The organism is Nocardia sp. NPDC055321 (assembly GCF_053645575.1).
This window is the reverse complement of record NZ_JBSHMS010000014.1, coordinates 1-57,671: the sequence shown is the minus strand read 5'-3', so window position 1 is coordinate 57,671 and position 57,671 is coordinate 1. Positions and strand designations below refer to the sequence as shown.

The window sequence follows — 57,671 nt, the reverse complement described above, 5'->3', positions numbered from 1 at the left end:
ACCCCGGCCGCCAACGGCACCGAGGCGAACGGCACCGAGGCGAACGGCGCGGCCAATCCCCCGGCCGCCAAGCCCGGTGGGCTCGGCTTCAAGTCCGGCATGAAGGCCCCGGGCAAGAAGAGCTGACCCGCATCGCCTGACAGTCGAGGGCGCGCTACCGACCCGGTAGCGCGCCCTTTGCGTTTCGCGCGCCTCGGGCGCGGCTGCCGCCGCCCACTCCGCTGTCGTTCCACCCCTGCTCAGCCCGGGTCCCCGGCGGGCGCACCACGCGGCGGGACCCACCGCGTCCGGACCGCGGCGCACGGCTTCTTCACCGCGAGCGCACGTGGACGACACCGCGCTGAACGCTGATCTTCAGACAACAGTCGTTAATCGTTGGCAAACGCCGTCGCGGGTTTTCGCCCATACTGCAAGGTATGACGGAGACGCGGGCGGTGCGGGTGGAGATCGGCGTGGAGTCGATGGCCGGGGTGCGGATCGCGGAGGCGGCGGGGGCGGATCGCGTCGAACTGTGCAGCGGATTGTCGGTGGGCGGACTGACTCCGAGCGCGGCATTGATCGAGGCAGCGGTGCTGGAAGTGGTCGACACCGAGGTGCACGTCCTGATCCGGCCGCGCCCGGGCGACTTTCGCTATTCCGCCGAGGAGGTGGCGCTCATGCGGGCCGACGTCGAGCTGGCGCGGCGGGTGGGCGCGCACGGGGTCGTGGTCGGGGTGCTCGACGAACGCGGCAATCTGGACGCGTCGGCCAACGCCGAGCTACTTGCCGCCGCCGACGGCATCGAGGTCACGTTCCACCGCGCGTTCGACGTGTGCGCCGACCCGTTCGCCGGCTTCGATCTGCTGCTGGATTCGGGCTTCACCCGGCTGCTCACCTCGGGCAGGCAGGACTCGGTCCTGGACGGCGTCCCGCTGATCACGCAATTGGTGAACCTCGCGGACGGCCGCATCGACGTGATGGCCTGCGGCGGTGTGCGCGCCGACAACGCCCGGCGGGTGATCGAGCTGACGCAGGTCCGGGATCTGCATGCCGCCGTGCGCATTCCGGTCCCGGCGCTGCCCGTCCCGGATTCCGAGGTCTCCTTCGCCGAATTCGGGGTCCCGAGCGGCTTCGACCATTTCGCCACCGACGCCGACGGCGTGTCGGCTCTCTGCGTGGCGGCCCGCTCGACGGTCTGAATTCAGCGTTTTCCCAGCTACTTACGAGTCAGGTTTGCTACGAGCGAACCGAAGTTTGCTGTGCGCAACGAATTTTCGATCTTCTGAGCTAGGACGCTTGACCAACGCGTTGCCGGACCATATCTTTTAGAGCACGATTCTGCTTCAAAGTGATCCAGATCACGTCACAGCTATGTCACGAGACAGCGTGCGGGCCCCCCGCTGTCTCACTCTCGCAAGGAGTTTCACGTGGTTAGTAGAAGACTGTCCATTGTCGGGGCCGCCCTGGGCATTTCGCCCATTCTGGCATTGCTGCCCGCCGGTGACGCCCAGGCGCACGGCTACATCACGACCTTCAGCAGACAGGCGCAGTGTGCCGCGGGCACCGTGTCCTGCGGCGCGATCAAGTACGAACCGCAGAGCGTGGAGGGCCCCAAGGGCCTGCGCAACTGCAGCGCGAATCTCGGCCAATTCGCCGATCTGGACGACGATTCCAAGCCCTGGAAGGTCCAGCCGGTCGGCAAGACCGCGACCTTCAGCTGGACGTTCACCGCCAATCACCGGACGCTGAACTGGGAGTACTACATCGGCAACACCCGGCTCGGCGTGTTCGACGGCAACATGCAGCAGCCCGCGCAGGGCACCACGCACACCATCGATTTCGGCAATTTCACCGGCCGTCAGAAGCTGCTGGCCATCTGGAACATCGGCGACACCGCCGCGGCCTTCTACTCGTGCGTGGACGTGCAGATCGGTGGCGGCGGCGGAAACCCGCCCACCACAACGCGTCCCACCACCGCGCCGCCCACGACCGTGCCGCCGACCACCAAGCCCCCGGTCACCACCAAACCGCCGGTCACCACGCCCCCCGCGACCACGCAGCCGCCGGTGACCACCACCCATCAGCACCCGACCACCACGGCGCCCACCACCACGGACAAGCCCGCCGGCGACGAATGGCTGGTGGGCGGCAAGTACGCCGTCGGCGACGTGGTCACCTATCAGGGCGCCAGGTACCGGTGCCGGCAGGCGCACACGGTGTACGACCCGAACTGGATGCCGACCGCGACTCCCGCTCTGTGGCAGCGACTCTGAGCGCACGACCGGCCTGAAGAGCGCCGGAACGGCCTGAACAGAACGCTGCGAGAGTGGTGATCCAACCCCGGAACACCACTCTCGCAGCTGTTTTCGCACCCGGTCGCTCGAAGGCCGGCGGGTCACGGGGCACGATGCGGAGCATCCTCCGGACCCGGAACCTGGCACCTGCGATGAACCGGAATTGTGGCAATTGCGGAGCAACTCGCACCGCACGGTCACCGTACTCGATCACACCCCTAACAGCGGGAATCCACACGCCCAGCGTGTCAGCGACTTCGGCCCCGATTCCGCAGTGGTTACCGAGCGGAAACCCCGATCAGGGCCGAGAGTGCCTGCCGCCGCGCGGGCGCGGCGGGTCGTCCGAATCCGGCGGCGTATTCGGCTGAGCCGCATCGGTTCCCGAGCCCCAGCCGGTACCGCGATCCGGCCGCTCACCCGCACCCGGCCCGGGCGTGGAGTTCCACGGGTCGAAACCACTCGCCGGACCGGTGGGCGGCGGCTGCTGAATGGGGTTGGGCGGCAGCGGCCTCGGGATCCCGCCGGTGATCGGATGGCGCGGATCGGTGATGTCCTGGGCATTGCCCGCACCCCCCGAATTCGCGCGCAGGGACCAGGGCGCGGGCGGCTGGTCCGGACTCGGCGGACTGCCCGGATAGGACGGATTCGCCTGCGGCGCACCCGAAGGCGGGGTCGTCCCGGCCGCCGGGCGCTCCTTGCGCAGCGCGCCCGTTTCCGGTCCGCCCGCTCCCGCGGCGCGCGGGCGGCGTGCCCCGCCCGTCCCGCTGTCCGCGACCGGGCGCTTGGCTCCGGCGCCCGCCCGGGCGCCGGTGCGCGTTCCGCCACCCGTCCGGCGCGGTCCGCCGCCGGTCTTGCTCAGCGCGGGCTTGTGGCCGAACGGCCGGGCCAGCATGACCGCGATGGCGGTGGTCAGCGGTACGGACAGGGCGAGTGCGATGCCGCCGACAGCGGATCGCGCGATCTCGATGCCGACCGCGTCACCGGTGAGGACGTCGCCGATCGAGCGGCCCGCCACGCTGAACAGCAGCAGCAGCGGCAGCGCGCCACCGGCGTAGGCGAGCACCAGCGTGTAGACGGTACTGGCGATGTGGTCCCGGCCCACCCGCATGGCGGATCCGAAAATGCTTCGGCGCGTGGCCTTCTCGTCCAGCGCCGCCAGTTCGAAGGCGGCGGACGCCTGGGTGATGGTCACGTCGTTGAGCACGCCGAGGGAGCCGATGATGAAGCCCGCCAACAGCAATCCGGTGATGCTGACGTGCTGCAGGTAGGTGGCGACGTTGGTGTTCTGTTCCTCGGACAACCCGGTCAGGTGCGTCATCTCCAGGGCCACCCAGGACAGCACCGCGGCCACCACCATCGAGGCTAGGGTGCCCAGCAGCGCGGAGCTGGTCCGCAGATTCACCCCGTGCGCCAGGTACAGCACCGCGTAGAGGATCAGCGCGCCCGAGACCAGGGCGACCGGAATAGCCGGCTTGCCGTCCAAAAGCGCTGGGAGAAGGAACTTCACGACGACGCCGAAGGCGAAGACGAGGCCGATGAGCGCCCGCAGGCCGCGCCACCGCGCCACCGCGATGATCACGACCGCGAAGACGATCACGATGATGGACAGCGGTAGCCCGCGCGCGTAGTCGTCGAAGGAGTACATGGGCACGCCGGAGGCGTCGCTCTGGCGCACGATGCGCAGCGAATCCCCGACGTGCAGTTGCGGTTGCCCCGGGCCCTTGGCGATTTCGAAGAGGGTCTTGTTGCCCTCGTGCGGTCCGGAGTCGATGGTGACGATGCTGCGTTCGCAGGTGTAGGAGTTGTTGCGCGGCTGCTGCGGCTCGTCGGGAAAGACCCGGCCGATCGACGGGCTGCCGCAGGGACCGATGTCCTGCATGACGACGGTGCCGGCCTCGGTGGTGACCGCGCCGCCGCCCGCGCTCTGCATGGGCAGCGGGATGTCGACCTGTTGCGCGCTGGGCCACAGCCACACCAGACCGGCCACGACCAGCACGCCGATGACGGCGAGCAGGCCGACGACCACGCGGGCGGCGGTCGCGCCGATCGCTAGCGGTCCCGAATGGTCGTGGGAATGGTGATGATGGTGATCGCTCACTCGGGGAGCCTAAACGACAATCGTTCTCGAAGTACGAAGGGCTGTCCCGAGGCGGGACGGAGAAAGTGGGAGGGGGCGGCGGAGAGCAGGGGGATGTCTCCGCCGCCCGGGGATCGGCGGCCCAGGGGGGGTAGGCCTGCCAATCCAGGACCGGACGGCCCAGGGGGGGTAGGCGGTCCGGTCGGGCACCTGAGTGCCGAGTCCCACTGTACACAAAAGGCGGTTCTTTGCGCTAGCTAAGTCTCTAAAAACCGAACTTTTTCGTACCAGCGGTTTGTTTTTGACCGTGTCACTTGTGCGCCACTGGTCATATGCCCAGTTCAGGGCTACTGGCGGTATCCCGCGAGGAAGTTACCGAACCGCTCGATGGCCACCGACAGGTCGCGCGCCCACGGCAGGGTGACGATCCGCAAGTGGTCGTGATGCGGCCAATTGAAGCCCGTGCCCTGCACCATCAGGATCTTCTCCTGCAGCAGCAGGTCCAGCACCAGCTTCGAATCGTCGTGGATCTCATGCACTTCCGGGTCCAGCCGGGGGAAGGCGTAGAGCGCCCCGCGCGGCTTCACACAAGAGACACCCGGGATCGTGTTGAGCTGCTCCCACGCCACATCGCGCTGCTCGAGTAGTCGCCCGCCGGGCAGGATGAGGTCCTCGATGCTCTGATGCCCGCCGAGGGCCACCTGGATCGCGTGTTGCGCGGGCACATTCGGGCACAGGCGCGAGGAGGCCAGCAGCGAGATGCCCTCGAGGAAGCCCTCCGCGTGGTCCTTCGGACCGGTGATCACCAGCCAGCCCGAGCGATATCCCGCGACCCGGTAAGCCTTGGACAGACCGTTGAACGTCAGGCACAGCAGATCCGGCGCCAGCGACGCGAGCGACACGTGCTTGGCGTCGTCGTACAGGATTTTGTCGTAGATCTCGTCCGCGAGCAGCAGCAGCTGATGCTTGCGCGCCAGATCCACGATCTGCTGCAGCACCTCCGACGAATACACCGCACCCGTCGGATTGTTCGGGTTGATCACGACAATGGCCTTGGTCTTGTCGGTGATCTTCGATTCCATGTCGGCGATGTCGGGCTGCCAGCCGTTGGACTCGTCGCACAGGTAGTGCACCGGCGTGCCGCCCGCCAGGCTGGTCATGGCCGTCCACAGCGGGTAGTCCGGCGCGGGCAGCAGCACCTCGTCACCGTTGTTCAGCAGCGCCTGCATGGTGATGGTGATCAGCTCGGAGACGCCGTTGCCCAGGTAGACGTCGTCGACATCGAATTCCGGGAAGCCCGGCACCAGCTCGTAGCGGGTCACGATCGCCCGGCGCGCGGGCAGTATGCCCTTGGACTCGGAATAGCCCTGCGCGTACGGCAGCGCCGCGATCATGTCGCGCATGATCACATCCGGGGCGTCGAACCCGAACGGCGCGGGATTGCCGATGTTCAGCTTGAGGATGCGATGCCCCTCGGCCTCCAGCCGTGCCGCGTGCGCGTGTACCGGACCCCGAATTTCGTAGACGACGTTCTGGAGCTTGGTGGACTGCTCCAAGACGCGCGGGGACCGGTGCGGTAGGTGACTGGAAGGGCTCACCCGACCATCGTGCCAGTTCCGCCGCCCGGCCACTTCGGGACCCGGCCGCGCGCCGCCACACCCGCCGCTCTACCGCCCGGCATCCGGCGGCAGGATGCCCTTGGCCGCGGTGGTCCCGCAGAACTCCTCGATCCGCTCGTCCAGCCGGCGCGCCTCGGTGGCCTCCCGGAACTCCGGGCGGATCAGGCGCTGACGCAGACCGGTGAGACGCTCCTCCAGCTGGGCGATGCGCTTGTCCTCGTCCATGCGCAGGACCGGTTGCAGGGCCTCGGCCGCGCCGTCCAGGCTGCCGTTGATCAGGTGCGCGGCCGCGCTGTCCACCCGGGCCAGGGATTCGGCGCCGTAGGAGCGCTGTTCGGTGGGCCCGTTGGCGTACAGGTCGATGGCCCGTTCGGTCGCCGCCAGCGCGGGCTGGGCCTGACCGAGGTGGATATAGGTCGCGCCCGCGTAGTAGTGGCTCTTGGGCTGATTGAAGCCGAAGACGCCGCCGACCTCGTCGTGCAGGGTGTCGCTGGAACTGCCCTCGCGGGCCGCGTCGGCCGCGCGGATACAGCGCTCGGTGTCGGCGACGCTGCCCAGTTTGGACCAGATGCGAGCCTCGATGTTGTGCAACCGCACCCGCGCGGTCACCGACTCCGCGTACTGCTGACCGCTCTGGGCGAGCAGCACCGCGCGCCGCGGGCGCTCGGACCAGTACTCGATGAGCGCCTGCATGCCGCGGGTCCAGGCCCGTAATCCGTTGTGCTCGCACAGTTCCGCGTACGCCCAAGCGGCCCTTGCCTGTTCGCCCGCGGCATCGACGTAGCCGAGATCGGTGCTGGCGTTGGCCAGCAAGCCCGACAGCGTCCCCGCCAGCAGATACAGGTGCCCGGTGTCGGCCGGGCGTTGATGGCCCTCGAGCAGCCGGTAGACGCGGCGGCGCACCCGCAGCATCTCCACCATCATCGGCACGGGTGGCACATGAACGTAATCGTTCGCGATCCGCGTGACGTCGGCGTCGAGCTGCTCCAACATGGTCGGACCCACATTGGTGCTCTCCGCCCTCCCGGCATGGTCGCTCGCTTCATGAGCAGCCGCCATGATCAGATCCCTCTCCGAAATCGCCGCTAACGCATCGCCCCTCATCGCACCCGAATCCACGAGCGCCAGCAGTTCCGCGTCGCTGGAATAGCTGGCCGCGGCCGCGGTCGGTTGCCCGGCGGGGGAACCTCCTTGGCGCGCATCGAAATCCGGCACGGACGGCCGATCGATCAGTGGCTGGTCGATCAATGCCGCGAACCGTGCCCGAACGATCTCGTCGGACCTGGCGAGGGAAGTATCGAGAGCGGCTTGATTGACGGGACGGGGATGTACCCGATTCCCCCCGGCCTCCCACTTCGAAACCAGGCGTTCGTGCACACCCAAATGTGCTGCGAACTCCCGAATACTCATTCGTTTGGCATCGCGGAGGGCACGGGCCTCTTTACCTGACCACTGCCGGACCACGATGTCATCCTTCCGAACGAACTCCGATGTCCAGGGTACGAGCGAGAACCGGCCACGGCCACAGCCGAAACCCAGCTGGTACCAGGCTTTATGCGCATCGGCAATAAAGGCAGCGGAAGGGCAGTGTAAGGCGGGTGTGCGGGCATACCCACCCGTCCGTAAGAACCGCGACCCTGGAGGCGGAGGTAAGGGAGCCGGTGGTGAACGCGGACAAGCTGAGAACGGTGCAGGACTGGGTGTCGTACTACCGGCACGAAGCCGGTCTCCCGGTCGCCGAGCGCGGCGGATTCGTCATGCTGCCGGTCACCGGTCACGTCGCAGTCGTGCACCTGCCCGTGGCCCGCGCCGAAAAGGTCCGCACCGCACTGCATCAGCGCCGGCGCACCGGCCCCATGCTGGCGCGCCAGATCCGCTGGAGCTTTCTGGCGGAGCCGGATTCACGTCCGGGCGTGCAGATCCTGGAGGCGCTCAACCGGCTCGACGTCGGCATCCCCGCCGTCGGCAGCGCCGTCATGCTGCCCACCGGACTCGGCCGGTGGACGCGTGAGGGCTGCCACTGGGTGGTACCTCCGACCCGTGACCTTCAACTCCCACCCCTGTCGGTGATAGTCACGACAGCTCTGGCGGTGGGAACCGGAAGCGAGGACTGAAACGCAGCCGGCCCTCGCACCGGCGCAGGCGCGCGCCGGCATCCACCGGGTCCGCCCCTTTCTGGCAGTCGACGGGGCGGACTCGGCGGGTGAGTACGGTTGCCGCGCGGGTGAATACAGGCGGGCGACTACAACCGCCGTGCGGGCGTGGCCGGACTACGGCGCGGGCTGCTGCGGGAACAGCGGCGGCAGCGTCGGAACCACGACCGGCGGCAGCCCCGGAATGATCGTGAAGGTGTTGGGGCCGGGCGGCGGCGGAGCCGCGTCGGTGGTGGTCGTGGCCTGCCGCGGCGGCGGGGCGGCCAGCGATTCGTTGGTGGCCTCGCTCGTGGTGGGCGGTGCGGTGGTGGCCTCGACGGCGGGCGTGCGCGTCGTGGTCGGCGGGATCGAACTCGACGCGGCGTCGCTGCTCTGCGAATCGTGTTCCAGCACTTGCGGACCCCAGCCGATCGAGACGCCGATGGCGGCGACCACGACCAGCGCGCCCACCGCGACCCCGGCCACGCTGATCTCCCGGCGGCGGCTGAACTTCTCCCCCGGGCCGGTCGTCGGGTCGGTGCGGCGCGAACGCCAGGACGGCGCGGCGGGCACCGGCGCGGGCGTCGGATCCGCGAAGGCGTTGGGGAACGGCACGTTCGCCGGACGCTGGCGCACCGGGCGCGCCAGCAGGGCCGCGCCGCGCGTGGCGACACTGCCCGGCCCGGGCGCCACGATGACCGGGACACCCAGCCAGCGCCGCAGAACCCGTGCCACCAGCGGAATTTGAGCGCAGCCGCCGACCAGCGCCACGGCCTGCACCGGCTGCTCCGAACGCAGGATGACATCGCGGGTCATCCGCGCCGAGGATTCGACGGCCAGCATGATCAGCGCTTCGAAGTTCTCCTGCGACAGCAGGACCAGGCCCTCGGTCGAGGGCAGAGCGACGGCGCTGCTGCTCGAGAGCTGCTCTTTCGCCTGGCGGCACAGCGAATCCAGCTCGGCCAGCCCGGCCGCGTCCGGCGGATGCGCGATCCGGCCCGAGGCGATCTGCTGCTCGCGGATCAGCGAATCCAGGTAGTCGCCGCTGATGTCGCTGGTGCGCTCGGTGACGACGAGCTGGCGCGAACCGGTGTCGACGACCGTCACCGACAGCCCGGAGGCGCCGAGGTCGTACAGCGCCACCGTGCCGTATCCCTGCAGCTCACCGGAGTACTCCAGAAACTCCAGGGCGGCAACGACATCGGGGATGAGCTCGTAGTTGGTGAACTGCCGCCGCGCCATCTCGGCCCGGATGGCGCGCGCGTGCTGCTCGTCGCGGTAGGCGATGGCGGTGGCGACGATGTGCGGATCCGCGGCCAGAATCGCCCCGACCGCGTCGGCGGCCAATTCCTCGACCCGGCGGGCGCCGACCGGCACGGCCTGCACGTCGAAATTCTCGGCGGTGGCGTGCTCGGTGGAGTTAGCCAGCGGACGTGCGACGCGAATAGCGCCGGACCCCACCGAAACTCCCAGTACCGAACTCATCTGCTGCCCATTTCGTATGCCCCGCTCACCGATCCGCGAGCGGCCCGGGGCCACCTGCGAATCGCCCGCGGAAAACCGGGCGCGGAGCGGTGGAACCACAACATCACGGTGTGGTCACTGTACCTGTCGGGGCCACCTTACGACGTGCCGAGCGTTACGTACACCCGCAAGCGGGCAGATCGGGCCCGAGTTACCGTGCCCGGGGCCGTGATACGCGTGCGCGCACCGCGGTGAAAGGCAGGGAGAAGGCAGGTCAGTTGCCGTTGACGGACTGAAAATTCAAGTACGCGCGGGACGGGGTCGGACCGCGCTGGCCCTGGTACTTCGAGCCCGCCGCGGCCGAACCGTACGGGTTCTCGGCCGGGCTGCTCAGCCGGAACAGGCACAGCTGGCCGATCTTCATCCCCGGCCACAGGGTGATGGGCAGGTTGGCCACGTTCGACAGCTCCAGGGTGATGTGACCGCTGAAGCCCGGATCGATGAAGCCCGCCGTGGAATGGGTCAGCAGACCGAGCCTGCCCAGACTCGACTTGCCCTCCAGGCGCCCGGCCAGATCGTCGGGCAGGCTGCACACCTCAAGGGTGGAGCCCAGCACGAACTCACCCGGGTGCAGCACGAACGGCTCGCCGGGGGTCGGCTCGACCAGCGTGGTCAGCTCGTCCTGCCGCTGTGCGGGATCGATGTGGGTGTACCGCGTGTTGTTGAACACCCGGAACAGACTGTCCAGCCGCACATCGATACTCGACGGCTGCACCAGCGCCTGGTCGAACGGGTCGAGCCCGAGACGCCCGGCGGCGATCTCCGTACGGATGTCGCGATCAGAAAGCAGCACACGGCTATCTTGCCTCCCGCGCGGTTCGCCGCTGATCGCGGGGGCGATGCGGAGGATTCGGGCTATTCCTTTCGAAGGGTGGGGGGCAGTTCGTCGATCGGGGGCGCGTCGACCACGACCGGCGCGTGAGTGCGGCTGCCCCAGCCGGCGTGGGCTTCGGTGCGCATGCGCTCGACCATGTGGGGGTAGTGGAGTTCGAAGGCGGGGCGTTCGGAGCGGATGCGGGGGAGCTCGAAGAAGTTGTGGCGCGGGGGCGGGCAGGTCGTCGCCCACTCCAGGGAGTTGCCGTAGCCCCAGGGGTCGTCGACGGTCACCACCTCGCCGTAGCGGTAGCTCTTGAAGACGTTCCACACGAACGTGATCATCGACAGGCCGAGCACGAACGAGCCGACCGTGGAAATGGTGTTCAGGGTGGTGAATCCGTCGGACGGCAGGTAGTCCACGTAGCGGCGGGGCATGCCCTCGTTGCCCAGCCAGTGCTGCACCAGGAACGTCAGGTGGAAGCCGAAGAACGTGGTCCAGAAGTGCAGCTTGCCCAGGCGCTCGTCCATCAGCCTGCCGGTCATCTTGGGGAACCAGAAGTAGATGCCGGCGAACGTCGCGAACACGATCGTGCCGAACAGCACGTAGTGGAAGTGCGCGACCACGAAATAGGTGTCGGACACGTGGAAGTCCAGCGGCGGCGAGGCGAGCACCACGCCCGACAGGCCGCCGAACAGGAAGGTCACCAGGAAGCCGATGGACCACAGCATGGGCGTCTCGAACGTGAGTTGCCCGCGCCACATGGTGCCGATCCAGTTGAAGAACTTCACCCCGGTCGGCACCGCGATCAGGAACGTCATGAGCGAGAAGAACGGGAGCAGCACCGCGCCGGTGGCGTACATGTGATGCGCCCACACCGCGACCGACAGGGCGGCGATCGAGAGCGTCGCGTACACCAGGGTCGAGTAGCCGAACAGCGGTTTGCGGCTGAAGACCGGGAAGATCTCGGTCACGATGCCGAAGAACGGCAGCGCGACGATGTACACCTCGGGATGGCCGAAGAACCAGAACAGGTGTTGCCACAGCAGCACCCCGCCGTTCGCGGCGTCGTAGATGTGCCCGCCCAGATGCCGGTCGACCGCGAGTGCCAGGAGCGCGGCGGTCAGGATCGGGAAGGCAAGCAGCACAAGCACACTCGTCACCAGGATGTTCCAGGTGAAGATCGGCATGCGGAACATGGTCATGCCGGGACAGCGCAGGCAGACCACGGTGGTGATCATGTTGACGCCGCCGAGGATGGTGCCGACGCCGGAGACGGCCAGGCCCATGATCCACAGATCGGCCCCCACGCCCGGCGAGTGGGTGAAGTCGCTGAGCGGGGTGTATCCGGTCCAGCCGAAGTCAGCGGCCCCGCCGGGGGTGATGAAGCCGGCCGTGGCCATGGTCGCGCCGAACAGGTACAGCCAGTAGCTGAACGCGTTCAGGCGCGGGAACGCCACGTCCGGCGCGCCGATCTGCAGCGGCAGCACCGCGTTGGCGAACCCGAAGACGATCGGGGTGGCGTAGAACAGCAGCATGATCGTGCCGTGCATGGTGAACAGCTGATTGAACTGTTCGGCCGAGAGGAACTGCATCCCCGGCCGCGCCAGCTCGCTGCGCATGAGCAGCGCCAGGACGCCGCCGATCAGGAAGAAGGTCATCGCGGTGAACAGGTACATGATCCCGAGAACCTTGGGATCGGTGGTGGTCACCGCCTTCCACAGGAAGGACCCCTTGGCCCCTCGCCGGGGCGGATAGGGCCGCGCGGCCTTCAGCTTCGGGACATCCTGCGACGGCACGGCGGTCATGTGTCCTCCTCGACCCCCGAACAGGAGACCTGGACACGCTCCGGCTAACCCCCAGCGCACCCAAAGTCCCTGTGGTGGACGGGCTTTCAACCCTGCGAGCCAGTGTACGACCGCCCCCGAACCGAACCCCCCGGTTCGGCGAAACAGCTCCCCCGTCCCCCGCGCGCCGCCCCCGACACGACCCCCGCGACCGGCCCCGCCGCGTAAAGAGTTGCAACCCGCGACCCCGCGTCTGATAGAGTCGCGAACGCGTCCAGACGCAGTTTGCCGATGTAGTTCAATGGTAGAACTTCTGCTTCCCAAGCAGATGGCGCGGGTTCGATTCCCGTCATCGGCTCCACAGGACAAACGCCCCGGCCCGGATTTCCCGGCCGGGGCGTTTTCCATGAATCCGCACTTCGCTGTACGCGGCACCGAATGAGTCGTAGCCTCGGGCCATGGGTCTGGACTGCGGAGAACGCGTGCGGAACGCACGTAAACGGAGCGGGCTGACGCAGAGCGAATTGGCCGAGCGATGCCCGGATGTCTCACTGTCACAGCTGCGCGCGATCGAACGCGGCGAATACAACCCACGGCAGTACGCCCTGCGGCAATTGGCCGTGGCCCTGCGGGTCCGGACATCGACCCTGGCCGACGGTGGCGACGCCGAGTACGCCGACGTCGAAACCGAGGCGGCCTGGACCTCGGTGCGGCGCGCGCTGATCGGGCAGTTCCCGGAAGCGGACGGCCCCGCCTCGGTGATCGGAGTGCGCACCGACCTCGAAAGCCTGCGGGGGATGCTCGGCACGCACCGGTACAGCGAAGTCGCCACCCGGCTGCCGGGGCTGCTGCGCGATACGGACGACATCGAAGGCCAGGGCCGCACGATTCGATCGCGTGTGCTGAATCTGACCGGGTGGATGCTGACGCAATGCCGCCAATTCGACTTGGCCGAGGCAACACTCGATCGCGCCATCGACGCGTCCGAGGACCGCATGGACGCGGGCGCGGCGGCGAACACCCTGGTGTGGGTGCTGTTGCGGCAGGGGAAGATCGCTCAGGCCCGGGACACCGCGATCCGCTGGGCGGACGAGATCGAACCGAGGTTCTCGCGGGCGACCACCGCCGAGCTGTCGGTTTGGGGCCGCATGTGGCTGTACGTCGCGAACTGTTCCCTGCGCGACAACGCGACCGGCGACGCCGAGGACGCGATGAACCTCGCACGCGCGGCGTCCGCCCGGATCGGCCAGGAGGTGTACACCGACGCCTCGACCGTGCGCACGTTCGGCCCGATCACCGTGGCGCACATAGCCGCCGAAGGCTATGCGCTCGAAGGCAGGGCGGCGCTTGCGCTGTCGATCGCCGAGCAGACCCCGGCGGCGACGCTGCAGCCCGTCGCGGCCAGCCGGCTTCGGCATCGCCTCGACGTAGCCAGCGCGCACAGCCAGCTCGGACAGTACGGCGAAGCCATGGCGGTGCTACAGCGGACGTGGAGCGACGCGCCGGAATGGCTTGTACAGCAACGGTATGCACGTGACGTGATGTCCTCGATCATCACCAAACGGCGCACGTTGACGCCGGAGATGCGCGATCTCGCGGACAAGATTCGCCTGGAGTACTAGTTCACATTCGTCCCAGGAATGACGCTTTCGGCTGACAGAAGCCGGAAGCGTCATTTTCTCGGCGGTCCCCCGATGCGAGCCTTTCCCCAGCGCCCGGTGTCGAACCGAGAAACCGCCTCGGGGCACTCGTCGACACCCGGCGCCCTCATCCCAAGGATCGGGAGGCACCGAACATGGAACTGATTCTCTCGGCCGCAGCGATCGCCCTCGCGACGATCCTCGCCGCACTGCATTCGACCGGGTCCAGCGCCGCCGCGCACTCCGCCGGGACGGGCCGCCACCGCGCGGCCGTCACGGTGGACGACATCCGCGCGCGGCTCGCCGCCGAGGCCGAGCGCCTCGTCCCCGCCGGGAGGTGGTGAAAATGCGATCGGCGATCGGTTACCTGCGCAGTGACCTGGCCGGCGCCCGGCAGCGCCGCCACGAGACCGAAATCCGTTACGCCGCAGCGATGGCGGGATACGACCTGCGCAAGATCGCGGCGTTCAGCGACAGGACCGACGACCGCATCCATCGCATCCGGGTGATGCTGGCCCGCCTCGGCGTCGACGCGGTCATCACCCCGAGCCTGGACCACCTCGAGTCCGCCATCGTGCCGACTGCCCTGACCGAGGTCGCCGACGTACTCACGATCGACCCCGCGCACACCTATCCGCGGACCCCGCCGACGACCACGACGGAAGGCTGAGGGTCATGGCCGAGACGAACACCGATCAGCCCGTCTCCACGTTCGCGTGCTCGCCGGACCTCGCGGCCCTGATGACCAAAGCCGAGGACATCGCCGTCGCGGGCAGCGCCCCGAACATCGCCGTCGAGCACATACTCCTCGCGATGCTCGCCGACCCGGGCCTCATCGTCCGGGCCGGGCTGGCGATCGCCGACGATCCGCGCGTGGTCTTCGTGCGCCTGAGCCAGGCCGCCGCGCGCGGAACCGGCGAGCTGCTGCCGAAACCTGGTATCCACCCTCATATTTCACACAAAAGCGTCTATTCCGGCCTGGTTGCCGGGGGTTCCGACGACATACTCGGCAGCCGATGACATAGCGTGCCAACCTTCGATTCGTCGCTTGCGGCGCGCCGAGCGGCGGCGATACTTTCTCCCCACTGCGTTCGGATTCTTCGCCGGTGTACCGATTTTCGACTATCGGAGCGACCCCGGGCGCACTGATCGGTGCGGGTCTCGGCGCCCTCTCGTCCGCGCTCACCACATGGTCGGCCGATCGATACCGGTCCCCTTGCCGTCGGCCGGGCGAGTTGCCCGCCGGCCGGTCGGCGACGCATCCATTCGAGAGAGAAGCCATGCACCGACACCGTCCGACCGCGCGTACAGCGGGTTGTTCCACGGCACTGCTGGGTGTGCTTTGCGCCCTCACCGCCTGCGCGACCACGACCGCACCCGCCGGGACCAGCACCACCGCGCCCCCTGCGGCGCCGCCCGCGATCACCGCCACGTCCGCACCCGCCGCGCTGCCCGCGCCCGCCACACTGGCGCCCGGCACCGCCGCACCGACCACCTCCGCACCCGCCGCCGCACCGGCCGCGCTCATGCCGAGCGTCGTCTGCATGAACCTGCAGGCCGCACAGGACACCATCCAGGAGGCGGGGGTCTTCTTCTCGCGGTCGAAGGACGCCACCGGCGCGGACCGCATGCAGGTCATCGACAGCAACTGGGTGGTCGTGGCCCAGTCCCCCGCCCCGGGAACGCCGTTCACCGAGGGGGAGGCCGTGCTGTCGGTCGTCAAGATCGGCGAGCCCAGTCAGTGCTGAGCGCGGAATTAGAGTGACGACCGCGGGATTCAGGTACCGGCCGCGAGGCTCGCCGCTGACCGCATCACGCAGCGCCGGCCGCATCCGGCAGTACTGACCGCGTCCTGCAGTACTGACCGCGAGACGCCGCGCCCGGGTGCCCCGGCCCCGGCCCACCCGGGTACCGAGGCACTCGTTCACACGCTCAGGAGCATTCCTTGACCACGCGGGTCGCGGCGGCGGCCGCCTTGCGCAGGTCGTCGACGCTCAGGCCCAGTTCGGTCGGGTTGGCGGCGTTGCCGCTCTGCGCGATCTTGGTCAGGGCGTTCTGCGAAAGATCTTCTTCCACATAGATTTTGGCCACGCAGTCAGCGGTCTTCGCGTCCAGGCCGCCCTTGTCCTGCAGGGACTGGGAGATGACCGGGACCGCCAGCGCGCCCGACGGCACGGAGCCCGGGGTCGTGGCATCGGACTCGGTCGTCGACTTGGGAGCCGACACGGTGGTCTTGGGCGTGGTGGCGCCGGGGGACGTGGTGACCGGCGCGGACGAGCTCACCGGCGCGAGAGTGGTAGGGGCGGTGGACGACTCGTCGGTGCCGCAGGCGGCCAGCAGCGGCAGCGCGAGCAGCGCCACCGCGAGTACGGATTTCCTCATCACAAGTTCCTAGATCTGTGCGGACGGCGACGGGGGTGTCTCCGCTGACGGACCACACCGTCACCCGAGACTGCCCCCGTCCCCTTGCGATCCGACAGGGAACCGCTTAAAACACAGGCGGGGCAGTACTTCTGCCCTCCCCCACCGCCGAGCCTGCCCCCGGGTCAGCGCCCTACTTCAGGCACTCGCCCACGATCTTATTGGTCGCCGAGCGCGCCTTCTCGGCGTCGGCGGTGCTCATGCCCATCGATTCCGGATCGGTCGCCGAGGCCGCCTTGGCGTCGTTCTTGATCATCAAGCGCAGCCCGTCCTGCGAAATACCCTCGTCCACATAGATCTTCGCCGCGCAGTCGGCCAGCTTGGTGTCCTTGAGGCCGCCGTCCTGCAGCGCCTTCGACACCTCCGCCGCGGTGACTGCCGGAGCCTTCTCGTCGTCGCTGCCGCAGGCGGCCAGCAGCGGAAGGGCGACGAGCGCGGCGGCGATCAGGGAAATGCGCACGGGTTCCTCGATTCTCATGAACGGTGGGGCTGAGTGCCGCAGGAACGATCTCACACAACCGGTGCGTTGTGCAGCGCTGACCGAAACCGGTGCTCGGCGCCGGTTCCGAGCGGCACGCGATACCGGCCGAAATCCACAATTGGCCGCTTGCCAACGACTGTTAGGGTCGACCCACCGCCACACCCCAGGGGAGTCGAGATGACCGAGCTGAACCATTACCGCACCGGCAGCGGCGAGCCCCTGGTGCTCGTGCACGGCGTCGGAAGCCGCTGGCAGGTCTGGGAACCCGTCATCGACGCCCTCGCCGCGGAGTACGAGGTCATCGCGGTGGACCTGCCCGGCTTCGGCGCCAGCGCACCGCTCGCGCACACCACCGTCTCCACCCTCGCCGACGCGCTGGTGGACTTCCTCGCCGCGCAGGGCATCGACAAGCCACACCTGGCGGGCAACTCCATGGGCGGCGGCATAGCCCTCGATCTGGCCGCGCGCGGCGTGGCGCGCTCGGTCACCGCCTACTCCCCCATCGGCTTCTGGGATACCGCCGGGCGGGTGTGGTGCCAGCAGGCGCTGGGCCGAGCCAAGAACCTGAGCACCGTGCTGCGCCCGATCGCCCCGGCCATCCTCGGGAACACCGCCGGCCGCACCGCACTGACCAGTCTGGTGTTCGGCAAAGCCTGGGCCCTGGAACCGCGCGTGGCGATCGAGACCGTCGAAGGACTGCTCGGCGCGGACGGATTCGACGCCGCCCTGGCCTCGTTCACCGGCTTCCGACTGCCCGATCCCAGCGCGGTCGATCACCTCCCGGTGACCATCGCCTGGGGCAATCGCGACATACTTCTCACGTACGCCACCCAGGCCCGCCGCGCCCGGGCCCTGCTGCCCGGCGCCCGGCACGTCACGCTGCCCGGCAGCGGGCACACACCGTTCTACGACGACCCGGACCGCTGCGCCCAGCTCCTGCTGGACCGATGGAACCGAACGAAGGACCAGCCGTGAGCAACAACGTTTCGACCGAGCACGTTTCCGCCGTTTCCGGCGACAGCGTTTCCACGAACAATGTCGCCCTGCGTTTCGCGGGCGATCGCGCCTACGTGAGCCTGGACCGCCCCGACAAACACAACGGCCTGACCCTGGAGATGCTGGGCGAGCTGGTGCGGGTCGCCGGAGTCATCGAGCGCCGCAAGGACATCCGCGCCGTCATTCTGACCGGCAACGGGCCGAGTTTCTCCTCCGGACTCGATATCGCCAAGGCAATGGGCGATCCGCTGGCAATCGTGCGCGGTTTCGTGCCGCTGCCGTGGCGCGGCACCAATACCTTCCAGGAGGCGTGCTGGGCCTGGCGCCGGCTGCCGCAGCCGGTCATCGCCGCCGTGCACGGGCGCTGCTACGGCGGCGGCCTGCAGATCGCGCTGGCCGCGGACTTCCGATTCGTCACGCCGGACGCCGAATTCGCGGTCATGGAGGCCAAGCACGGTCTCATCCCCGACATGACCGGAGCGGCCACGCTGTCCCGGCTGATCGGCTACGACCAGGCCCTGCTGCTCACCATGACCGCCGATCCGGTGGACGCCGCGTACGCCGCGCGGATCGGCCTGGTGACCGAGGTGCACGACGACCCGATCGCCGCCGCCGAGCGACTCGCCGACCGCATCGCCACCCGGCCCGCGCACACCGTCGCGAGCGCCAAGCGACTGTTCGAGCGCAGCTGGGAGGCAACGATTCGACGAACTCTCGCAATCGAACGCGCGACACAGCTGCCTTTGATCGTCCGTCAGGCCCTCGGCCGTGGTACGAAATAACGATCCGAGTCAACCCCCGGCAAATACCCGGTCTCGATCTGACGGAGACCCGTACCGCTGTTAGCATTTTCACACTTTGCCAGCGAGTCGAGCACTTTGTGCGACCCGTCACATACCGTGTGGTCGCGCATTATTCGGCGAGAACCGGAGGGCCCACGCAATTGACCAAGACCGCCCCCCTGCTGTTGTCCGCTTTAGCAGGCGCCACGGCCTTGCTCCTCACCGTGACATCTCCGGCAGCGGCGAACCCGAACGCCATCAACCCCATTCCGGTGCTCAACGGCACCCACGGGCTGCCGCAGCTACCCGGCCGGTCCAAGGCCGTCTTCCAGGTCACCGGGATGGCCAGCCCGAACAACACCCAGGCCTACAACGTGCTCGGCACCGACCTGGGCATCATGTGGGACAACGGCCGCGGCGAAATGCTCACCACCTTCGGTGACACCGCCGGACTCGGCTTCCCGAACCTGCTGGTCGGCAGCACCTGGGCGTGGCGTTCCAACATCCTGGTGCGTTCGCACACCCAGGACCCGTCCAACGGCATCTACTTCGACAGCGTCGTGCGCGACGTCTTCGGGCAGGCGCGGGATCTGATCCCCAGCCCCAAGATCCCGTTCCTCGAGATCAGCCGCATCCCCACCGCGGCCATCTCGGTCGGCGGCACCCAGTACATGAGCCTGATGTCGGTGAAGACCTGGGACGACGTCGGCGAGTGGACCACCAACTTCTCCGGCCTCGCGGTCTCCGGCGACAACGGCGAGAACTGGGTGGAACTGCCCGACACCCGCCGGCCCGACGAGGGCGGCAACGGCAACTTCCAGATGAACTCGTTCGTCAAGGCGGGCGGCTTCGTCTACGAGTACGGCACCGCCTCGGGCCGCAACAACCCGGCCTACATCGCTCGCGTGCCCGAAGCCGCCGTCGGCGACCTCGGCGCCTACGAGTACTGGGTGGGCGACGAGTGGAAGCGCGGCGACGTGGACGGCGCCACCCCGATCATCGGCGGCGGTGTGTCGGAGATGTCGGTCATGTGGAACGACTACCTCGGGCAATACATCATGCTCACCACGGACCCGTGGAACTCGGTGGTCATGTACCGCTCCCCCAGCCCGGAGGGCCCGTGGAGCGGACCCGAGGTGCTCATCGACACCCGTGAGCTCCCGACCGCGTACGCGCCCTCGATCTTCCCGTACCAGACCGGGCGCGACCTGTACTTCCTCACGACCGTGCACAGCCAGTACAACGTGATCCTGATGCGCACCCAGCTCTGAGGCCGCCGCGCCGAGACATTCGGCCGCGAACACCGCCGGTGTTCGCGGCCGTTTCGCGTTCGCGGCCGTCAGGGTGTCGGCCACCACCGTTCGGCGGCGCTGTCGCGCCCATAGACTCGGACCCATGGATGCCGCCGCGTGGGACGAGTTCTACAGCCGCACCGAATTGGTGTGGGGCGCACCGCCCGACGACACCGTCGTGGAACAGGTCTTCGGACTCGAACGCCGGTTTCCGGACGGCCCGCACGCGGTCGGTGAGCCGCGGCCGGAGCTGCCCCGCGCGCTCGACCTCGGCTGCGGCGAGGGTCGCAACGCGCTCTGGCTCGCCACCCACGGCTGGGCGGTCGACGCGATCGACTACTCCCAGGCCGGGGTCGACAAGGGCCGCACGGTCGCCTCCCGCCTCTCGCGCTCGGTGCGCAGCCGGATTCGGTGGCACTGGGCCGACGTGAACGACCTCGACCGCGCCGGGATCACCGGCCCGTACGAATTGATCCTGATCGCGCACCTGCACCTGCCCGCCGACCGGCGCCGGGCCCTGCTGCTGCGCGCGGCCGATCTGCTGGTGCCCGAGGGCATGCTGGTGGTCCTGGGGAACGACCCCGCCAATCTCACCGAAGGGTATGGCGGCGAACAGGATCCGGCGCTGCTGTTCACCCCGGACGATATCGTCGCCGACCTCGGCCCGGCGAGCGACGACCTGGACATCCGGGTGGCCGAGCGGGTGCGGCGCGCCACCGAGCACCGGGACGCCATCGACTCGCTCGTGGTCGCGACCCGGCCCGGCCCGCCGCCGATCCTGGACGACGCCGAACTCGAGGGACTCGGGGTCGACGGGCCGGACGGACCGGCCACCCCGCCGCGCTGAACTCGGGCGCGCCGATCGGGCACGGTCACCGAGCAGGCACCGTCACCGAGTCGGCGCGGCCTCTCGCCCGCGAGCGACCGCTAGCGGATCCAGCGCTCCAGCCACGGCTCGACGGTCGCGACGATCTCCTCGAAGCCGGCGCGATAGGAATGCGCCTGCCCGGCGATGACGTGGACCTCCGCCGCGTCGGCCGCGTCCGGTATCCCGAACGGGTCGCGCGCGCCATTGATGACCAGCACCGGAATATCCCCCGGCGCGAGCAGTTCGCCCCGCCGGGACTTCTCCGGCTTCCCGGGCGGATGCAGCGGGAACGACAGCGCCAGCACGCCCCGCGCCCCGGCCTCGCGCGCGGTGCGGCAGGCCACCCGCGCGCCGTTGCTGCGCCCGCCCTGGATCAGCGGGACGCCGCGGAACTTTTTGCGCAGCGCCGCGACGATCTCCAGCCAGGCGGCGTCCTGAACGTCGGCCTTACCCGGCGCGCGCCGGCCCGCCACCCGGTACGGTTGCGTCACCGAGGCCACGACCCCGCCCCGCGACACTGCTGAATCACGAACGGCGAGAATATCTTTCGCATCGACGCCACCCCCGGATCCATGGGTGAGCACCAGCAGGAACGCCGGTGCGGCCCGGCCCTTCCGCTCGATCTCCACCTCGGCCGGTCCGGCCGTCGTCTCGATGCGCATGTGCGCACCGTATCCAGCCGCCGCGCACCCGCCGCCACGGCACACCGCGTGTGCGCGGGAAAGCTCGGGGAAAGCTCATAGCCGCCGGTCCCGCCCGGTGAGGAACGTCGCTAGCTGCGACAACGGGATCGGTACGCGCCCAACATGTTCGCTATTGACCAGCAAACTGGGTGCTTCTGGTCACATTCGGCCCCGATCACCTTGGCCGCCGCCCTACCGGTCGGTAACATGGCACACAAGTTACCCGTCAGTAGCGCTTCTTTACGGTGTCTACCCGATGGGCCTAATGGGCGGGAACGGCAACCACCGAACCGCACCCATCTCAATGGAGAGTGAGTACGACCATGGGTCACTACAAAGCCAACACCCGCGACCTCGAGTTCAACCTCTTCGAGGTACTCGGCCTGGGCACTCTGCTCGACAGCGGCGCCTACGGTGACCTGGACGCCGACACCGTGAAGGAAATGCTCGCGGAGGTCAAGCGTCTGGCCGAAGGCCCGCTGGCCGACTCGTTCGTCGACGGTGACCGCAACCCGCCGACCTTCGATCCCGAGACCCACACCGTCACGCTCCCCGAGTCCTTCAAGAAGTCCTACAAGGCGCTCGAGGACGGCGAATGGTCCAAGGTGCCCGTGCGCGAGGAGCTCGGTGGCCTCGGCGCCCCCTCCGTCGTCGGCTGGGCCCTGGGCGAGATGATCCTCGGCGCCAACCCGCCGGCCCAGATGTACGCCGCCGGTGCGGGATTCGCGCAGGTCTTCTACAACAACGGCACCGATGAGCAGAAGGTCTGGGCTCAGAAGATCGCCGAGCGCAACTGGGGCGCCACCATGGTGCTGACCGAGCCCGACGCGGGCTCCGACGTCGGCGCCGGCCGCACCAAGGCGATCAAGCAGGAAGACGGCTCCTGGCACATCGAGGGCGTCAAGCGCTTCATCACCTCGGGCGACTCCGACGACCTGTTCGAGAACATCATGCACCTGGTGCTGGCCCGCCCCGAGGGCGCCGGACCGGGCACCAAGGGCCTGTCCCTGTTCTACGTTCCGAAGTGGCACTTCGACTTCGAGACCGAGACCAAGGGCGAGCGCAACGGCGTCTTCGTGACCAACGTCGAGCACAAGATGGGCATCAAGGTCTCGGCCACCTGTGAGGTCACCTTCGGCGGCCACGGCGTGCCCGCCAAGGGCTGGCTGGTCGGCGAGGTCCACAACGGCATCGCGCAGATGTTCGACGTCATCGAGAACGCTCGCATGATGGTCGGCACCAAGGCCATCGCCACCCTGTCGACCGGTTACCTGAACGCGCTCGAGTACGCGAAGATTCGCGTCCAGGGCGCCGACCTGACCCAGATGACCGACAAGGCCGCGCCCCGCGTGACCATCACCCACCACCCGGACGTGCGTCGTTCGCTGGCCACCCAGAAGGCGTACGCCGAGGGCCTGCGCGCGATCTACCTCTACACCGCCGCGCACCAGAACGCCGATGTGGCCCAGCTGGTCTCGGGCGCCGACGCCGACACCGCGTTCCGCGTCAACGACCTGCTGCTGCCGATCGTCAAGGGCGTCGGCTCCGAGCGCGCGTACCAGTACCTGACCGAATCGCTGCAGACCTTCGGTGGCTCCGGCTTCCTGCAGGACTACCCGATCGAGCAGTACATCCGCGACGCCAAGATCGACTCGCTGTACGAGGGCACCACCGCCATCCAGGCGCAGGACTTCTTCTTCCGCAAGATCGCCCGCGACCGCGGCGTGGCCCTGGCCCACGTGGCCGGCCAGGTGCAGGCGTTCATCGAGCGCGAGGGTGGCAACGGCCGCCTGAAGCAGGAGCGCAAGCTGCTCGCCACCGCCCTCGAGGATGTGCAGGCCATGGCCGCCACCCTGACCGGGCACCTGATGGGCGCGCAGGAAGACCCCAAGGAGCTCTACAAGGTCGGCCTGGGCTCGGTCCGCTTCCTGATGTCGGTCGGCGACCTGCTCATCGGCTGGCAGCTGCTGCAGCAGGCCGAGGTCGCCATCAAGGCCCTCGACAACGGCTCCACCGAGGCGTTCTACACCGGCAAGGTCGCGACCGCGCAGTTCTTCGCGCGCAACATCCTGCCCGAGCTGACCTCGACCCGCACCGTGCTGTCGAACCTCGACAACGACATCATGGAGCTGGACGAAGCCGCCTTCTAGGAGTCGGAGTTCCCGCCTCGGCGGGGATCCGCCGGTAAGACTCGGTGCGCCCCGGGACCACACGGTCCCGGGGCGCATGCTGTTCCGAGGGGCACAGCGGTGGCTCCGCAAGGGTGCCGGGCCGAGCACGGCTATCCACAGCATGTGGTGCGGACGGATGATCGACCACTAGGTGTTGTGGCTCAACCAGAGGTCTATCCCAAGATCTATCCACCGCCTGTGGATAACTTTTGTCATATGCGCATCGGCGCACCCGGGAGCCCGCGTCCGCGACGGTTCGCGAAGGGTTTCCGGAGGCGTCGGACCCCTACACCAATCCCCTCCTGACCTGCCGAATCACGCACCGCGTGTCGTTGTCCGGCGCGGCGGGCGGGAGCGCCGCGGGCGGGGTCGCGCGGTTTTCCACAGCCGGTCCCGGGAGGGCTGGGGACAGCTCCGCGGGCGGTCATTCACACGGGTTCTCCACAGTTGTCCCCAGGTTCATCCACGACACCGGGATAGTTTGGGGTGCGTGTTGCGTATGGGGAGACGGCGGGGACCGGGGTACCGCTGGCGGTTGGCGGGAGCGTTGATCCTCGGTGTGGGCTGGGTGATCCTCTACCTGGGGTTCGCGTCGCCGCCGGATATCGACGCGGCACCGGGCGGGTACGAACCGTCGCACGCCTACGCCGGGGAACCGGCCGAGGCGGTCGACCCGACCGGCTCGCTGGTCTACGTGGTGTTCGTCGGCCTGCCGTATCTGGGACTGAGCCTGTACCTGCTCGGCAGCATCATCTACCTGGCGGTGTCGCGATCCGCCGACGCGCCCTGGGTCCTCGTCCAGGCCGCGGGAGCCGCCATCATGTTCGGGCTGTGGGTGCTGGTGCAGGGCGAACTGCTGGACTACCTGCCCGGCCTGCGGATACGGCTCTACCTGGAACTGGCGATGGCGACCGCGGCCATGGTGCTGGCCGCGGTCGCCATCGGCGAGAAAACCTATCCGGAGGACCGAACCCCTACTCGCACTTGACGACCGGGATCGGGTCGTACTTCACCGTGCGGGTGTGGCGCGAGATCTCCTTGCGGCTCACCGCGTCCCGGATGATCCGGGTGTCGGAGGTGGTGAAACCGGGCGCGCCCTCGGAGGCGATGCAGTCCTTGCCCTTGGGCAGGGTCACCGTGTTGGGTTCGGTGGGTTTGGTGCGCTCGCCGGTGACGGACTCGACCTCGACCGTCTTGGTGCTCCACATGCGGACCGTGACTTCGGAAGCGGTGGTGGAGGTTTCGATGAAGACGCCGTACGGGGTCTGGTTGCGGAACTTCAGATCGATGGCGCCGTCGAAGACCGTCGCCTCGCGCGCGGCCGGATAGCGCGAGATGTAGTAGCTGTGCTCGGTGTGGCCCGCGTCCTCGAGGCCGGCGAAGTACGCGGCGTTGTAGAGAGTGGTGGCGAACTGGCTGATGCCGCCACCGACCGCGGTGCTCGGGCGGCCCTTGTCGATGATGCCGGACTCGACGTAGCCCTCGGCGACGCCGCGCGGGCCGGTGAAGTCGTTGAGCGAGAACGTTTCTCCCGGCTTGACCACCGCGCCGTTCACCTTGGTGGCGGTGACCTTGATGTTCACGCCCGAGGGGCCGCTGAACCCGCTGGTGGTGAAGGTGGCGACGACCTCCTTCACGCCGAGCTTGTTCGCGTCCTCGGTGGTCAGTTTCGGCTTGACCTGCTCGTAGACCACGGTCCGGCTGCGGTCACCGGAGGCGACCAGCAGGGCGGCGAGATTGTCGAACGTCCTGTCCCAGTTGATGGTGTCGCCGACCACGGCGGGCACCACCGTGGCGCGGCCGCCCGCGAGGGTGAAGGTGGCGTCCTTGGGCTCCACCTCGGTGTCCTTCAGCTGCGGGCCGAGCGCGGCGATCAGGGCCTCGTTGTTGTACGAGAGCGTTAGCCCGCCCTGCCCGTCGGGCGCGAAGGCGAGCGCGCCGCCGATCTGCTCGGGTTCGAGCACCGCGTTGCCGCCCTTGCCGGTGAAGGTGATCGGCGCCCGCACCGCGGGTTCGGCTACCTCGCGCAGGGTGCGCGCGACCGCGTCGGAGTGCACGGTGGCTTCGGTCTCCACCGCGGGCAGTTCCAGCGGCGAGCCGTCGGACCAGTGCTCGGCGAGGGTCTCGCGGGCGGCCGTGACGTCCAGTACCCGGCCCGGAATGGGCTGCACGCCTACCGGTTTCGCACCCTCGAAGACGACACCGCCCTCCACGGGCTGACGGTCGTTGGCGCGCAGGGCGTCCAGCTGCGCGGTCATGGCGGTGTTGTCGACGATGGCCGCCGGTTCGACGACGCGGGTGCCGAACAGGGACCACACGCGGGTGAAGGGGTTCATGGGCTGCCCGCCGATGCGATCCCAGGTGCCGTCCCAGTCCACCGACAGTCCGGCGTTCTTGGGCACCACCTCGGTCTGCACGTCCCCGATGCGCACGGTCAGCGGCCGGCCGGCGCGCTGGTTGAGCACCTGCTCGAGCCTGGCCTGGGCCTGTTCGCGGTCCATCCCGCCGATATCCACCCCGGCGACCTCGACCCCGCGCGGGACGTTCCCGGACGATAGTCCGAAGTCGAGGGCGAAAGCCAGGCCGCCGGCGGCCATCAGCACACCTGCCGCGATCCCGGCGCGACGAGCCGCCGGAGAGTTCAGGAACTGCCGTCCGGGCGCCGGATCACCGGCGGTGCGTCGCGACTTCGCATGACGCCCGGGACTTTCGATGGTCACGAACCATCCTCCCAAATGGTGGAATACCGACTCGCAGGCGCGAGTACACCGCCCACCATAGTGGGCCGGGCCGACACGCGCCGCTCGCCGAGACTCACAGCAAACACTGTGCAACATGTCGCCGGGATATGAAAGAGCCCCGTGCGGTTGCCGGGTCGGGGGTCTGGCAACAGCACGGAGCCACCCCGTCTATCGGGGCACGTCCGGGGTCGTTACATCCCATCCGCGCGAGTGGCGAAAAAACTTCCGGCGAGTTCGACTGGGACAATCGAGACAGTTCGCGATGCGAGCCGGGCCCCGCCCGCTCGCACACAGGCAGAGCCTGGGAACGACGAGGCTCGGGACCACTCGAGGAGACCGGAATGCAGCTCGGAATGATCGGGCTCGGCCGGATGGGCGGCAACATCGTGCGCCGCATCGTCCGGGACGGGCACACCGCCGTCGGGTACGAACGTCACACCCCGCAGATCGACACGCTCACCGCCGAATTGGGCGCGAGTTTCTCCGGCACCACCGACCTCGCGAAATTCGTGGCCGCGCTCGAGGTGCCGCGGGTGGTGTGGGTGATGATCCCGGCCGGCGCGACCGGTGCGGTGATCACCGAACTCGCCGAGCTGCTCGAACCCGGGGACATCGTCATCGACGGCGGCAACAGCCGCTACCACGAGGACATCCGGCGCGCGGAAGATTTGCGACCCAAAGGCATTCACTACGTCGACATCGGCACCTCGGGCGGCGTGTTCGGTCTCGAACGCGGCTTCTGCCTGATGATCGGCGGCGAACCGGACCCGGTGGCATACCTGGACCCGCTTCTGAAATCCATCGCACCCGGCGTCGAGGCCGCGCCGCGCACCCCCGGCCGGACCGGGACGCCGTCCCAGGCCGAACAGGGCTATCTGCACTGCGGTCCAGCCGGGGCCGGGCACTTCGTGAAAATGGTGCACAACGGCATCGAATACGGGGCCATGGCCGCCTACGCCGAGGGCATGAACATCCTGCACCGGGCCGACATCGGCACCGCGACCGAGACCGAGCACTCGGCCGAGGTCACGCCCCTCGAGCACCCCGAGCTCTACCGGTACGACATCGACGTCCCGGAGGTCACCGAGGTGTGGCGGCGCGGATCGGTGGTCGCGTCGTGGCTGCTGGACCTCACCGCGGCGGCACTGCACGCCGACCCGAACCTGGACTCCTTCGGCGGCCGGGTCTCGGACTCCGGGGAGGGCCGCTGGACCCTGGACGCCGCCATCGACGAGGGCGTCCCGGCGCCGGTGCTGGCCGCGGCGCTGTTCCAGCGGTTCTCCTCGCGCGGGGAGTCGCTGTACGCCGACAAGGTGCTCTCGGCCATGCGGCAGGCGTTCGGCGGGCATCACGAGCTGCCGAAACAGTAGGCGCACGGCGGAAGTCGCGGCCCGCTCCTCGAATCACGCCGGGCGGCACGACTTTTCGACCCGCTCCACAGACGACAGTGGCTCCCCGGCCGATCGGCCGGGGAGCCACGTCGTTCGAACCCTTACCCTCGGGTCACAGACCCAGCGCCTGGGCCGCCATCTTCGCCACCGCGAGCGGTCCGAAGGTGAGCAGATAGACCAGGCCATCCACGATTGCCACCACGGCGATAATTCCTTTCAGTCGAAATTGCGGTCGATCCAGTCGATGGTCTGCATGCCGAAGAGGTCCACGCCCCAGCCGTACATGTCGGTGATGAAGCGCTCCATGCTGCAGTCGGTCGGCGCGTAGGTCACGTCCGCGCCCTGCGACCGATAGGTGTCGGCCAGGTCCCGGGCATCCTTGGCGGGCACCAGGGACATCGGCGAATCGTCCTTCGCGCAGGACGAGATCATGATCTTGGAACGCGGAGTTCCGTTGCGCCCCAGGATGTTGTTCCGGAACGCCTCCTGGAAGTCCGGTTCGTCCGCGGGGTTCAGGCCCGAGGTGAACAGCGCCTCCATCGGCACGAACGGAAGCCCGAAGTAGGCGGGCACCTGGCACTGGGTGCGGTAGAAGTTCGCCAGCGCCTGCCCGGCCGGGTTGAGCTTGTCGTTCACCCGCATCTCCGGGTACCAGGGTTCGAGCCCGAGCAGGGTGGCCAGCGCGAAGCCGGAGCCGACGGAACCGCTGGTGACGCGCATGAAGTTGGCCGGATCCACGACCATGCCCTCCATGACCGTGGACTTGATGTTCAGCTCGGGCGCGTAGGCCGGGGCCATCTCGGCCGAGAACGCCGCTCCCACACCGCCACCCGCGATGCCGAACAGCGCGATCTGCGCCGCAGGGTCCAGCCCCGACTCGGGCAGCGCCAGCGCCGCACGGGCGCCGTCCAATTGGGCGTGCCCGGCGTACGTGCCGACGAAGACGCCGTGCGGATCGCGATCCGCGTCGTTGCCGACGTCGGAGATCATGACCGCGTAGCCCTTGTCGAACATGAGCGCCAGCGGGCCCAGCGCCGACCACGACGAGCCGTCCAGCGGCGCGCCACCGGTCCACTGGGTGCTCGGATGGCACGACCAGCCGACGCTGTCGTTGGCCTCCTGGTAGGAGATGAGCCGGCGCTCGGCGTCGGGCCTGCCGTCCTTGGGAATCATCAGGATTCCGGTGCTGATGACCGGGGTGACGCCGTCCGGCGCGGTGGTCACGTACATGAGCTTGTACGCCGCGACGGTCCGCGGCTTCACACCCAGGAACACGACGTCGACCGGCTTCGCCTTCAGGATGTCGCCGGGCCGCTCGCGGCCCGTGAGCGGGGGCTCCTGATAGAAGGGATCATTCGCGAGCAGCGCCTCGAACTTCTCTTCGGGCGTCGCGTTCTCGGCGGTGTTCAGGGTGCCGATGACGAAACCGTTGAACACCCGGTCCAGGCCGGGCACCTCGTTGCCGGGCGCCTCGGCGGCCGGCTCGGCGAGCACGGTGGTCGCGCCGGTGGCGACCCCGGCCAGGGTCAGGGCCGCGACCAGCAGGACGGCGGGCAGTTTCCAGCGCGACATCTAGCTCACCGCCGCTTCCGGGGACGGGACGGTGACCCGCAGTTCACCGGCGGCGGAGGACAGCAGCTGCGGCATGTTCAGCAGCGGTCGTTTCGATTCCATTTGCACCTCGTACGGCGTCCGCATGGCCGATTCCAGTGCGGGCCAGTTGTTCTCGACCTGATAGCGGTATTTGGGCAGCAGTTCGCTGCCGATGTAGTCCCAGCGGGACTCGAAGACCGACCAATCCCAGTCCGGCAGCGGCAGTGTCAGCAGCGCGGGCCGGCCGTCGGCGGTGGTGAACGGGACGCGCACCGGGTGGAACTCGCGCGGCGGCACCACGCCCGCCACGGACGGCGACCCGGCCGCGCCGGTGGCGTAGGTCATGGCCGCGCCGATATCGCCCTTGTACGAACGGACTTCGTCCCACTGGCGGGCGACCACCCAGCCCTGTTCGCGGCGCAGCAGCGCGCGATTGCCCGCGGCGATCCGGTCGGCGTCACCGGAGGCGACGTCGGTCCAGGCGGCCATGATGTCGGCGCCGAACAGACCCGCGGCCTCGAACTCGCGCAGGGCGGGCAGGCCACCGGTGACGTACGCGTCGTGCATGGGCATCAGGTCGGAGAAGATGTTCTTCTGCATCACCAGGATCATCCCGATGACGTGGCGCACGTCCTCGGGCGTGATGGCGGGCGCGGCGTTCGCCAGCGCGCGCAGTCCGCTCGGCAGCCGCTCGACCGCGGCGTCGCCGGCGGCCTGCCGCACCGCGCCGAGCACGGTGTGCGCGGCGTCCGCGAGGCCGGGCAGGCCGTAGAGGTCCCCGCCCATCAGCTCGAAATCGATGAGCCCGCCGCCGAAGTCGGCCCCGACCTGACCGCCCATGCCCGCCCACTGGAGTTCGCGATGCGCGAGCTGGAGATCCTCGTAGTAGCGGTAGGACCTGATCAGGTTCTCGCGGTTGGCGGCGACGCCGGCGCGCGGATCCCAGGAGCTCAGCTCGATCCCGGCCTTGCCGGTCGCGTCGACCAGCCAGTACTGGTAGAGCAGCGCGGCGTAGCGGGAAGGTGGAATACCTTGGGCGCGAGCCTCTTCGAGCAGGCGGCCGAGTTCGTCCCGGTCGTAGGGCAGGGCGGTGTTGACCCCGCCGGGCGCCTGGGCGGCGTCCCGATTGACCAGCGGCAGATCGAGATAGCGATCCACGGTGGCTGCCGTCGCCGGAGTGGCGGTCGCGAGCCCGAGCCCGACCGTAGCCGCCACACCCAGCGCGGCAGTGCGCAACATTGCGCCGATACGCATAGTGATCCAGTCCTTCTGTTCTTCGCCCTGCCCGACCCGAAACTCGCAATTAGCTGTTCAGCCGCGATATTCCGGACCGGGACCACGACCCCTTCGTTTACCGTCCGCCACTCGCGATTCGCGAAGCCCCCTGCGGCAGATCGGAGAATGCGTTTGCGCAGCTGAACCTGATAATTAGCTATGCAAAGGGGCACGCTACCCACGACCGCCACGATTAGTGAAATTGCCACTGTGTTAATCGCCACATATTTGCTATTACATGTGGGATTTCCCACGAACTCCGTTTGAACATGTAACGCCGGGGCATTCCCCGGACCCGGCCTCGCGTTCCGGGCACCGCACCCGAACCCCGTCGAACACCCCGCCGGGCACGTTCCGCACCCCTCGACCGCGCCGTTCCCGGCGCGACACGTGTGCCGCGATAGCCACCGGCGGCGGCGGGTCGCTACGGTCGGACGTTATGCGCACCCTTCCGGTCCTCGTGCTCGCAATGACCACCGTGGTGCTGACCGCCTGCTCCGGTGGCAGCAGCACGACCACCTCCACGACCGAATCCGCCGGAACCACAACCGGATCCGCCGCGACCTCCGCCGCGCCCGGCACCTCGCCGCGGGACTGCGCGGCCGGCTACCTGTCGCAGTTCTCGCTGCGGCAGAAGCTGGCGCAGCTGCTCACGGTCGGCGTCACCGGCGCCGCCGACGCCGAGAACGTGGTGCGCACCGAGCAGATCGGCGGCATCTTCGTCGGCGGGTGGACCGAGACCTCGCTGCTGGCCGATCATCAGATCGATCAGGTCCAGGCCGCCTCCCGAACCCCCCTCATGGTGACCATCGACGAGGAGGGCGGCCGAGTCTCGCGGGTGCGCAACCTGATCGGCGAAGCGCCGTCGGCGCGGGAAACCGTCGACGAGATGAGCCCGGAGGAGTTCTACACCTTCAGCCTCGACCGCGCGAAGAAGCTGAAGTCCTACGGCGTCACCGTCAACTTCGCGCCCGACGTCGACGTGAGCAGCCAGCCCGCGGACAGCGTCATCGGCGATCGCTCCTTCTCCGATCAGCCCGATGTCGTCGTCGCGTACGCCGACGCCTACATTCGCGCCCTGAAGGACGCGGGCGTCGGCAGCGTCATGAAGCACTTCCCCGGCCATGGCGCGGGCTCCGGCGATTCGCACACCGGCGCGGTGCGCACACCCCCGCTCGCCGAGCTGCAGGACCGGGATCTGGTGCCGTTCCGGACGCTGATCGGTAGCGGGGCGGCCGTCATGATCGGCCATCTGGACGTGCCCGGGCTCACCGAGCCGAACATCCCGGCCAGCATCAGCCCGCAGGTCATGCAGTTGCTGCGCCAGGGCACCGGCTACGGCGCCGCCCCGTTCGACGGCGTGATCTTCACCGACGACCTCGGCGGCATGGCGGCCATCACCAGCCGCATGAGCATCGAGGAAGCGGTGGAAGCCGCGCTGGTCGCGGGGGCCGACAACGCCCTGTGGATCACCACTGACGCCGTCACCTCGGTGCTGGACCGGCTGGAGCAGGCCGTGAGCGCCGGCCGCCTACCGGGAGCTCAGGTGGATGCCTCGGTACTGCGCATGGCAAAGTTCAAGGGCACCGCTCCCACCTGCTGACCGTGCCGGCGAATCACCGGCAATTCGCACTGGCGGAACTTACCTTGGAGTAAGATAGGGGTTCGACGTGTAAAGGCAGACGTGTACAGCACGGTCTAGGAGAGTGGATGGCTGGCGGAACGAAACGGCTACCGCGCGCTGTGCGCGAGCAACAGATGCTCGACGCAGCCGTGGAGGTCTTCTCACGCAAGGGCTATCACGACACGTCCATGGACTCGATCGCCGCCGAGGCGAAGATCTCCAAGCCCATGCTGTACCTGTACTACGGCTCCAAGGACGAACTCTTCCGGGCCTGCATCCACCGCGAGAGCATGCGCTTCATCGAAGCGGTCGCGGTGGCGGGCAATCCGAAACTCAGCCCGCACGAACAATTGCGCGCCGGACTCGAGGCATTCCTTTCCTACGTGGATCAGAATCGCCTGTCCTGGCAGGTGCTCTACCGCCAGGCGCTGGGCCAGCAGCCTTTCGCCTCGGAAATCTCCAACAGCCGCGACCGGGTCATCGAACTCACCGCGAAACTGCTGGAATCCAGCGCGAAATACGCCGAGCCCGGCACCAATTTCGAAGTGGTGTCGGTGGCCGTGATCGGGGCCGGTGAGGCCATCGCCGACCGCGTCGCCGCCGGCACCGTCGACATGGCCGAGGCCGTCGATCTGCTCGACGATCTGGCCTGGCGCGGCCTCGCGGGCAAGAAGAAGGACATTTAGCCCCGATCGGGTTGCCGAGGGCACCGCCACCTGCCACAGTTTCGATCGGAATCGTGTCGCGGGACGGCCGGGGTAGCACCGGCCGGGGATGGGGATACACCATGTTCGGGCTGCTCAAACCCTGTCTGCACGGCGCCGGAAAATACGGCATGGACGCCGGGTCATGGCAGACCCAGATGTGCGGGCTGTGCCTGGGCCTGCGGGACGGGCACGGCCAGCTCGCCCGCGCGGCCACCAACACCGACGCCATAGTGCTCGGGGTGCTCACCGAGGCGCAGCAGACGACGCCCACCGCCCGCACCGGCGCGGGACCCTGCCCGCTGCGCGGCATGCGGCGCGCGAGTGTCGCGCCCGCCGATTCGCCCGGCGTCCGGCTCGCGACCACCGCCTCACTGCTGTTGGGCGCGGCCAAGATTCGCGATCACGTCGCGGACGGTGACACCGCGCGCGGGACCGCCCGCCCGCTCACCCGGGTGTCGGGTCGCTGGCACGCGCAGGCCGAACGGGCGGCGGCGGGCATCGGCCTCGACATCGCACCGCTGGTCGCGGCCATCGAATCGCAGACCGCGCTGGAACAGGCCGCCGCCGCGCACGGGGTGCACGCGGGACCGGCCGACCAGGGAGCGCTGCTGCGGCTGACCGCCCCCACCCAGCTGTGCGCCGGAGAGTTGTTCGCGCACACCGCGATTCTGGCCGGCCGTCCCGAGAACGCGGACGCCCTGCGCACCGCCGGGTGGCATTTCGGCCGGATCGCGCACCTGGCCGATGCCATCGAGGATCTCGATCGCGATGTCGCCGCGGGCAAGTTCAATCCGCTGGCCGCGACCGGGACCACGCCCGAACAGGCGCACGCCCTACTGCGCGAATCGAATTCGCTGCTGCTGTCCGCGCTGACCAGCGTCGGCCTGGAGCGTGTCGGCACGGTGCGGTGGATGCTGCTCGATCCGCTGCGCGGCGTCGTTCGCAAGCTGGGCGCGGGCGCGGCGCACGTGTGCGGTACCCGGGCCTGCGGCACGCACCGCGCCACCGAGGAGGCCGGGAACCATCCCGTCTTCGAGGTCGAGGCGGCGGCGCTGCTGCCGATCACCGGAATCGCCCCGGCGACGGTGACCAACCACGCCGGGCCGGGCGGGCCGTCCCTGCTGGAGGGCATCGGCATCATCCTCGGCCAGTACTGCACCGGCTACGCGTGCTGCTCCGAGCACACCCGCCCGTGCAGCGGGCGGCGCAAGGACTCCTGGATCAATCGCGGCGGGTGCGACTGCGCCGAGTGCGGCTGCGACGGCTGCGGCTGTTGCGGTGACGGCTGCTGCTGTGGCGACGGTTGCTGCTGCGGTGACGGCTGCTGCTGTAGCTGCGACTGCTGACGGGCACGCCCGCACACGTAAAAGCCGCACACCGCTCCCCGTTCCGGATGTCGAAACCCCTGCGTGGCGACATACGGTGGTGAATCGGTGCGCGGCTCTCGCCCCACCCCGTGGGGCCGACGCTGTCGGCGGCCCGAACCATACCCGTGGTTCGAGTGCTTCGTGGTCGATCGGTGACCACCCGCACAGCGCGACCCCGGGTCGTCGGCGCATCTGTCTCGATGTCGCCACTCCCCACCTGCGCCGATGGCCTCGGTGTGCCATCGGCGCGGCGGGGACGAATCCCGGCGCGTCGATCGCCGTGGCGCGGAGAGTCCGTCCCCGTGCCGCGGCGATCGATCAGCGAATGGTGGCGGTCAGGTGCGGGAACCCCTTCTTGGGGTTCCGCAGCGCCAGATCCCAGCCACCCTCGACCTTGTCCGCGTACACGTTGACCGTGGACGGCAGGAAGATCGGCTTGCCGAATTTGACCTCGTACGTGGCCTTTTCGGGAATCCGGCCCTCGATGTTGGACAGGATGTTGGCCGCGGACCACATACCGTGCGCGATCGGCTTCGGGAAACCGAAGGCCTTCGCGCCCAGACCCGAGGTGTGGATCGGGTTGTGGTCGCCCGAGGCGCCCGCGTACCGGGTGATCGTCTTCTGATCGACCCGCAGCGCGCGCAGCGGCGCCGGCGGCACCTCGTCCGGGACCGGCTCGGGCTTGGGCCCGCCGGACAGCGAGGTGCGCTGCTGGTGCAGGAAGGTGGTGACCTGCCGCCACACCTGCTCCCGGCCGACGCTCACCTCGGTGATCGCGTCGACCATCAGGCCCTTGGGGTGCTCGCGCAGGTTCTCGATGTGCGTCCGGAAATCGAGCGGCTCGGAGACCGAGATCTCGCGGGTGCGCTCGATGACGTTCTTCGCGTGCACCGCGCCGACCGCCACGAACGGGAAGTCGCGGGCGACGACCAGCTGCATGGCGAGCGGGAAGCTCAGCACGAACGGGTAGGTCAGCGGCAGCGAATCGTTGAAACGCAGGCCGGTGGCCTTGCAGTAGGCGGCCAGGTGATTCGGATCGACCTTGAAGCCCTCCAGCCGCACGACCCGGTCGGGCAGGGTCGAGGGCCGGTTGGACAGTCCCGGCACCGGGACCGCGCCGAGCGCGGCCTTGACGAACAGGCTGGAGTTCTTCGGCACCTCGCCGAGCGTGATGGTCTGGCTCATCACGCGCCGATCAGGCTCTGGCCGCAGACGCGAACGATGTTGCCGCTCACCGCGTTCGACGCCGGGGACGCGAAGTAGGCGATGGTCTCGGCGACGTCGACGGTCTGACCGCCCTGCAGCAGCGAGCTCATCAGGCGGCCGGCCTCGCGGGTGGCCAGCGGGATCGCGGCGGTCATCGCGGTCTCGATGAAACCGGGCGCGACGGCGTTGATGGTGATGCCCTTCTCGGCCAGCTTCGGGGCCTCGGCGTTGACCATGCCGATCACACCGGCCTTGGAGGCGCCGTAGTTGGTCTGGCCGCGGTTGCCCGCGATGCCCGCGATGGAGGACACGTCGATGACGCGGCCGCCCGAACGCAGCGCGCCGGAGGCGACCAGGCCCTCGGTGATGCGGTGCGGCGCGGCCAGGTTCACGTTGATGACCGAGTTCCAGCGGCCCTCGTCCATGTTCGCGAGCAGCTTGTCGCGGGTGATGCCGGCGTTGTGCACGACGATGTCGATGCCGCCGAAGCGCTCGGTGGCGAAGGCGGCCAGCTTCTCCGCGGCGTCGGGGGCGGTGACGTCCAGCGCCAGGGCGGTCGCGCCGACCTTGTTGGCGGTCTCGGACAGCGCCTCGCCGGCGGCCGGGATGTCGGCGACGATGACGGTCGCGCCGTCGCGGGCGAAGACCTCGGCGATGGTGGCGCCGATGCCGCGGGCGGCGCCGGTCACGACCGCGACCTTGCCCTCGAGCGGCTTGTCCCAGCTGGCGGGAGCGACGGCGTCGTCCTTGCCGACGCGGAAGACCTGGCCGTCGACGAACGCGGACTTGGCCGAGAGGAGGAAGCGCAGGGTGGACTCCACGCCGGTGGCGGTCGCGGCGGCCTCCGGGTGCACGTAGACCAGGTTGCCGGTGGAACCCTTGAGCAGTTCCTTGGCGATGGACCGGCTGAAGCCCTCGAGCGCGCGCTGGGCGATCTGCTCGTCGACCGAGGCGGTCAGCTCGGGGGTGGTGCCGATGACCACGACGCGGCCGGAGCCGGACAGGCTGCGCAGCGCGGGCTGGAAGAACTCGAACAGCTGCTGCAGCTCTTCGATGGTGCGAATCCCGGTGGCGTCGAACACGAGCGCGCCGAACTTCACGCCCTGGGTGACCGAGTCGACGAAGGTGTAGTCGGCCGAGAGCAGGTTGCGCGCGGCGTCGGCGACGCGGCCCTTACCGCCGATCAGCACCGGACCCGGCAGGGCGGGCTGGCCCGCGACGTAGCGGCGCAGGCTCTCCGGCTGCGGCAGCCCGAGCTTGCTCGCCAGGAACGCGCCGGGCGCGGAGTGAATGAAAGATCCGTACAGGTTGGGAGCGCCCTTGCTCTTGCTGGCTGCCACAGTTCCTACCTTCTCTTGTCCAGGCCCCGGGGGCGGTGTTGCGCACATTTGCGGGGTACGGTGTCGACAAACTAACTTACTCCAGAGTAAGTTTAATGTAAACCGACTGCTGCCGGTCCCGCGGGACCGTGCGAGTGCGGACATCCACCCGACGAGACACTGGAGACTCGAGTGACCACCAAAGCCCGTTCGGCGAAGCCCGCGGCCAAGTCCGCCAAGCAGGCCAAGCCTGTCGCGATCCTCGGCGGTAACCGGATTCCCTTCGCCCGCTCCGACGGCAAGTACGCGCACGCCTCCAACCAGGACATGTTCACCGCGGCGCTGAACGGCCTCGTCAGCCGCTTCGGGCTGCAGGGCGAGCGCCTGGGCATGGTCGTCGGCGGCGCGGTCCTCAAGCGCGTCGGCGAGCACGGCATGATCCGCGAGAGCGTGCTCGGCTCCACCCTGTCCCCGTACACCCCCGCGCACGACCTGCAGCTCGCCTGCGGCACCGGCCTGCAGTCCATCCAGACCGTCGCCGACGGAATCGCGCTGGGCCGCTTCGAATCCGGCATCGGCGGCGGCACCGACACCACCTCGGACGCCCCCATCGGCGTGAGCGAGTCCATGCGCGAGTGGATGCTCGACGCCAACCGCGCCAAGAACAACAAGGACTACGCCAAGCTGGTCGGCCGCCTGCGCCCGTCCATGGTCGGCATCGAGATCCCGCGCAACGCCGAGCCGCGCACCGGGCTGTCGATGGGCGAGCACGCCGCCATCACCGCCAAGGAATTCGGCATCGCCCGCGACGCGCAGGACGAGCTGGCCTACCTCTCGCACAAGAACATGGCCGCCGCCTACGACCGCGGTTTCTTCGACGACCTCATCACCCCGTTCCTCGGGCTGACCCGCGACGACAACCTGCGTCCGGGCTCGACCATCGAGAAGCTGTCGACCCTCAAGCCGGTCTTCGGCGTGAAGCTGGGCGACGCCACCATGACCGCGGGCAACTCCACCCCGCTCACCGACGGCGCGTCCGCGGTGCTGCTGTCCACCGACGAGTGGGCCGCCGCGCGCAACCTCTCGCCGCTGGCCTACCTGGTGGACTCCGAGGTCGCCGCGGTCGACTACATCCACGGCCCCGACGGCCTGCTCATGGCCCCGACCTACGCGGTGCCGCGCATGCTGGCCCGAAACGGCCTGACGCTGCAGGACTTCGACTACTACGAGATCCACGAGGCCTTCGCCTCCGTGGTGCTCGCGACCCTGCAGGGCTGGGAGTCCGACGCCTACTGCAAGGAGCGCCTGGGCCTGGACGGCGCGCTGGGTTCCATCGACCGCAGCAAGCTCAACGTCAACGGCTCCTCGCTCGCCGCGGGCCACCCGTTCGCCGCCACCGGCGGCCGCATCATCGCCTCCACCGCGAAGATGCTGGCCGAGAAGGGCGGCGGCCGGGCGCTGGTCTCCATCTGCGCCGCCGGCGGCCAGGGCGTCGTCGCCATCGTCGAGCGCTAGACGCCGCGCCCCGCACGGGGTTTCACGGTACGCACGAGGGCGGTGCCCGATCCGGATTTCCGGGCCGGGCACCGCTTTTCGCTGTTCGGCGGGCGAATCAGCGCACGGGACCGAGGGATTCGGGTCGGCGGACTCCGATCACCGTGCCCCGGCGTCATGGCACGGTCCGGCGATCACAACACCGTGCCCGCGGCGTCCAGCACCTCCGACAGCAGCGGCAGCGAGGCATCGCGTTCGGGGGCCTGCGCCCACCAGCGGCCCTCGTGGGTGTGACGGCCGAATCCCGTGGGCAGGATGACGTTACTGCGATGCGGGCCGATGTCGACGCCCGCGCGTTCCATGCGCTCGAGGTACTCGGCGCCGGGGTAACCGTCGAAGACACAGAGGAAAGTACGCCGCGGCGGGCGCTCGCGCACCAGCACCGGGCACGGCACGCGACGTGTGGTCAACTCGTCGAGTAGCAAGGCCCCCAACGATTCCGGGGTGTTCAGGGCCGCGATCGTATCCACCAGGGGCAGCACCACGAACCCCGGCGTCGTCACGTGCACATGCGGCAGACCGAACAGCGAGCGATACACCCGCGCCCACTCCTGCGGCGTCGTCAGCTCGTCCAACCGCACACTCCACCCCTCGTTCGGCACAGCTCCAGCGACGGCTGATCGGTACCAGCGAAGTCGATTGCCGGCGGCATGCCGACACAGTCAGTGAAAACCGGGGTCGCGGATCCCGCCACAGGAATGGGTGAATCGTTCGCAAACTGTGGACTGACGCGACGCGGCACGGCGGCTCGAGGTCCGCGTACGGACCGCGAAGCGGGGTAACCTCGGCAGTGGATGCCTTCCCACCAGGAGGTTCGCAATGCCCTGTGATCTGATGCTCATCGCCTACGACGGGTCCGAGAACGCGCGCCGCGCCGTCGAATACGCCGGCCGCTTCCTGTCCGCCGACAAGGCCGTCGTGCTCACCGCGTGGGAGCCCATGGTGCGCCAGACCGCTCGCCTGTCCGGGTTGTCGGGGGTCATGCAGCCCGAATGGATGCCCGACGACGAGATCGAGGACGTCGCCTACACCGACGCCAAGTCGATCAACACCGAGGGCGTGCGTCTGGCCAAACTGTCCGGGCTCAACGCCGAGGCGCGCACCGCCGAGTGCACCACCACCATCTGGAACGCCATCGTCGAGGTGGCGGACGAATTGAACGTCGACATCATCGTCGCGGGCACGCGGGGGCAGACCGGGATCCGGGCGCTGCTGCACTCCAGCGTCGCCGACGCGGTGCTCAAACACTGTCACCGGCCGGTGCTGCTGGTACCGCCCGGGCGCGAACCGGCGCGCTGAGAGCGGCGGCGGCGCACGTTGAGACGTGCGTCGCTCGGCGGCCGCGGCGCATCGCGCGCGGGCTATGGTCGAGGCATCATGCACGGATTCCTGCTCGCGACGCCGGACAGCGTCGTTCGCACCACGGGTGTACGCGCCGCGTTCGATGACGCGAGCGCCGCCGCAGCGGCTCTGCGCGCGGGCGCCGCATCCGTGATCACCGGCGCCCTGCCCTTCGATCCGCGCCGCCCGGCCGCGCTGGTCGCGCCCGAACACCACACCCACACCGCCGGACCCTGGCGGCCCGCCGCGCTGCCCCCGCTGCCGCCCGTGCGCGTGGTGACGGAGCTGCCCGATCCGGGCGAGCACCTGGCACGGGTGGCCAAACTCGTTGCCCAGCTGGGCGATCCGGAATCGCCGCTGCGCAAGGTGGTGGCCGCCCGCTCGCTGCTCGCCGCCGCGGACGCGCCGCTGGACCCGGAAGTCGTTGCCGCGCACCTGGTCACGCGGCATCCCCGCGCACACGTGTTCGCCGTCGACCTGACCGCCGCCGGGCGGACGGGCGAAACCCTGCTCGGCGCGACCCCCGAGGTCCTGGTGGCGCGGCGCGGCGACAGCGTCACGCTGCGCCCCCTCGCCGGGACGCTGCCGCGCCTGGCCGACTCGGACGCGGACGCCGCGCAGGCCCGAGAATTGCTGGCCAGCAGCAAGAATCGCGAAGAGCACGCCTACGTCGTGGACTGGATCCGCGAACGGCTCACCCCCGTCTGCGCCGAGCTGACGATCCCGGCCGAACCCGAACTGCTGCACACCCCCGAGGTCTGGCACCTGGCCACCCACATCACCGGGCGGCTGCGCGAACCCCGCCCGACCGCACTCGACCTGGCCGTCCTGCTGCACCCGACCCCCGCCGTCTGCGGCACACCCACCGACCTCGCCCTGGACACCATCGTCGAGCTGGAAGAGGACCGCGGCTTCTACGGCGGCGCGGTCGGCTGGTGCGACGCGCACGGCGACGGGGAGTGGGTGGTCGCGATCCGCTCGGCCGAGCTCGCCGCCGACGGTCTGACCCTGCGCGCCTTCGGCGGCGGCGGGATCGTCGCGGCCTCGGACCCGCAGGTCGAACTGGTCGAGACGACCGCGAAGCTCCGCACCTTCCTCGGCGGCCTGCACTGCGCGGTACCGGAGTAGCTGGTCGGCTTCGTATGCGCGGTGAACCGTCGGTCGGCGGCTACCTGGTCGGCAAGAAATGCGTGCCCGTCGCCCGAAGGGCCAAACGCGCCGTGCCTAGATACCCGAGACGGACCAGTCCAGGGAAGACCCACGCATTTCTTGCCGACCGTGTACCCGCCCGCCCAGATGATGCGCATTTCTTGCCGACCCCTGCGCATTTCTTGCCGACCGATCCGCGCTATCGGCCGCAACGCCGCAAAACGGGATGTGACCTGCATCTCTGCAGCGGGGGGCAGCAACTGAAATGTTGGCGACCAAGATCAGGGGCGGCGGAGCCGGGGCAAAGCGGGCGCGGTCTGCTAGGTTTGCTCGAGTTACGCATGCGTCGATGTATGGGAGTTCCGCGATGAAGTTTGCCGTTCCCGGTGTGGCCAGCGCTGCCGGTGGCGCCCTGATCGGATTGGCCGCGGTCCTGGTCATCACGATGGCGGCCTCGCAGGACACGCGCCCGGAGATCGATAACGGCGGCGACCCGTCCTCGTCGCTGCTCAACAACGTTGAGTACGGCGCCCGCTGACCGGCCGACCTCAGATCCAACAGCCGCGACCGGTCCGGCCGAGGACCGGTCGCCGAATACTGAACCGCTGGGCCGCCGCTGGCTGCTCGGCACCTTTCTCGCCGCGTTCCTGCTGACCTTCCTGCAGGCCCCCGGCCGCACGGTCGCCGATACCAAATACGACCTCGCGCAGAATCCACTCGGCTTTCTCGAACGCGCCTCCCACCTGTGGAGCAGCCAGGCCCCGATGGGCCAGGTGCAGAACCAGGCGTACGGCTACTTCTTCCCGCACGGCGCGTTCTTCTCCCTCGGGCACCTGCTCGGCCTGCCCGCCTGGGTCACCCAGCGCATCTGGTGGGCGCTACTGCTGCTCGCCGGGTTCTGGGGCATCATCCGGCTCTGCGAAATCCTGGGGATCGGCAGTCGCGGCTCCCGCATCATCGCCGCCACGGCCTTCGCACTCTCCCCCCGGGTACTGACCACCCTCGGCTCCATCTCCTCCGAGACGCTGCCGATGATGCTCGCGCCCTGGGTACTGCTGGCGCCGGCCGCCCTGGGCATGAGCCTGCGCGCGAAGCGCCCGGACAGCACCGCCGAATCCAGACCGGAGACCCCGGACGACCACGCGCGGGCGTCCCGATGGCGCGGCGCCGCGACCCCCGCGGGCAGCGCCCTCGCCCTCGCGCTCATGGGATCGGTCAACGCCGTCGCCACCGCCGCCGCGTTCCTGCCCGCGGCCCTGTTCTGGATGTCCTACCGCCCCAACCGCGCCTGGTGGCGCTTCACCCGGGCGTGGATTCCCCTGCTGGTACTCGCCACCTTCTGGTGGGTCGTCCCGCTGCTGCTGCTCGGCAAGGTGAGCCCGCCCTTCCTGGACTACATCGAATCCTCCGGGGTCACCACGCAGTGGGCCTCGCTCGGTGAGGTGCTGCGCGGCACCGACAGCTGGACCCCGTTCGTCTCACCCGAACGCATCGCGGGCGCGGTGCTGGTCACCCAGCCGGCCGCGGTACTCGCCACCGGCATGCTCGCGGCCGCCGGGATCGCCGGATTGGCCATGCGCTCCATGCCGATTCGCGGACGGCTCACGCTGGTGCTGTGCGTCGGGCTGGTCGGCATCTGCGCCGGGTACGCGGGCGCGCTGGGCGGGCCGTTCGCCGAACAGGTGCGGCTTTTCCTGGATTCCGGCGGCGCGCCGCTGCGCAACGTGCACAAACTCGAACCGCTCATCCGGTTGCCGCTGGTACTCGGGCTCGCCCACCTGCTGAGCCGGGTGCCGCTGCCCGCGTCGGTTCCGATGCCGGTGTGGCGCAACGCCTTCGCCCACCCCGAGCGCAATCGCATGGTGGCCGTCGGCGCGCTCGTGCTGACCGCGCTCACGCTGTCCACCTCGCTGGCCTGGACCGGCAAGCTCGCGCCGAGCGGCGCGTACGAAGAGGTACCGGGCTACTGGAAGCAAACCGCGCAGTGGTTGTCCCGCAACGCATCCGACACCCGCGCGCTCATCGTGCCCGGTGCGCCGTTCGGCTCCCAGGTCTGGGGGCTGACCCGCGACGAGCCGCTGCAGGCGCTGGCCGACACCCCGTGGGCGGTGCGCGACGCGGTGCCGCTCAATCCACCCGGCGCCATTCGCGCCATGGACTCGGTGCAGCGACTCTTCGCGGACGGCCGCCCGTCGGCGGGGCTGGCGGCGACCCTGGCCGCGCAGGGCATCGGAATCCTGGTGCTGCGCAACGATCTCGACCCCGAGACCTCGCGGTCCACCCGGCCCATGCTCGCGCACCAGACGATCGAGGGCTCGCCCGGTCTGCACAAGGTCGCCGAGTTCGGCGATCCGGTGGAGACCGGGTACATCGAGGGCCTGGTGGCCGATGAGGACCTGCGGCCGGAGTACCCACCCGTCGAGATCTACCGCGTGGATCCGCGACCGGTCGGCGACGCCGCCGACCTGCGCGCGGGCACCGGCGCACCGGACTCGTTCCCCGGCGCCTACCTGACGGCGCTGGACGGACTGCCCGTCGTGCAGGGCGGGCCCGAAGCCCTGGAACGCCTGCGCCGCGACCCCGCCGCGACCCCCGGACCGGCGCTGCTCGCGGCCGACGCCGCCCGCGCGGGACTGCCGGTGAAAGCGGTCACCATCACCGACACGCCCATGGACCGGGAGACCGACTTCGGCCGGGTCGACAATCACAACTCCGCGGTGCGCGCGCCCGGCGACCCCCGGCGCACCCACAACCTGGTGCCCGACTACGCCGTGCCCGGCGCCGAACTCGTGCGCGGCGAATGGTCCGGGGCCACCGTGACGGTATCCAGTTCCGCCGGCGACGCCACCCAGTTAGGCGGGGCCGCGCCCGGCAGCTCCACCGCCGCGGTGGTGGACGACGATCCCGCGACCGCGTGGATCAGCAACGGCACCGAACACGCGCTGGGACAGTGGCTCCGGCTGGATCTGGAGCAGCCCATCACCTCCCCGGTGCTGCGCCTGACCACCAGCGCGGCGGCCATCGGCAGTCCGGTGAAATGGCTGGAGGTCGCCACCGCCAAGGGCACGGTCGCCGCGCGCGTCACCGAACCCGGTGCGCCGGTGTCGGTGTCCCTGCCGCCGGGCCGCACCGACTGGATCAAGATCACCGCGAAGAGCACCGAGAACGGCAGCGCCGGCGGGCAATTCGGCATCAGCGAACTGTCGCTGTTCGACTACGCCGATCGGGAGAACCCGGCGCGGGTCGACATCCGGCACCGGGTGGTCCTGCCCGCCACCCCGCCCGGCGCGAGCATCCAGGGCTGGGCGCTCGGCCAGGAATTCCCGGGCCGCAGTGCCTGTTTCGACGCACCGGACCGGGTCCGATGCAGCAAGGCGCTCGCGCTCGCGGCCGAGGAGCCCGGACTCTTCGAACGCACCCTGACCGTGCCCGATCCGCTCGCCGTCACCCCCGAACTCCTGGTCCGCGCCCGGCCCGGACCGGACCTGGACCGGCTGCTCACCGACCCGGCCCGGCCCTTCGCCCACGGCCAGGCCGACATCGGCGATCCGCGCGGCTCCGCGCTCGCCGCCACCGACGGCGACCCGCGCACCAGCTGGATCGCGCCCGAGACCACCGTCCGCACCCCGGCCGGCGCGAAGCCGACGCTCACCATCGATCTGCCCGCGCCCGCGCTGGTGACCGGGCTGGAACTGACGCCCTCGCGCGGCGACCTGCCCGCGCACGCCACCTCGGTCTCGGTGAACCTCGGTGCGGGACCGCAGGTGCGCGAAGTGGATCCGGCCGCCGGAACCACCACGCGCATCGAGCTGTACCCGCAGGTCACCGATCGCATCGAGGTGAGCATTCAGACCTGGGACGCGGTACTCGACCGCACCGCACTGGGTTTCGCGCAGGAACAGCCGGCCGGCATCGCCGAGATCACCGTGCTCGGACCGGAGTACCCGGCCGCGCCGGGCCCGGATCAGCTCTTCACCATCGACTGCGCGCACGGGCCGACCCTGGCCGCCGCGGGGCGCACGCTGCACACCTCGGTGACCGGCACCGCCGCACAGTTCCGTTCCGGCACGCCGCTTCCCGCGCGCGTGTGCACCGCCGACGAGGTCGCGGCGGCCCGCGCGAACGCGGCGCCGGAGCCGGAGCCCGTCGACGAGGCGGAGGCCCGGGACCCGGAAGTGTCTGCCGAGACCGACGGCGGCTCCGCGCTGAACAACGCGAACGACGGCCGCGCATCCTTCGACGAGGAGCTGCCGGTCGACGCCGCGGACGGCGGGACCAACCTCGATCTCATGGCCGGGCGCGTCGATGTAACCGTCGCTCCGACACCGCTGTTCACCGTGGACGAGTTGCGCTTGCGGCGCGCCGAACCGGGCAGCGGTGATGCGGGCGGCGTTTCACCAGGCAGCGCGAATCCGGCCGACTCCGAACCGGGGGCCGGATCCCCACCGAACACCAACCCCGGCGCCGATGCCGGCACCGATGCGACAGCAGCGCCCGGCGCGGTCCGCGCCCCCGCCGGAACGCGGGTCCTGGTCCTGCCCCTGAGCACCAACGTCGGCTGGCAGGCGGAGACCGCCGACGGCCGCACCCTGGAGCCGCTGGTCATCGACGGCTGGCAGCAGGCGTGGCTGGTACCGCCCGGCACCGACGGCCCGATCACCATCTCCTTCCCCGCCGACCGCTGGTACCGACTCGCCATCTTCGGCGGCCTGCTGCTGCTGATTCCCCTGGTGCTGCTGGCTTTCCGCGGCGCACGCACCCCGGCCCGCGATGACGGCCCCGCCCCACGCACTTGGCACAGCCGGACCCTGAGCGCGGTCGCCCTCCTCGCGGGCACCGGACTGATCGCCGGACCCACCGGAATCGTGCTCACCGCACTGGGACTCGCGGCCTACCACTTCCGCCCGCTGCCCACCGCCCGCGCACTCGCCCCGATAGCCGGTGTGGCGACCGCGATTTCCGCCGCCGCCCTGTCCACCGGCCCCTGGCGCTCCCCCGCCGGATATATGGGCGATTCCCTGTGGACCCAGCTGCCCGCCGTGGTGGCGATCGTCGCCGTGGGGTTGGCGGCACTCCCCCGCCGCACGGCGGGTTCACGCCGCACCTAGTCTCCGCTGCCGCCGCCCGCGTGATCGGCGCGGGCCCTTCCACGCCAAGGGAATTCGTGTTCGATCCACCCCCTACACTGTGCGGTCCACTCGTCACCCGATGACGACGCAGGTGCCCGAGGCGCACCGGATCAACGCGGGTTCCGGTTGGTCACTCGGCGCGCCCGCGCCAAGGGAATTCGCGTTCGACGCACTCACGACCCTGGTCGATCTACTTGTCCACCTGATGATGTGGGCGCCGACGGCGCACCGGATCATCTGTCGAATCCGTTGCCGTGGGCCGGCATTCACCCGGGGTACCTGTGCGCGGTCATCGCCGCCCCGGGGCAGCGGAATCCGTGCGGTCGCACGTCGACGCCGGAACCGTCCCGCCGAACCGGCGCCGAACCTCAGCCGAAGCGGCGGCGGGTCCAGCGGCGCACCGGATCCTCGATCAGCGCGTAGCTGGCGGCGGCCAGGGGGAGGGTGAAGGCGATGGTCATCAGATAGACCAGCGCGAAAGATCCACGGAACGGGATGATCCCGAACACCGGGAAGACGATGGCCAGCACCGCCAGGTGCCAGATGAAGATGCCGTAGGACCAGCGGCCCAGCATCGCGGCGAGACCGCCGGTGAGCCAGCGATGCCGCCGCTCCGGCCGTAATACCAAGGGCGCCAGCAGCGCGAAGCCGATGACCGCGCCCAGCGCCATCTTCACGGCGTACTGCCAGGGCTGCCCGTGGGTGAGACCGGCCGGACCGGCCAGCGGGGTGGTGGCCAGCAGGAACGCGATCAGCGCCAGCGGCCACATGAGCCGCAGATCGCCCGCGAACCGCCGCCAGCGCGGCGCTTCCGCGTCCGCGAGCTCGGCCAGCAGCATGCCCGCGCCGAACCACGGCAGGTAACCGGGCAGCCAGTTGTCGGCGTTGATCGCCTCGGGAGTGGGTACGGGCAACAGGTTCCAGCCCAGGAACAGAATCGAGACGCCCAGCACCACCGGCACGCGCAGGTGAGCTCGATTGCCGCGCAACCACACCAGCGCGAAGGCCAGCAGCGGCAGTACCGCGTAGAAGGCGACTTCCACGGCGAGACTCCACATTTGGGTGAGCCCGTCGGTGAGCGTGTACGGCACATAGATCTGTAGGAAGGCCAGATTCGCCAGCCACACCCGGAATCCGGCCGTGTGCGCGGCGCTCGGCAGCAGAATCAGCGCCGCGCACACCGCGACCCAGTAGGCGGGCAGGATGCGGGCCGCGCGATGCAAGAGATAGCGGCCCGCCGCGGGTGCCTCGCCCAGTCCGCGCGCGGCGGCCGCGTGCGGGCGCCACAGCAGGAAACCCGAGAGCGCGAAGAAGATCGCGACCGCCATGTCGAAGCGTTCCCAGACGCGTCCGATGTACGGCTGCGCGGTCGCGCCGGTCTGGAACGCCACGTGGGTGAGCACGACCCCGAGCGCGGCGAGCGCGCGCATGCCCTCCAGGGCGGGGACGAAGGTGTTCGGCCGGCGGATCGAGCGCGTGTCGAGCGGCGCGGCGATCGTGGAATTCGGGCCGGCGGGCGCGGGCGCGGCGGCCGGATCGGTGGCACTCTCCCCGCTGACGGCGGCATCCGAGCCGACCGGTTGTACCGGTTCGGAGGGCGGGCGCAGGGTCGTGGTCATCGCGATCCAGTGTGCCCTGTGCCCTCTTCATGTGAGCACCCCGCGTTTGACTTATGGGCGTTTCGCGGAGTTTTCCTGCCTCGGCGAGACCCTGAACGCTCCTGAGCTGTTAGTGTCGGGGCTCACGAGTGCTGCGCGGCGACCGCAGTACTCATCGGAACGACCTGTTCGACGACGAGGAGAAGTTGCATGGCACTGAGTGCCGGGACCAGACGGACGGTGGCCTGCCTGCTCGTGGGGCTGGGTGCTTTGTTGCTCGTCGCCGCGATCATGATCCCCACCTACACGGTGAGCAAGGTGGCCAAGACGCCACTCGACCTGCAGATCACCACGATTGCGACCAACCTGGCCGGAACCAAGAGCGAGGTCCTCGACGCCAAGTCGCTGACCGGACCGGGTTCGGCCAAGGTGGACACGAACGTGCCGCTGTTCTCGCAGCGTTTCCTCACCATCGAGGATCCTGCGGACGCCGAGCGTCTCACCATCCAGGCCGGTCAGACCCTGCGTCGCACCGACAAGCAGGGCGACACCGGGCTGCTGACCGCCTCGATCGACCGCGTCACCGTCGACCGTAAGGACGGCATGCCGGTCGACGAGGTCGACGGCGGCCCCAACGGCTCGATCGGCGTGACCGTCGACAAGCAGGGCCAGAGCGTGATGGACCCGGTCCAGCACACCGGCCTGCAGTACCGCTTCCCGATCGGCACCGAGAAGAAGGCGTACCCGTACTTCGATCTCAACGTGCGGAAGACGTACGACATCAACTTCATCGAAGAGACCGAGATCAACAGCATGAAGGTGTACCACTTTCAGCAGACGGTCCCGGTAACCGATCTCTCGACCGTCGCCAACTCCCCCACCAACAAGCTGGCCCTGCCGGCCGAGAAGTGGGGCGTCGAGGGCGGCGAGACCCCGGTGACCATGATCCGCTGGTACACCAACACCCGTGACCTGTGGGTCGAGCCGCAGACCGGCACCGTCATCAAGGGCGGCGAGCAGGTGCACCAGTTCTACTCGCGCACCGGCGACAAGCCCGAGGTGAACGTCCTCGAAGCCACCCTGATGTTCGATGAGAACACCGTCGAATCGCAGATCGCGGTGGCCAAGGAGAACATCGACAAGCTGTCGCTGTACGGCCGCACCATCCCGATCGTGCTCGGCGTGCTCGGCGCGCTGGCCCTGATCGCGGGCATCGTGCTCGGTGTGCTCGGCGGCTCGAACAACGGCCCGACCGCGCGTCGCGCCGCGCCGGCTCCCGCCGGTGGACCGGCTCCGGGCCGGGGCAACTTCGACGCCCCGACCGAGCAGATCGACATCAACAAGACACAGCAGATCGATATCAACAAGAAGCCTTAGGCTTCGACCTGCTTCACAGCGGCCCCGCACCTTTCGGTGCGGGGCCGCTGTGCGTTCGGGGCCGCCGCGAATCCGGTCGGCGCCGAACGCAATCGGCGACACGAATAAGAGCTGTTGGCTATCAAACTCTGCGACAGGGGTGCGGCGCGGAACCGCGGCACGGCGGGTGGGAGCATTGCGGCGTGTCCGTTGTACGCCGTCTGCCTGTAGTCGCGGACCTCACGCTGGTGACGGCCGGGGCCATGACGGCGAACGTCGCGGGATACCTGCTGCAGCTGCTCGCGAGCCGGTGGCTCGGCGTCGCCGGGTACAGCCCGTTCGCGAGTCTGCTCGCCGTGCAGATGCTGTGCGCGGTGCCCGCGCTGGCACTGCAGAACGTCGTGGCCCGCGAGGTCGTGCGGGGGGCTTCCATCGCTACCGCGCGGGCGCTCGCGCTCAAATGCGCCGGGATCGTCGCGGTCATCGCCGTTCCGCTGGTGCCGATCGTCAGCCTCACCCTGAAGGTCGACTGGGTGGCCGCGGCGGCCGCGCTGTGCACCGTGCCGGTGCTGGTGCTGCTGTCGGGCGAGCAGGGGATCCTGCAGGGCTCGAGCCGGTTCCGCGACCTCGCCGTGGTGCTGGGCGGAGCCAGCGTCGTCCGGACCGCGCCGGCGCTGATCGTGCTCGCGAGTGGCGGCGGGATCGCGCCCACGCTGTGGGCCGCGACGGCGGGGGCGACGGTCGCCGCTCTGCTGGCGCGGCACATCGTCGATTCGAACGGCGCGTACGGCCGGATCGGGGCGCGCGGCGCCGAGGGTCCGGACGGCTCCGCCCGGCGCGGCGCCGACCTGGCCGCGGTGCTGCCCGTGTTCCGGGCGGCGCAGGTGCAGGCGGCGCTGATGGCGCTCTCCTCGGCGGATCTGCTCATCTCGCGCATGGTGCTCAGCGACGAGGACGCCGGGCGGTACGCACTGGGCGCCATTGCCGCCAAGATCGCCTTCTGGCTGCCGCAGGCGGTCGGGGTGGTCCTCTACCCCAAAATGGCGCAACCGCAGCATTCCGCGCGCGCTGTGCGCTCGGCGCTGGCGGTGCTCACGGCGGTCGGCACGATCGCGGTACTCGGGGCCGCCGTGGCCGCGCCCCTCGCCCCGCTGTTCGCCGGCCAGGACTACGCGCCCGTGCAGGGACTGCTGTGGTTGTTCGCGCTCCAGGGCGCGCTGCTCGCGGTGCTGCAGGGTGCGCTGCTGTCGGCCATCGCCGCCGATCGCACCGCCTCGGCGGCCATCACCTGGCTCGGGCTCGCGGTGGGCGTGGTGGTCATGCGGACCTGCGCGCACTCGGTGGCGAGCCTCATCGGCATCGCGGCCGCCACCGCCGCGATCACCACCCTCGTGATCACCGTGCTGGCGCTGCGCACCGTGCACGAGCCGGCCGGCGACGATCCCGTCGTCCCCGGCCTCGGGGCGACCGGGGCATAGGGTGCGGGTGTGAGCGCGGAACACCCCCGGCGAACCGGCCCGATCACGGCCGCGTACAGCCTCGCCCTCACCCTGCTGGTCCTGGGCCCGCTGCTCGGTCCCGGATACCTGCTGCTGCGCGACGCGGTGAGCACCCCGCGCTCCTACCTCACCGATTCCGCCCTCGGCCTCGGCGACGCGGCTCCCCGGGCCGTCCCCCAGGACGCGCTGCTCGCCGTGCTCTCCCCCGTCGTGGACGGCGGCCTGCTGGTGAAAGCCATTCTGCTGGCGGCGATCTGGTCCGCGGGCTGGGGTGCGGCCGTGCTCGCCCGCACCCTCCTGAGCGCCTCCCTCGGCCCCCAGCTCGTGGCCGTCACCGTCACCATCTGGAACCCCTACGTGGCCGAACGCCTGCTCCAGGGCCACTGGAGTCTGATCACCGGCTATGCCGCGCTGCCGTGGATTGCCCTGGTGGCCACTCGGTTACGGGCCGCCCGGGTCGACTCCGCCACAGCACCGCAACCGCAGGGGTCGATCCCTCGCGCCACCACATCCGCAGGCTGGCTCCCCTGGGCGGCCCTGGGCGGCTGGCTCGCCGTCGCGGGCCTGACCCCCACCGGTTCCCTCCTCGCCGGGGCCCTGGCGCTGCTCCTGGTCGGGGGCCGCAATCTCCTTCCCACGGCGGCACTCTGGCTGGCGTCCTGCGCACCCTGGCTGGCCGCCACCGCCCTCTCCGGCGCGGGCTCCGCCCCCTCCGACCCGGCGGGCGTGGCCGCCTTCGCTGCCCGCGCCGAACCCCTCCTGGGCACCCTCGGCAGCCTCGCCGGCCTCGGCGGCATCTGGAACGCCACCGCCGTACCCGACACCCGCACAACCTTTTTCGCCCTGATCGGCACGGCGATCCTGCTCACCCTGGTGGCGACCGGCGCCCGCGCCGTCTACGCGGCACCGAGCGGGACGACGACCGCGCTCCCCGGCTTGCGTTCCACCGCATCGAATTCCGAGGCACGAGGCACGGACAGCACGGGGTCGACCGTCGCCGATCGGCACGAGAAGACCACCCCGCCCGATCCCGCCGAAGCTGCGAACAACACTGCGGCAATCCGCCACACCCGCCGCACTCTCCTGTTCGTCGCCGCGGCCGCGATCCTCCTACCCGCCCTCGGCGCAACCGGCTGGGGCCTGGCCGTCGGCGAGTTCCTCGTCGAGCACGTCCCCGGAGCCGGCCTCCTACGCGACACCCAAAAATACGTGGCCCTCGCCGCCCCCGCCTTCGCCCTCTGTGCGGCCGCGGGCACACAGGCACTGTCCGCCCGCATTTCCGCCGCCCGCATACAACGCGTTTCGGCGCGAAGGGGTGTGGACGCCGAGGCCGCTGAACCTGTCGTCCAAGGCCGGACTCGGCCGGGGCGCGGGGTAACCGGTTGGGTGGCGGCGGGTTTCGTCGTGTTGATCTTGGTTTCGCTGCCGGACATGGCCTGGGGTGTCGGGGGCGCTTTGCGGCCGGTGCGGTATCCGGTGGGGTGGGAGCGGGTCGCGGCGGCCGTCGACGGGGGCGGGGACATCGCGGTCTTGCCCGGGGGGATGTTCCGGAAGTTCCGGTACTCGGGGAAGGCGCCGGTGCTGGACCCGGCGCCACGGATGATGCCCCGGGACGTGCTGCAGACCGGGGAGTTGCCGGTCGCGGGGGCAACCGTTTCCGGGGAGGGGGCGCGGGCCGGGGAGGTCGAGCGGTTGCTGCTGGCGGGTGGGTCACCCGGGCGACTGGCAGAGCTGGGAGTGGGGTGGGTGCTGGTCGAGCGGGGGACGCCGGGGCCGATGGGCGAGGCGAAAACGACGCTCGCCCAGCTGGATTCCGTGTACTCGGACCGGGACCTGGAGCTGTACCGGGTGCCGGGGGCGGTCGCCGATCACGACGCTTCCCCGGGCGCGCGCCGCGTCGCCGGTGCGGCCCACTTCCTGTGGGGCGCACTGCTCCTCGCAGGGCTCGCGGCAGCGTGGGGTAGCGCCCGCTCCCGACGCCGCGCGGGATCCGCCGCGCCGCAACCGGTCTGAGGAACATCCGGATCGGTGCACACGACATCGAGCGCACCGCTCTTTGCTGAACAGGACTTTCGAGCGGCGATCCTCACCTGATCTGCGAGCGGTCGAACGGCGGCGCATGGAGTGCCGGCCCCATCTACAGCGCAGGGCCGAACACCAACGGACAGATCCGGCCGTCGTGAATCAGAGCGGGGGCGTGGGGATTTCGAAGCGAGATCAGGGCTGGGTCAGGGGAGAACCTGCCACCAGGCCGGAGACGCGGTTGCCTCGGGACACGGCCGAGAGGACCTCGTAGACACCGTTTCCGGTTTGCTCCCAGGAGAATTCGCGGGCGCGGGCGCGGGCCTTCTCGCCCAGGACGGTGCGCGCCTCGTGATCGTCGAGCAGATCGCCCACCGCGAGGGTGAGGTGGGCTGCGTCGTCGACCAGCATCCCGGTCACGCCGTCCACGATCGAGTCGGTCAGGCCGCGCGAGCTGCGGTAGCCGACGGTGGGGACGCCGTGCTGGGCGGCCTCGATCACGGCCAGACCCCAGCCCTCCTTGCGCGAGGGCAGCACGTGCACCCAGGCGCGGGCGAGCAGCTCGTGTTTGCGGTCCTCCTCCACGTGCCCGTGGAAGGTCACCGCGTCGGCGATGCCGAGCTCGTCGGCGTGGGTGCGCAGGTTGTCCGCCCACCAGCCGCCGCCGATCACGTCCAGGTGCAGGTCCGGGATGCGATGCCGCAGCCCGGCGACCGCCGCCATGGCGTCCTCGATCTGCTTGTGCGGCACCAGCCGGGACAGCACCACGATGCTCGGGTGCGCGGTCCGGGTGGCGTCGTCACCGGCCGGAACCGTGGCGGGCACGGGTTCGGCGCCGTTGCGGACGACGGCGATGCGCGCGCCCTCCACCCCCAGCGCGGTCAGTTCCTCCGCGGACGGCAGCGACACCGTCAGGTACTGGTTCTCCCGATGCACGCGCGGCGACAACCTGGATTCGATCCACCAGCCGATCCGGCCGACCAGTTTGCCCGCCACGGGCCACTGCTCACGATGCCCGTGATGCACCAGCACCACGGTCGGCGCGGCCGCCGCGGCCCGCGCGAAGAAGGGGATGCCGTTCTGGGTGTCGATCACCGCGTCCGGCCGGACGCCGCGCAGCGGCCCGATGCCGAGCCTGCCCAGCGCGATCGCCGCCAGCGCCCGCGGGTACACCGTGAACCGCCCGCCGCCGCGACTGATGTCGATGCCGTCCACCCGCTCGGAACGCGCCGCGCCGGGGTACCCGGCCGTCCGCAGGGTCACCTTGACACCCCGGGCGGCCAATTGCGCGCCGACCTGCTCGAGATAGCGCTCACTGCCTCCGCCCTGCGGATGCCCGGTGTCGCGCCAGCAGAGCAGCAGCACTTCACGCACGGGCAGATCTCCAAAGTCATGGCGAAAGGATGATGAACAACGGGCTCCACCATATAGCGCGAGTGCCCTCCGCAACCCATGAGTGGTCACCTGACCTGCTACCGGGCGCGGATTTCCCCGCTCGCGATCGCCCGGAATACGCCCGCGACTGCGCGAAAGAGGCTGACGTGCCCGATCCGGCGTCGCCGGAGAATTCTTCCGGATTACCGGGCGCCCGGGCGGGTAGGTAGGGCGTGTGCACCACCGGGACAAACTCACCGACCCGATTCGGCGCGAAAGGACTCGCCGCCGAGCGGTGCTCCGCCGCCGTCCGTGTCGCGCCGTTCGCGCGGCTCCTCGTGTCCCGATCAACGCCCGCCCGCGGGGAAGCCGCGCCAGCATCGCCGCATACCCATGTCCCCCGGTAGCGGGAGGTAGCGCGGTGCCGCCGACGACGGTTGTGCGAGACTGCTCGCCGTGCTTCGTGCTGAGCAGACCGGATTGCGGTGGGGTGGGCGGCGGCCGCGATTCGCTCGCCGGGCGACCTTGCGCCGGTCGCTGCGGCTGCTGGGGAGTTTCCGATTCGAACAGACCGATCCGGCGCTGTTCTACGGTGGCGTCGCCGTCGATACGGCCGCGCTGGTGAGCGATTTCTACCGCGATCTGACCGGGCATTCGCTGCGCGGCGCCGTCGTACTCGACGTGGGCGGCGGTCCCGGTTATTTCGCGGACGAGTTCGGGCGCGCCGGCGCGCGGTATCTGCCGGTCGAACCGGACCCGTCGGAAATGCACGCGGCCGGATTGCGCGTGGCGGGCGCGGTGCGCGGCTCGGGGATGGCGCTGCCATTCCGCGATGACGCCGTCGATGTCTGCATTTCCTCGAATGTGGCCGAACATGTGCCGCAGCCGTGGACGATGGCCGAGGAAATGCTGCGTGTCATCAAACCCGGTGGGCTGATGATCTTTTCGTACACCATCTGGTTCGGCCCGTTCGGCGGCCACGAAACCGGCCCGTGGCATTACCTGGGCGGCGAGTTCGCGGCGCGCAGATATCTGCGGAAACAGGGGCGGGAACCGAAGAACCGTTTCGGAAAGTCCCTGTTCGCCGTCGGCGCGGGCGAGGGTATGCGGTGGGCGCACCGCACCCCGGACGATGTCGAAGTGCTCGCGGTGTTCCCGCGGTATCACCCGAAATGGGCCTGGTGGCTGGTGCACGTCCCGGTAATTCGGGAACTGCTGGTGAGCAATCTGGTGGTGGTGGCCACCAAGCACACGGGCGCCGAGACCGTATCGAAGGGGAAAACCGCACGGAGCGAGCGGGATTCACCGTTCCAATCGGCCGCGACGCCAGATTCTGCGTAAACCGCCGTGCCCGTCGGGTTCGCCCCAGGGTGACTCCTGGGTTGCCAGCCCGATGGTCTCCATCACGGTCAGCCCGACCTGTCCGGCCAGAGCATGCACCGCGGCAACCGCTTCCGCGGCCTGGAGCGCGGCGGTGGCCTGCTCGGTGGTGAGCGTGCGCCCGGGCAGGAATGACACCACCCAACCACCTACGCCGACGCTTTTCGCCTGGTGAGGCGTGAGATCGCTGGTCATCAGCGAACGATCGACCACTTGCACCGCCATGACTCGAATCTCCCCTGCGCGGTATTGATTCATGTATCGAGCGAGCTATCCAAGATAGCTATAAAGCATGCTCGCAACGCGTGCGGAATGCAATAGTGCGTTCCGCGAAAAGCGAACCGGCAGGTAGGATTTCGGAAATTCGAGTCGCTGGAAGGTTGCCTCGAAGATGCGGAAGCGGTTGCGGAGACGATGTTTCGGAAGTCTTAGAGATCGGCCTCGATCAGTCGCAGCGCCGGCTGCGCGCGCCGGTCCGACCGCGACGGCGCCGCGACCACCTCGACCTGCCAGCCCGGCGGCAATACCTTCTGCAACTGGTTCGCGGCCCGCTGCATCGGCGTACTCGTCGAGATGGGAGCGAGGTCCGCTAACTCCGGGAGAATCAGGGGGGTGACATCCACATCGTTCATGCCATGCGCCTACCTTTCGCGTAACGAACCAGTCGCCAGTCACGGACTGGAAAAGCCTGGAAAAGCTAGGAACGGAGACAGCTTCAAAAATAGCAAGGGCTAATTTTTGGCAACCGACCAGATGGGCGTCGGCACGAAAGCCATGCGAAGCATAAGCCACCCATAGGCGAACCGAATTGCGAACCACGTTCCCTGCCGGAACGAGTCGCCTCGAATTGAATACCGAGAAGTCGACTTTCAGAATTGTCCCGATCACCGGGACCGCGGGGCGGGAGTCCGGACGATGCCCCGGACAACCCCCGGGGCAAAACTGTAACGTGTTCTCATGGAGTACCCGAGCCTGTTCATCGGCGGACGCTGGACCGCGCCCGCCGGCACCGAGACCGTCCAGGTCGTCTCACCCGCCACCCTGGAAACCGTCGGCAGCGTGCCCAACCCCACCCGCGCCGACGTCGACGCCGCGGTCACCGCCGCCCGGCACGCCTTCGACCACGGCCCCTGGCCCAGCACCCCGCCCGAGGAACGCGCCGAACTGCTCGCGCGCGTCTCGGCCCTGCTCGACCAGAAGGCCGGTGAGCTCACCGCCGCCCTGTCCGCCGAGACCGGCGCGCCGCCCATGTCGGCGAGCACGCTCAACAACTTCCCCGCCAAGGCGACCCTCGACTACTACGCCGGGCTGGGCAAGGCGTTCCCCTGGACCGAGTCCCGCACCGGCACGTTCGGCACCACGAAGGTCTCGCGCGAGCCGATCGGCGTCGTCGCCGCCATCATCGCCTGGAACGTGCCGCTGTTCCTGGCCGTGAACAAGCTCGCGCCCGCCCTGCTCGCCGGGTGCACCGTCGTCCTCAAGCCCGCCCCGCTCACCCCGCTCACCGCGAACCTGCTCGCCGACATCTTCGCCGAGGCCGGGCTGCCCGAGGGCGTGCTCTCGGTGCTGCCCGCCGACGCCGAGGTTTCGGAGTACCTGGTCTCGCACCCCGCCGTGGACAAGGTGACCTTCACCGGCAGCTCCGCGGTCGGCCGCAAGATCGCCAGTGTCGCGGGCGGTCAGCTCAAGCGCTGTTCGCTCGAGCTCGGCGGCAAGTCCGCCGCGATCCTGCTGCCCGACATGGACATCACCGCGATGCCACAGCTGGCCTTCGCGGGTCTGATGAACAGCGGCCAGGCCTGCGTGGCCCAAACTCGCATCCTCGCCCCGCGCAGCCGCTACGACGAGATCCTGGACGCCCTGGTCGAGTCGTCCCGCATGTTCCCCCTGGGCCTGCCCACCGATCCCGCGGCCCAGCTCGGCCCGCTGATCTCCGAGGCGCAGCGCGGCCGCGTGGAGGGCTTCATCGCCAAGGGCAAGGACGAGGGCGCCCGCCTGGTCTCCGGCGGCGGCCGCCCCGCCGACCTCCCCGGCTGGTACGTCGAGCCGACGATCTTCGCGGACGTCGAGAACACCATGACGATCGCGCAGCAGGAGATCTTCGGCCCCGTGCTGTCGGTGCTGCCCTACGACACCGAGCAGGAGGCGATCGCCATCGCGAACGACTCCGACTACGGCCTCGCCGGCTCGGTGTGGACCACCGACATCGACCACGGCCTCGAGGTCGCCGCCCAGGTCCGCACCGGCACCTACGGCATCAACTGGTACGCCTTCGACCCCTGCTCCCCCTTCGGCGGCTACAAGACCTCCGGGATCGGCCGCGAGAACGGCCCCGAGGGCCTGGACGCCTACTGCGAACAGAAGTCGGTCCTGATGCCGATGGGATACACGCCCTAACGACCACGGCACTACGAAACGGCCTCGGCGGCACCGAATTCGGTGCCGCCGAGGCCGGAGTAAGGTGTGGGGGTGAGAGCCGCCCCCCC

General features: G+C 69.5%; 47 protein-coding genes, 1 tRNA gene and 1 pseudogene (1 of these 49 running past the window's edge). 30 read left to right on the top strand and 19 right to left on the bottom strand.

Annotated elements, in window-relative coordinates; genetic code table 11:
- From ACWIGI_RS22780 to ACWIGI_RS22770, 3 genes are all read left to right on the top strand, one after another.
- Nucleotides 1-126, top strand: the final stretch of a protein-coding gene (locus ACWIGI_RS22780; RefSeq protein WP_454204457.1) for a (Fe-S)-binding protein. 3,210 nt of this gene lie to the left of the window's left edge; the window shows 126 of its 3,336 coding nt (coding positions 3,211-3,336); its start codon lies off the left edge, out of view; its stop codon occupies nt 124-126.
- A 290-nt stretch (nt 127-416) separates the two neighbouring features.
- Complete coding sequence (locus ACWIGI_RS22775; RefSeq protein ID WP_454204456.1) at nt 417-1,178, top strand: copper homeostasis protein CutC; 762 nt, start codon at nt 417-419, stop codon at nt 1,176-1,178.
- Nucleotides 1,179-1,406: 228 nt separating this feature from the next.
- Nucleotides 1,407-2,252: a lytic polysaccharide monooxygenase gene (locus ACWIGI_RS22770; protein WP_454204455.1), complete on the top strand. Its 846-nt coding sequence runs from the start codon at nt 1,407-1,409 to the stop codon at nt 2,250-2,252.
- A gap of 871 nt (nt 2,253-3,123) precedes the next feature.
- On the opposite strand, the pseudogene ACWIGI_RS22765 reads toward ACWIGI_RS22770, so the two are convergent.
- The 3 genes and pseudogenes from ACWIGI_RS22765 to ACWIGI_RS22755 all read right to left on the bottom strand — a co-directional run.
- Nucleotides 3,124-4,371: pseudogene (locus ACWIGI_RS22765) on the bottom strand (YibE/F family protein); the annotation flags it as partial.
- Between the two features lie 326 nt (nt 4,372-4,697).
- Nucleotides 4,698-5,948: a pyridoxal phosphate-dependent aminotransferase gene (locus ACWIGI_RS22760; RefSeq protein WP_454204454.1), complete on the bottom strand. Its 1,251-nt coding sequence runs from the start codon at nt 5,946-5,948 to the stop codon at nt 4,698-4,700.
- Between the two features lie 69 nt (nt 5,949-6,017).
- Nucleotides 6,018-6,962 carry an XRE family transcriptional regulator gene (locus ACWIGI_RS22755; RefSeq protein ID WP_454204453.1) on the bottom strand — a complete coding sequence of 315 codons (945 nt, stop codon included), beginning with the start codon at nt 6,960-6,962 and terminating at the stop codon, nt 6,018-6,020.
- Nucleotides 6,963-7,633: 671 nt separating this feature from the next.
- Here ACWIGI_RS22755 and ACWIGI_RS22750 point away from each other — a divergent pair.
- A complete protein-coding gene (locus ACWIGI_RS22750) occupies nt 7,634-8,083 on the top strand; it encodes a hypothetical protein (protein WP_454204452.1) in 450 nt (149 codons plus the stop codon).
- Between the two features lie 156 nt (nt 8,084-8,239).
- Here ACWIGI_RS22750 and ACWIGI_RS22745 read toward each other — a convergent pair whose 3' ends face one another.
- The 3 genes from ACWIGI_RS22745 to ctaD all read right to left on the bottom strand — a co-directional run bounded on the left by ACWIGI_RS22745 (nt 8,240) and on the right by ctaD (nt 12,247).
- Complete coding sequence (locus ACWIGI_RS22745) at nt 8,240-9,586, bottom strand: Hsp70 family protein (RefSeq protein WP_454204451.1); 1,347 nt, start codon at nt 9,584-9,586, stop codon at nt 8,240-8,242.
- A 253-nt stretch (nt 9,587-9,839) separates the two neighbouring features.
- A complete protein-coding gene (gene dcd, locus ACWIGI_RS22740; RefSeq protein ID WP_454204450.1) occupies nt 9,840-10,418 on the bottom strand; it encodes a dCTP deaminase in 579 nt (192 codons plus the stop codon).
- Between the two features lie 62 nt (nt 10,419-10,480).
- The gene (gene ctaD / locus ACWIGI_RS22735) at nt 10,481-12,247 is read right to left on the bottom strand and encodes an aa3-type cytochrome oxidase subunit I (RefSeq protein WP_454204449.1); all 1,767 of its coding nucleotides are present in this window, start codon (nt 12,245-12,247) and stop codon (nt 10,481-10,483) included.
- 266 nt (nt 12,248-12,513) lie between these two features.
- Here ctaD and ACWIGI_RS22730 point away from each other — a divergent pair.
- The 6 genes from ACWIGI_RS22730 (at nt 12,514) to ACWIGI_RS22705 (ending at nt 15,614) form a co-directional block, all read left to right on the top strand.
- Nucleotides 12,514-12,587: transfer RNA gene (locus tag ACWIGI_RS22730), tRNA-Gly, on the top strand.
- 97 nt (nt 12,588-12,684) lie between these two features.
- Nucleotides 12,685-13,848, top strand: coding sequence for a helix-turn-helix domain-containing protein (locus ACWIGI_RS22725; protein ID WP_454204448.1), 1,164 nt, complete (start codon nt 12,685-12,687; stop codon nt 13,846-13,848).
- 173 nt (nt 13,849-14,021) lie between these two features.
- Nucleotides 14,022-14,210 (top strand): hypothetical protein, encoded by a 189-nt coding sequence (locus ACWIGI_RS22720; protein ID WP_454204447.1) that lies wholly within the window; start codon nt 14,022-14,024, stop codon nt 14,208-14,210.
- Between the two features lie 2 nt (nt 14,211-14,212).
- Nucleotides 14,213-14,536 carry a hypothetical protein gene (locus ACWIGI_RS22715; RefSeq protein ID WP_454204446.1) on the top strand — a complete coding sequence of 108 codons (324 nt, stop codon included), beginning with the start codon at nt 14,213-14,215 and terminating at the stop codon, nt 14,534-14,536.
- Nucleotides 14,537-14,541: 5 nt separating this feature from the next.
- The gene (locus tag ACWIGI_RS22710; RefSeq protein WP_454204445.1) at nt 14,542-14,886 is read left to right on the top strand and encodes a hypothetical protein; all 345 of its coding nucleotides are present in this window, start codon (nt 14,542-14,544) and stop codon (nt 14,884-14,886) included.
- A 317-nt stretch (nt 14,887-15,203) separates the two neighbouring features.
- The gene (locus ACWIGI_RS22705) at nt 15,204-15,614 is read left to right on the top strand and encodes a PASTA domain-containing protein (protein ID WP_454204444.1); all 411 of its coding nucleotides are present in this window, start codon (nt 15,204-15,206) and stop codon (nt 15,612-15,614) included.
- Nucleotides 15,615-15,798: 184 nt separating this feature from the next.
- Here the strand turns inward: ACWIGI_RS22705 and ACWIGI_RS22700 are convergent, their stop codons facing one another.
- Together ACWIGI_RS22700 and ACWIGI_RS22695 are read right to left on the bottom strand one after the other, a co-directional pair.
- Nucleotides 15,799-16,248, bottom strand: coding sequence for a hypothetical protein (locus ACWIGI_RS22700; protein WP_454204443.1), 450 nt, complete (start codon nt 16,246-16,248; stop codon nt 15,799-15,801).
- Between the two features lie 172 nt (nt 16,249-16,420).
- A complete protein-coding gene (locus tag ACWIGI_RS22695; RefSeq protein WP_454204442.1) occupies nt 16,421-16,747 on the bottom strand; it encodes a hypothetical protein in 327 nt (108 codons plus the stop codon).
- Nucleotides 16,748-16,945: 198 nt separating this feature from the next.
- Here ACWIGI_RS22695 and ACWIGI_RS22690 point away from each other — a divergent pair, with 198 nt between their 5' ends.
- The 4 genes from ACWIGI_RS22690 (at nt 16,946) to ACWIGI_RS22675 (ending at nt 20,685) form a co-directional block, all read left to right on the top strand.
- Nucleotides 16,946-17,743 (top strand): alpha/beta fold hydrolase, encoded by a 798-nt coding sequence (locus ACWIGI_RS22690; protein WP_454204441.1) that lies wholly within the window; start codon nt 16,946-16,948, stop codon nt 17,741-17,743.
- Nucleotides 17,740-18,546: a crotonase/enoyl-CoA hydratase family protein gene (locus ACWIGI_RS22685; protein ID WP_454204440.1), complete on the top strand. Its 807-nt coding sequence runs from the start codon at nt 17,740-17,742 to the stop codon at nt 18,544-18,546. The genes ACWIGI_RS22690 and ACWIGI_RS22685 overlap by 4 nt, the downstream gene beginning before the upstream one ends.
- 161 nt (nt 18,547-18,707) lie before the next feature.
- On the top strand, nt 18,708-19,817 hold the full coding sequence (locus ACWIGI_RS22680; RefSeq protein ID WP_454204439.1) for a DUF4185 domain-containing protein: 1,110 nt from the start codon (nt 18,708-18,710) through the stop codon (nt 19,815-19,817).
- 124 nt (nt 19,818-19,941) lie between these two features.
- Nucleotides 19,942-20,685, top strand: coding sequence for a methyltransferase domain-containing protein (locus ACWIGI_RS22675; protein WP_454204438.1), 744 nt, complete (start codon nt 19,942-19,944; stop codon nt 20,683-20,685).
- Between the two features lie 80 nt (nt 20,686-20,765).
- Here the strand turns inward: ACWIGI_RS22675 and ACWIGI_RS22670 are convergent, their stop codons facing one another.
- A complete protein-coding gene (locus ACWIGI_RS22670) occupies nt 20,766-21,368 on the bottom strand; it encodes an alpha/beta hydrolase family protein (protein ID WP_454204437.1) in 603 nt (200 codons plus the stop codon).
- A gap of 344 nt (nt 21,369-21,712) precedes the next feature.
- On the opposite strand from ACWIGI_RS22670, the gene ACWIGI_RS22665 reads away from it, so the two are divergent.
- Together ACWIGI_RS22665 and ACWIGI_RS22660 are read left to right on the top strand one after the other, a co-directional pair.
- On the top strand, nt 21,713-23,539 hold the full coding sequence (locus ACWIGI_RS22665) for an acyl-CoA dehydrogenase (RefSeq protein ID WP_454204436.1): 1,827 nt from the start codon (nt 21,713-21,715) through the stop codon (nt 23,537-23,539).
- A gap of 556 nt (nt 23,540-24,095) precedes the next feature.
- Complete coding sequence (locus ACWIGI_RS22660) at nt 24,096-24,548, top strand: hypothetical protein (RefSeq protein ID WP_454204435.1); 453 nt, start codon at nt 24,096-24,098, stop codon at nt 24,546-24,548.
- On the opposite strand, the gene ACWIGI_RS22655 is transcribed toward ACWIGI_RS22660, so the two are convergent.
- The gene (locus tag ACWIGI_RS22655) at nt 24,535-26,280 is read right to left on the bottom strand and encodes a VanW family protein (RefSeq protein ID WP_454204434.1); all 1,746 of its coding nucleotides are present in this window, start codon (nt 26,278-26,280) and stop codon (nt 24,535-24,537) included. The genes ACWIGI_RS22660 and ACWIGI_RS22655 overlap by 14 nt on opposite strands.
- Nucleotides 26,281-26,642: 362 nt before the next feature.
- Between ACWIGI_RS22655 and gnd the strand changes: the two genes are divergently transcribed.
- Nucleotides 26,643-27,671 carry a phosphogluconate dehydrogenase (NAD(+)-dependent, decarboxylating) gene (gene gnd / locus ACWIGI_RS22650; protein WP_454204433.1) on the top strand — a complete coding sequence of 343 codons (1,029 nt, stop codon included), beginning with the start codon at nt 26,643-26,645 and terminating at the stop codon, nt 27,669-27,671.
- 237 nt (nt 27,672-27,908) lie between these two features.
- Here gnd and ACWIGI_RS22645 read toward each other — a convergent pair whose 3' ends face one another.
- Nucleotides 27,909-29,264, bottom strand: coding sequence for a lipase family protein (locus ACWIGI_RS22645; protein WP_454204432.1), 1,356 nt, complete (start codon nt 29,262-29,264; stop codon nt 27,909-27,911).
- Nucleotides 29,265-30,539 carry a hypothetical protein gene (locus ACWIGI_RS22640; RefSeq protein ID WP_454204431.1) on the bottom strand — a complete coding sequence of 425 codons (1,275 nt, stop codon included), beginning with the start codon at nt 30,537-30,539 and terminating at the stop codon, nt 29,265-29,267.
- Between the two features lie 460 nt (nt 30,540-30,999).
- Between ACWIGI_RS22640 and ACWIGI_RS22635 the strand changes: the two genes are divergently transcribed.
- From ACWIGI_RS22635 to ACWIGI_RS22625, 3 genes are all read left to right on the top strand, one after another.
- Nucleotides 31,000-32,163 carry a glycoside hydrolase family 3 N-terminal domain-containing protein gene (locus ACWIGI_RS22635; protein WP_454204430.1) on the top strand — a complete coding sequence of 388 codons (1,164 nt, stop codon included), beginning with the start codon at nt 31,000-31,002 and terminating at the stop codon, nt 32,161-32,163.
- Between the two features lie 107 nt (nt 32,164-32,270).
- Nucleotides 32,271-32,870, top strand: a complete 600-nt coding sequence (locus ACWIGI_RS22630) for a TetR/AcrR family transcriptional regulator (RefSeq protein ID WP_454204429.1) — start codon at nt 32,271-32,273, stop codon at nt 32,868-32,870.
- 101 nt (nt 32,871-32,971) lie between these two features.
- Nucleotides 32,972-34,237 carry a DUF5685 family protein gene (locus ACWIGI_RS22625; RefSeq protein WP_454204428.1) on the top strand — a complete coding sequence of 422 codons (1,266 nt, stop codon included), beginning with the start codon at nt 32,972-32,974 and terminating at the stop codon, nt 34,235-34,237.
- A gap of 339 nt (nt 34,238-34,576) precedes the next feature.
- Here ACWIGI_RS22625 and ACWIGI_RS22620 read toward each other — a convergent pair whose 3' ends face one another.
- Both ACWIGI_RS22620 and ACWIGI_RS22615 read right to left on the bottom strand, forming a co-directional pair.
- Complete coding sequence (locus ACWIGI_RS22620) at nt 34,577-35,443, bottom strand: MaoC family dehydratase (protein ID WP_454204427.1); 867 nt, start codon at nt 35,441-35,443, stop codon at nt 34,577-34,579.
- A complete protein-coding gene (locus ACWIGI_RS22615) occupies nt 35,443-36,804 on the bottom strand; it encodes a 3-oxoacyl-ACP reductase (RefSeq protein ID WP_454204426.1) in 1,362 nt (453 codons plus the stop codon). The genes ACWIGI_RS22620 and ACWIGI_RS22615 overlap by 1 nt, the downstream gene beginning before the upstream one ends.
- A 171-nt stretch (nt 36,805-36,975) precedes the next feature.
- Here ACWIGI_RS22615 and ACWIGI_RS22610 point away from each other — a divergent pair, with 171 nt between their 5' ends.
- On the top strand, nt 36,976-38,298 hold the full coding sequence (locus tag ACWIGI_RS22610; RefSeq protein WP_454204425.1) for an acetyl-CoA C-acetyltransferase: 1,323 nt from the start codon (nt 36,976-36,978) through the stop codon (nt 38,296-38,298).
- 173 nt (nt 38,299-38,471) lie between these two features.
- On the opposite strand, the gene ACWIGI_RS22605 is transcribed toward ACWIGI_RS22610, so the two are convergent.
- The gene (locus tag ACWIGI_RS22605) at nt 38,472-38,918 is read right to left on the bottom strand and encodes a hypothetical protein (protein WP_454204424.1); all 447 of its coding nucleotides are present in this window, start codon (nt 38,916-38,918) and stop codon (nt 38,472-38,474) included.
- A 238-nt stretch (nt 38,919-39,156) separates the two neighbouring features.
- On the opposite strand from ACWIGI_RS22605, the gene ACWIGI_RS22600 reads away from it, so the two are divergent.
- The 4 genes from ACWIGI_RS22600 to ACWIGI_RS22585 all read left to right on the top strand — a co-directional run bounded on the left by ACWIGI_RS22600 (nt 39,157) and on the right by ACWIGI_RS22585 (nt 45,935).
- On the top strand, nt 39,157-39,636 hold the full coding sequence (locus ACWIGI_RS22600) for a universal stress protein (protein WP_454204423.1): 480 nt from the start codon (nt 39,157-39,159) through the stop codon (nt 39,634-39,636).
- Nucleotides 39,637-39,714: 78 nt separating this feature from the next.
- Nucleotides 39,715-40,806, top strand: a complete 1,092-nt coding sequence (locus tag ACWIGI_RS22595; RefSeq protein WP_454204422.1) for an isochorismate synthase — start codon at nt 39,715-39,717, stop codon at nt 40,804-40,806.
- 388 nt (nt 40,807-41,194) lie between these two features.
- Nucleotides 41,195-41,365, top strand: coding sequence for a DUF2613 domain-containing protein (locus ACWIGI_RS22590; RefSeq protein ID WP_454204421.1), 171 nt, complete (start codon nt 41,195-41,197; stop codon nt 41,363-41,365).
- Entirely contained in the window at nt 41,346-45,935 is a 4,590-nt protein-coding gene (locus ACWIGI_RS22585; RefSeq protein ID WP_454204420.1) for an alpha-(1->3)-arabinofuranosyltransferase domain-containing protein, read from the top strand. Before ACWIGI_RS22590 ends, ACWIGI_RS22585 begins: the two co-directional genes overlap by 20 nt.
- A 389-nt stretch (nt 45,936-46,324) precedes the next feature.
- Here the strand turns inward: ACWIGI_RS22585 and ACWIGI_RS22580 are convergent, their stop codons facing one another.
- Nucleotides 46,325-47,575, bottom strand: coding sequence for an acyltransferase family protein (locus ACWIGI_RS22580; protein WP_454204419.1), 1,251 nt, complete (start codon nt 47,573-47,575; stop codon nt 46,325-46,327).
- A 189-nt stretch (nt 47,576-47,764) separates the two neighbouring features.
- On the opposite strand from ACWIGI_RS22580, the gene ACWIGI_RS22575 reads away from it, so the two are divergent.
- The 3 genes from ACWIGI_RS22575 to ACWIGI_RS22565 all read left to right on the top strand — a co-directional run bounded on the left by ACWIGI_RS22575 (nt 47,765) and on the right by ACWIGI_RS22565 (nt 52,422).
- Complete coding sequence (locus tag ACWIGI_RS22575; RefSeq protein WP_454204418.1) at nt 47,765-48,931, top strand: DUF3068 domain-containing protein; 1,167 nt, start codon at nt 47,765-47,767, stop codon at nt 48,929-48,931.
- Nucleotides 48,932-49,173: 242 nt separating this feature from the next.
- Nucleotides 49,174-50,388, top strand: coding sequence for a polysaccharide biosynthesis protein (locus ACWIGI_RS22570; RefSeq protein ID WP_454204608.1), 1,215 nt, complete (start codon nt 49,174-49,176; stop codon nt 50,386-50,388).
- 9 nt (nt 50,389-50,397) lie between these two features.
- The gene (locus ACWIGI_RS22565) at nt 50,398-52,422 is read left to right on the top strand and encodes a hypothetical protein (RefSeq protein ID WP_454204417.1); all 2,025 of its coding nucleotides are present in this window, start codon (nt 50,398-50,400) and stop codon (nt 52,420-52,422) included.
- Nucleotides 52,423-52,626: 204 nt separating this feature from the next.
- Here ACWIGI_RS22565 and ACWIGI_RS22560 read toward each other — a convergent pair whose 3' ends face one another.
- Nucleotides 52,627-53,805, bottom strand: a complete 1,179-nt coding sequence (locus ACWIGI_RS22560; protein ID WP_454204416.1) for a glycosyltransferase family 4 protein — start codon at nt 53,803-53,805, stop codon at nt 52,627-52,629.
- 456 nt (nt 53,806-54,261) lie between these two features.
- Between ACWIGI_RS22560 and ACWIGI_RS22555 the strand changes: the two genes are divergently transcribed.
- Nucleotides 54,262-55,146: a methyltransferase domain-containing protein gene (locus tag ACWIGI_RS22555; RefSeq protein WP_454204415.1), complete on the top strand. Its 885-nt coding sequence runs from the start codon at nt 54,262-54,264 to the stop codon at nt 55,144-55,146.
- Here the strand turns inward: ACWIGI_RS22555 and ACWIGI_RS22550 are convergent.
- Together ACWIGI_RS22550 and ACWIGI_RS22545 are read right to left on the bottom strand one after the other, a co-directional pair.
- The gene (locus ACWIGI_RS22550; RefSeq protein ID WP_454204414.1) at nt 55,108-55,410 is read right to left on the bottom strand and encodes a hypothetical protein; all 303 of its coding nucleotides are present in this window, start codon (nt 55,408-55,410) and stop codon (nt 55,108-55,110) included. The two genes, ACWIGI_RS22555 and ACWIGI_RS22550, sit on opposite strands and share 39 nt — an antisense overlap.
- Nucleotides 55,411-55,613: 203 nt before the next feature.
- The gene (locus tag ACWIGI_RS22545; RefSeq protein WP_454204413.1) at nt 55,614-55,817 is read right to left on the bottom strand and encodes a hypothetical protein; all 204 of its coding nucleotides are present in this window, start codon (nt 55,815-55,817) and stop codon (nt 55,614-55,616) included.
- Nucleotides 55,818-56,142: 325 nt separating this feature from the next.
- On the opposite strand from ACWIGI_RS22545, the gene ACWIGI_RS22540 reads away from it, so the two are divergent.
- Nucleotides 56,143-57,582 (top strand): aldehyde dehydrogenase, encoded by a 1,440-nt coding sequence (locus ACWIGI_RS22540; protein WP_454204412.1) that lies wholly within the window; start codon nt 56,143-56,145, stop codon nt 57,580-57,582.
- The last annotated feature ends 89 nt before the right edge of the window (nt 57,583-57,671 follow it).

Excerpts from the sequence above, each read along its gene's own strand:
- ACWIGI_RS22775 (WP_454204456.1), top strand. The coding sequence starts at position 417 with ATGACGGAGACGCGGGCGGTGCGGGTGGAGATCGGCGTGGAGTCGATG.
- ACWIGI_RS22755 (WP_454204453.1), bottom strand. The coding sequence starts at position 6,962 with ATGTTGGAGCAGCTCGACGCCGACGTCACGCGGATCGCGAACGATTAC.
- ACWIGI_RS22745 (WP_454204451.1), bottom strand. The coding sequence starts at position 9,586 with ATGAGTTCGGTACTGGGAGTTTCGGTGGGGTCCGGCGCTATTCGCGTC.
- ctaD (WP_454204449.1), bottom strand. The coding sequence starts at position 12,247 with ATGACCGCCGTGCCGTCGCAGGATGTCCCGAAGCTGAAGGCCGCGCGG.
- ACWIGI_RS22725 (WP_454204448.1), top strand. The coding sequence starts at position 12,685 with ATGGGTCTGGACTGCGGAGAACGCGTGCGGAACGCACGTAAACGGAGC.
- ACWIGI_RS22720 (WP_454204447.1), top strand. The coding sequence starts at position 14,022 with ATGGAACTGATTCTCTCGGCCGCAGCGATCGCCCTCGCGACGATCCTC.
- ACWIGI_RS22715 (WP_454204446.1), top strand. The coding sequence starts at position 14,213 with ATGCGATCGGCGATCGGTTACCTGCGCAGTGACCTGGCCGGCGCCCGG.
- ACWIGI_RS22710 (WP_454204445.1), top strand. The coding sequence starts at position 14,542 with ATGGCCGAGACGAACACCGATCAGCCCGTCTCCACGTTCGCGTGCTCG.
- ACWIGI_RS22700 (WP_454204443.1), bottom strand. The coding sequence starts at position 16,248 with ATGAGGAAATCCGTACTCGCGGTGGCGCTGCTCGCGCTGCCGCTGCTG.
- ACWIGI_RS22690 (WP_454204441.1), top strand. The coding sequence starts at position 16,946 with ATGACCGAGCTGAACCATTACCGCACCGGCAGCGGCGAGCCCCTGGTG.
- ACWIGI_RS22675 (WP_454204438.1), top strand. The coding sequence starts at position 19,942 with ATGGATGCCGCCGCGTGGGACGAGTTCTACAGCCGCACCGAATTGGTG.
- ACWIGI_RS22670 (WP_454204437.1), bottom strand. The coding sequence starts at position 21,368 with ATGCGCATCGAGACGACGGCCGGACCGGCCGAGGTGGAGATCGAGCGG.
- ACWIGI_RS22665 (WP_454204436.1), top strand. The coding sequence starts at position 21,713 with ATGGGTCACTACAAAGCCAACACCCGCGACCTCGAGTTCAACCTCTTC.
- gnd (WP_454204433.1), top strand. The coding sequence starts at position 26,643 with ATGCAGCTCGGAATGATCGGGCTCGGCCGGATGGGCGGCAACATCGTG.
- ACWIGI_RS22645 (WP_454204432.1), bottom strand. The coding sequence starts at position 29,264 with ATGTCGCGCTGGAAACTGCCCGCCGTCCTGCTGGTCGCGGCCCTGACC.
- ACWIGI_RS22640 (WP_454204431.1), bottom strand. The coding sequence starts at position 30,539 with ATGCGTATCGGCGCAATGTTGCGCACTGCCGCGCTGGGTGTGGCGGCT.
- ACWIGI_RS22635 (WP_454204430.1), top strand. The coding sequence starts at position 31,000 with ATGCGCACCCTTCCGGTCCTCGTGCTCGCAATGACCACCGTGGTGCTG.
- ACWIGI_RS22630 (WP_454204429.1), top strand. The coding sequence starts at position 32,271 with ATGGCTGGCGGAACGAAACGGCTACCGCGCGCTGTGCGCGAGCAACAG.
- ACWIGI_RS22625 (WP_454204428.1), top strand. The coding sequence starts at position 32,972 with ATGTTCGGGCTGCTCAAACCCTGTCTGCACGGCGCCGGAAAATACGGC.
- ACWIGI_RS22620 (WP_454204427.1), bottom strand. The coding sequence starts at position 35,443 with ATGAGCCAGACCATCACGCTCGGCGAGGTGCCGAAGAACTCCAGCCTG.
- ACWIGI_RS22600 (WP_454204423.1), top strand. The coding sequence starts at position 39,157 with ATGCCCTGTGATCTGATGCTCATCGCCTACGACGGGTCCGAGAACGCG.
- ACWIGI_RS22595 (WP_454204422.1), top strand. The coding sequence starts at position 39,715 with ATGCACGGATTCCTGCTCGCGACGCCGGACAGCGTCGTTCGCACCACG.
- ACWIGI_RS22590 (WP_454204421.1), top strand. The coding sequence starts at position 41,195 with ATGAAGTTTGCCGTTCCCGGTGTGGCCAGCGCTGCCGGTGGCGCCCTG.
- ACWIGI_RS22580 (WP_454204419.1), bottom strand. The coding sequence starts at position 47,575 with ATGACCACGACCCTGCGCCCGCCCTCCGAACCGGTACAACCGGTCGGC.
- ACWIGI_RS22575 (WP_454204418.1), top strand. The coding sequence starts at position 47,765 with ATGGCACTGAGTGCCGGGACCAGACGGACGGTGGCCTGCCTGCTCGTG.
- ACWIGI_RS22570 (WP_454204608.1), top strand. The coding sequence starts at position 49,174 with ATGACGGCGAACGTCGCGGGATACCTGCTGCAGCTGCTCGCGAGCCGG.
- ACWIGI_RS22550 (WP_454204414.1), bottom strand. The coding sequence starts at position 55,410 with ATGGCGGTGCAAGTGGTCGATCGTTCGCTGATGACCAGCGATCTCACG.
- ACWIGI_RS22545 (WP_454204413.1), bottom strand. The coding sequence starts at position 55,817 with ATGAACGATGTGGATGTCACCCCCCTGATTCTCCCGGAGTTAGCGGAC.
- ACWIGI_RS22540 (WP_454204412.1), top strand. The coding sequence starts at position 56,143 with ATGGAGTACCCGAGCCTGTTCATCGGCGGACGCTGGACCGCGCCCGCC.